44 protein-coding genes and 1 pseudogene (2 of these 45 cut by a window edge) are annotated in these 57671 nt (G+C 45.9%); 21 read left to right on the top strand and 24 right to left on the bottom strand.

Annotated elements, in window-relative coordinates; genetic code table 11:
• The 10 genes from moaA to KDM92_RS08580 all read left to right on the top strand — a co-directional run.
• Positions 1 to 321, top strand: partial view of a GTP 3',8-cyclase MoaA gene (gene moaA / locus KDM92_RS08625; protein ID WP_212683955.1) — the 3' end only. 696 nt of this gene lie to the left of the window's left edge; 321 of the gene's 1017 nt are visible here — the last part of the coding sequence; the start codon falls outside the window, past its left edge; it ends in the stop codon at positions 319 to 321.
• A 30-nt stretch (positions 322 to 351) separates the two neighbouring features.
• Positions 352 to 1083, top strand: coding sequence for a carbonic anhydrase (locus KDM92_RS08620; RefSeq protein WP_230408247.1), 732 nt, complete (start codon positions 352 to 354; stop codon positions 1081 to 1083).
• Between the two features lie 71 nt (positions 1084 to 1154).
• Entirely contained in the window at positions 1155 to 3080 is a 1926-nt protein-coding gene (locus KDM92_RS08615; RefSeq protein ID WP_212683954.1) for a type IV pili methyl-accepting chemotaxis transducer N-terminal domain-containing protein, read from the top strand.
• Between the two features lie 50 nt (positions 3081 to 3130).
• Positions 3131 to 3775, top strand: a complete 645-nt coding sequence (locus KDM92_RS08610) for a response regulator (protein WP_212683953.1) — start codon at positions 3131 to 3133, stop codon at positions 3773 to 3775.
• A gap of 136 nt (positions 3776 to 3911) precedes the next feature.
• Positions 3912 to 4697, top strand: a complete 786-nt coding sequence (locus KDM92_RS08605) for a Crp/Fnr family transcriptional regulator (protein WP_212683952.1) — start codon at positions 3912 to 3914, stop codon at positions 4695 to 4697.
• A 208-nt stretch (positions 4698 to 4905) separates the two neighbouring features.
• Entirely contained in the window at positions 4906 to 6288 is a 1383-nt protein-coding gene (locus tag KDM92_RS08600; RefSeq protein WP_212683951.1) for a NarK family nitrate/nitrite MFS transporter, read from the top strand.
• Positions 6289 to 6548: 260 nt separating this feature from the next.
• Positions 6549 to 7220: an ABC transporter ATP-binding protein gene (locus KDM92_RS08595; RefSeq protein WP_212683950.1), complete on the top strand. Its 672-nt coding sequence runs from the start codon at positions 6549 to 6551 to the stop codon at positions 7218 to 7220.
• Entirely contained in the window at positions 7217 to 9289 is a 2073-nt protein-coding gene (locus KDM92_RS08590; protein ID WP_212683949.1) for an HlyD family secretion protein, read from the top strand. The genes KDM92_RS08595 and KDM92_RS08590 overlap by 4 nt, the downstream gene beginning before the upstream one ends.
• A complete protein-coding gene (locus KDM92_RS08585) occupies positions 9286 to 10494 on the top strand; it encodes an efflux RND transporter periplasmic adaptor subunit (RefSeq protein ID WP_212683948.1) in 1209 nt (402 codons plus the stop codon). Before KDM92_RS08590 ends, KDM92_RS08585 begins: the two co-directional genes overlap by 4 nt.
• Positions 10491 to 11726 carry an ABC transporter permease gene (locus KDM92_RS08580; protein WP_189344886.1) on the top strand — a complete coding sequence of 412 codons (1236 nt, stop codon included), beginning with the start codon at positions 10491 to 10493 and terminating at the stop codon, positions 11724 to 11726. The genes KDM92_RS08585 and KDM92_RS08580 overlap by 4 nt, the downstream gene beginning before the upstream one ends.
• Before the next feature lie 110 nt (positions 11727 to 11836).
• Here the strand turns inward: KDM92_RS08580 and KDM92_RS08575 are convergent, their stop codons facing one another.
• From KDM92_RS08575 to KDM92_RS08550, 6 genes are all read right to left on the bottom strand, one after another.
• Positions 11837 to 12730: a Dyp-type peroxidase gene (locus KDM92_RS08575; RefSeq protein WP_212683947.1), complete on the bottom strand. Its 894-nt coding sequence runs from the start codon at positions 12728 to 12730 to the stop codon at positions 11837 to 11839.
• 87 nt (positions 12731 to 12817) lie between these two features.
• The gene (locus tag KDM92_RS08570; RefSeq protein ID WP_212683946.1) at positions 12818 to 13618 is read right to left on the bottom strand and encodes a substrate-binding periplasmic protein; all 801 of its coding nucleotides are present in this window, start codon (positions 13616 to 13618) and stop codon (positions 12818 to 12820) included.
• Positions 13619 to 13766: 148 nt separating this feature from the next.
• On the bottom strand, positions 13767 to 15194 hold the full coding sequence (locus KDM92_RS08565) for an RCC1 domain-containing protein (protein ID WP_212683945.1): 1428 nt from the start codon (positions 15192 to 15194) through the stop codon (positions 13767 to 13769).
• A 194-nt stretch (positions 15195 to 15388) separates the two neighbouring features.
• Entirely contained in the window at positions 15389 to 16096 is a 708-nt protein-coding gene (locus tag KDM92_RS08560) for a DUF6445 family protein (protein ID WP_230408246.1), read from the bottom strand.
• Positions 16097 to 16336: 240 nt separating this feature from the next.
• Entirely contained in the window at positions 16337 to 17638 is a 1302-nt protein-coding gene (locus KDM92_RS08555; protein ID WP_230408245.1) for a metal-dependent hydrolase family protein, read from the bottom strand.
• A gap of 131 nt (positions 17639 to 17769) precedes the next feature.
• The gene (locus KDM92_RS08550) at positions 17770 to 20832 is read right to left on the bottom strand and encodes an ATP-binding protein (RefSeq protein ID WP_212683944.1); all 3063 of its coding nucleotides are present in this window, start codon (positions 20830 to 20832) and stop codon (positions 17770 to 17772) included.
• 222 nt (positions 20833 to 21054) lie between these two features.
• On the opposite strand from KDM92_RS08550, the gene KDM92_RS08545 reads away from it, so the two are divergent.
• Entirely contained in the window at positions 21055 to 21882 is an 828-nt protein-coding gene (locus tag KDM92_RS08545; RefSeq protein ID WP_212683943.1) for a substrate-binding periplasmic protein, read from the top strand.
• Positions 21883 to 21962: 80 nt separating this feature from the next.
• Here the strand turns inward: KDM92_RS08545 and KDM92_RS08540 are convergent, their stop codons facing one another.
• The 4 genes from KDM92_RS08540 to prpR all read right to left on the bottom strand — a co-directional run bounded on the left by KDM92_RS08540 (position 21963) and on the right by prpR (position 25737).
• Entirely contained in the window at positions 21963 to 22952 is a 990-nt protein-coding gene (locus tag KDM92_RS08540; RefSeq protein WP_212683942.1) for a sensor domain-containing diguanylate cyclase, read from the bottom strand.
• Positions 22949 to 23563 carry a chemotaxis protein CheC gene (locus KDM92_RS08535; protein ID WP_212683941.1) on the bottom strand — a complete coding sequence of 205 codons (615 nt, stop codon included), beginning with the start codon at positions 23561 to 23563 and terminating at the stop codon, positions 22949 to 22951. The genes KDM92_RS08540 and KDM92_RS08535 overlap by 4 nt, the downstream gene beginning before the upstream one ends.
• 2 nt (positions 23564 to 23565) lie before the next feature.
• On the bottom strand, positions 23566 to 23943 hold the full coding sequence (locus KDM92_RS08530) for a response regulator (RefSeq protein ID WP_212683940.1): 378 nt from the start codon (positions 23941 to 23943) through the stop codon (positions 23566 to 23568).
• Positions 23944 to 24069: 126 nt separating this feature from the next.
• Positions 24070 to 25737 carry a propionate catabolism operon regulatory protein PrpR gene (prpR, locus tag KDM92_RS08525; protein WP_212683939.1) on the bottom strand — a complete coding sequence of 556 codons (1668 nt, stop codon included), beginning with the start codon at positions 25735 to 25737 and terminating at the stop codon, positions 24070 to 24072.
• Positions 25738 to 26012: 275 nt separating this feature from the next.
• Here prpR and prpB point away from each other — a divergent pair, with 275 nt between their 5' ends.
• The 5 genes and pseudogenes from prpB to KDM92_RS08500 form a co-directional block, all read left to right on the top strand.
• Positions 26013 to 26903, top strand: coding sequence for a methylisocitrate lyase (gene prpB / locus KDM92_RS08520; RefSeq protein ID WP_212683938.1), 891 nt, complete (start codon positions 26013 to 26015; stop codon positions 26901 to 26903).
• Positions 26904 to 27056: 153 nt separating this feature from the next.
• Positions 27057 to 28211, top strand: a complete 1155-nt coding sequence (gene prpC / locus KDM92_RS08515; RefSeq protein WP_212683937.1) for a bifunctional 2-methylcitrate synthase/citrate synthase — start codon at positions 27057 to 27059, stop codon at positions 28209 to 28211.
• Positions 28212 to 28399: 188 nt separating this feature from the next.
• A complete protein-coding gene (gene acnD / locus KDM92_RS08510) occupies positions 28400 to 30994 on the top strand; it encodes a Fe/S-dependent 2-methylisocitrate dehydratase AcnD (RefSeq protein ID WP_212683936.1) in 2595 nt (864 codons plus the stop codon).
• A gap of 306 nt (positions 30995 to 31300) precedes the next feature.
• The gene (gene prpF / locus KDM92_RS08505) at positions 31301 to 32485 is read left to right on the top strand and encodes a 2-methylaconitate cis-trans isomerase PrpF (RefSeq protein ID WP_212683935.1); all 1185 of its coding nucleotides are present in this window, start codon (positions 31301 to 31303) and stop codon (positions 32483 to 32485) included.
• An 808-nt stretch (positions 32486 to 33293) separates the two neighbouring features.
• Positions 33294 to 35210, top strand: a pseudogene (locus tag KDM92_RS08500) (propionate--CoA ligase); the annotation flags it as partial.
• 100 nt (positions 35211 to 35310) lie between these two features.
• On the opposite strand, the gene KDM92_RS08495 reads toward KDM92_RS08500, so the two are convergent.
• The 4 genes from KDM92_RS08495 to KDM92_RS08480 form a co-directional block, all read right to left on the bottom strand.
• Positions 35311 to 36192 carry an HDOD domain-containing protein gene (locus KDM92_RS08495; RefSeq protein ID WP_212683933.1) on the bottom strand — a complete coding sequence of 294 codons (882 nt, stop codon included), beginning with the start codon at positions 36190 to 36192 and terminating at the stop codon, positions 35311 to 35313.
• A gap of 227 nt (positions 36193 to 36419) precedes the next feature.
• Positions 36420 to 39116, bottom strand: a complete 2697-nt coding sequence (locus KDM92_RS08490) for a cation-translocating P-type ATPase (RefSeq protein WP_212683932.1) — start codon at positions 39114 to 39116, stop codon at positions 36420 to 36422.
• A gap of 217 nt (positions 39117 to 39333) precedes the next feature.
• Positions 39334 to 40098 carry an exodeoxyribonuclease III gene (gene xth / locus KDM92_RS08485; RefSeq protein WP_212683931.1) on the bottom strand — a complete coding sequence of 255 codons (765 nt, stop codon included), beginning with the start codon at positions 40096 to 40098 and terminating at the stop codon, positions 39334 to 39336.
• A 92-nt stretch (positions 40099 to 40190) separates the two neighbouring features.
• Positions 40191 to 41702 (bottom strand): leucyl aminopeptidase, encoded by a 1512-nt coding sequence (locus KDM92_RS08480; RefSeq protein WP_212683930.1) that lies wholly within the window; start codon positions 41700 to 41702, stop codon positions 40191 to 40193.
• 116 nt (positions 41703 to 41818) lie between these two features.
• Between KDM92_RS08480 and lptF the strand changes: the two genes are divergently transcribed.
• The 3 genes from lptF to KDM92_RS08465 are packed head-to-tail and all read left to right on the top strand — an operon-like array spanning position 41819 to position 44545.
• Positions 41819 to 42979: an LPS export ABC transporter permease LptF gene (gene lptF / locus KDM92_RS08475; protein ID WP_212683929.1), complete on the top strand. Its 1161-nt coding sequence runs from the start codon at positions 41819 to 41821 to the stop codon at positions 42977 to 42979.
• Positions 42979 to 44109, top strand: a complete 1131-nt coding sequence (lptG, locus tag KDM92_RS08470) for an LPS export ABC transporter permease LptG (RefSeq protein ID WP_189344865.1) — start codon at positions 42979 to 42981, stop codon at positions 44107 to 44109. Before lptF ends, lptG begins: the two co-directional genes overlap by 1 nt.
• Positions 44110 to 44164: 55 nt before the next feature.
• A complete protein-coding gene (locus KDM92_RS08465; RefSeq protein WP_212683928.1) occupies positions 44165 to 44545 on the top strand; it encodes a sirohydrochlorin chelatase in 381 nt (126 codons plus the stop codon).
• On the opposite strand, the gene KDM92_RS08460 is transcribed toward KDM92_RS08465, so the two are convergent.
• The 9 genes from KDM92_RS08460 to KDM92_RS08420 all read right to left on the bottom strand — a co-directional run bounded on the left by KDM92_RS08460 (position 44535) and on the right by KDM92_RS08420 (position 54023).
• Entirely contained in the window at positions 44535 to 44972 is a 438-nt protein-coding gene (locus KDM92_RS08460; RefSeq protein WP_268972848.1) for a bacteriohemerythrin, read from the bottom strand. The genes KDM92_RS08465 and KDM92_RS08460 overlap by 11 nt on opposite strands.
• Positions 44973 to 45185: 213 nt before the next feature.
• Positions 45186 to 45929, bottom strand: a complete 744-nt coding sequence (gene cobA / locus KDM92_RS08455; RefSeq protein ID WP_212683926.1) for a uroporphyrinogen-III C-methyltransferase — start codon at positions 45927 to 45929, stop codon at positions 45186 to 45188.
• The gene (locus KDM92_RS08450; RefSeq protein ID WP_212683925.1) at positions 45922 to 47247 is read right to left on the bottom strand and encodes a sulfate adenylyltransferase subunit 1; all 1326 of its coding nucleotides are present in this window, start codon (positions 47245 to 47247) and stop codon (positions 45922 to 45924) included. The genes cobA and KDM92_RS08450 overlap by 8 nt, the downstream gene beginning before the upstream one ends.
• Positions 47247 to 48182 (bottom strand): sulfate adenylyltransferase subunit CysD, encoded by a 936-nt coding sequence (cysD, locus tag KDM92_RS08445; RefSeq protein WP_212683924.1) that lies wholly within the window; start codon positions 48180 to 48182, stop codon positions 47247 to 47249. The genes KDM92_RS08450 and cysD overlap by 1 nt, the downstream gene beginning before the upstream one ends.
• 43 nt (positions 48183 to 48225) lie before the next feature.
• Positions 48226 to 48945: a phosphoadenylyl-sulfate reductase gene (locus tag KDM92_RS08440; protein ID WP_212684080.1), complete on the bottom strand. Its 720-nt coding sequence runs from the start codon at positions 48943 to 48945 to the stop codon at positions 48226 to 48228.
• 4 nt (positions 48946 to 48949) lie between these two features.
• On the bottom strand, positions 48950 to 49477 hold the full coding sequence (locus tag KDM92_RS08435) for a DUF934 domain-containing protein (RefSeq protein ID WP_212683923.1): 528 nt from the start codon (positions 49475 to 49477) through the stop codon (positions 48950 to 48952).
• Positions 49478 to 49489: 12 nt separating this feature from the next.
• Positions 49490 to 51196, bottom strand: a complete 1707-nt coding sequence (locus KDM92_RS08430; RefSeq protein ID WP_212683922.1) for a nitrite/sulfite reductase — start codon at positions 51194 to 51196, stop codon at positions 49490 to 49492.
• Between the two features lie 139 nt (positions 51197 to 51335).
• On the bottom strand, positions 51336 to 52109 hold the full coding sequence (locus KDM92_RS08425) for a sulfite exporter TauE/SafE family protein (protein WP_212683921.1): 774 nt from the start codon (positions 52107 to 52109) through the stop codon (positions 51336 to 51338).
• Positions 52110 to 52340: 231 nt separating this feature from the next.
• Positions 52341 to 54023 (bottom strand): sulfatase-like hydrolase/transferase, encoded by a 1683-nt coding sequence (locus KDM92_RS08420; protein ID WP_212683920.1) that lies wholly within the window; start codon positions 54021 to 54023, stop codon positions 52341 to 52343.
• Positions 54024 to 54379: 356 nt separating this feature from the next.
• Here KDM92_RS08420 and KDM92_RS08415 point away from each other — a divergent pair, with 356 nt between their 5' ends.
• A complete protein-coding gene (locus KDM92_RS08415) occupies positions 54380 to 55048 on the top strand; it encodes a ribonuclease HI family protein (protein ID WP_212683919.1) in 669 nt (222 codons plus the stop codon).
• A gap of 109 nt (positions 55049 to 55157) precedes the next feature.
• On the opposite strand, the gene KDM92_RS08410 is transcribed toward KDM92_RS08415, so the two are convergent.
• Positions 55158 to 57242, bottom strand: a complete 2085-nt coding sequence (locus tag KDM92_RS08410) for a S9 family peptidase (RefSeq protein ID WP_212683918.1) — start codon at positions 57240 to 57242, stop codon at positions 55158 to 55160.
• 230 nt (positions 57243 to 57472) lie between these two features.
• Here KDM92_RS08410 and KDM92_RS08405 point away from each other — a divergent pair, with 230 nt between their 5' ends.
• Positions 57473 to 57671: the 5' portion of a GntR family transcriptional regulator gene (locus KDM92_RS08405; RefSeq protein ID WP_212683917.1), read on the top strand. 179 nt of this gene lie beyond the right edge of the window; 199 of the gene's 378 nt are visible here — the first part of the coding sequence; the start codon lies at positions 57473 to 57475; its stop codon lies off the right edge, out of view.

The following is a 57671-nucleotide window of genomic DNA, read 5'->3' as shown; positions in this document are numbered from 1 at the left end:
CCAGCGGCTGAAGAATTGGGTGGCGGTCCGGCTCGCTATTGGACACGTCGAGATGGGCAAGGAACGATCGGTTTTATTTCACCGATTAGCCAACATTTTTGTGCCAGCTGCAATCGGGTGCGTTTGGCGGTCGATGGCACGCTGTATATGTGTTTGGGTCAAGATGAGCAATTTGCCTTGCGTCCTTTATTGCGTGCGGGCATCAGCGATGCAGAACTTGAACAAGCGATACGAGAAGCGATAGAACTCAAGCCAGAGCGCCACGAGTTCGCGACACAAAGACATAAAATTATCCGGTTTATGTCACAAACCGGTGGATAGTCTACTGAGTAAAATAGAGTGAGGTTGAAGATGGAAGTGCGTAATATTCACCAATTTATTGAAGGGTTTCAACGCTTTCAGTCCAAATATTTTGCTGGTGAGAAGCCGCTTTATAATAAGTTGAATAATGGTCAGAATCCGACTACCTTGTTAATTGGCTGTTGTGATTCGCGGGTTGACCCGGCTTTACTACTTGATTGTGATCCAGGTGATATTTTCGTGATTCGGAACGTGGCGAATTTAGTGCCACCATGTAATGAATCTGGCAATCAACAAGGGGTTAGTGCAGCGATACAGTTTGCGGTAGAAGCTTTAAATGTGAAGCGTATTATCGTCATGGGGCACGAAAAATGTGGTGGCATACGGGCATTAATGCAGGGCTATCAACCGAGCCGTAAGATTGATTTTATTGGTCGTTGGATGCGTATTGTTGAACCGGTTAAACAGCAAGTGTTAAGCCAATTAAGTCACTGCAGCAAAGAAGTACAAGTTCACGCCTGCGAACTTGGAGCGATTATCTTGTCACTCAATAATTTGCGTAGCTTCCCTTGGGTCGCAGAACGTGAACAAAGTGGCGAAATTGCGCTACATGGTTGGTATTTCGATATGACTAACGGCGCATTGCTGGCATACTCTGACCGTACCGATAGCTTTCTGCCTATGGTTTGTCCACTTGGTGTGCCGCACGCAAGCAGTGTCGATACAGTTGAATCTCTTGAAACGACAGAAGAAGTCAGCAAAAATGCAGAATTGGTTGATTGAGTAATTGATCAAGGGTCGATCAATAGCAGATCAATCAAAGTGAAAAACACAGCGAGTTAGAAAAGAGTCATATGGATTCCTCCAAGCAATTACCGATAGGCAAACGCCTGACTTTTCGTATTTTGATGACGACGGTAGTTGGTTTGGCTTTGACTTTAGCTGCGATTGGTTACACCTTATTATTGTCTTGGCAGTTAGAAGGTGGTGGTGCAGCAATTAATGAGGCAGGTAGTTTACGTATGCGCTCTTATCGCTTGGCGATGGTGTTAGAACATCCGCAGAAAGGTAATAGCGTTATACAAGAGTTGCAAGAATTTAATCGTACCTTATCTGATCTTGAACATGGTGATGCCAAGCGCCCCTTGTTCTTGCCACAAACGACATCGATACGTGAGCAAATGAAAAAGGTGCAGCAAGATTGGCATCAACATATTCAAGTCAACGCGCAGAAAGTTGTGGCGCAAACCGATCCACAATTAAAGCAAATTGCCCTAGAAGATTACGCTGCGCAATTGCCGGGATTCGTCAAAAACATTAATCAGCTGGTCTCGCTAGTTGAGGTCGAATTAGAAGAAAAAACGACGTGGTTAAGGCTGTGTCAGACCGCCTTGATTTTTATGTCGCTCGCCGCCAGTATCGCCTTACTTTATCTTTTGTATTTGTGGATAGTTGGACCAGTGACGCGCATGCAAGCGGGTATCGCGCGTATGAGTAAAGATGATTTAAGCGTGCGACTTCCGATAGAAACCGAAGATGAATTTGGTGTCTTAGCGCAAGCCTTTAATCAAATGGCCGATCATGTGCAAACTGTGCATAGAACTCTAGAAGATCGTGTTTCAGAAAAGACCGCGAAGCTACAAGCGCAGAATCACGAAATTAGTACGATGTATGAGATCGCGGCATTTCTGTCTGGTCCTCATGCGATTGAAGAATTGTGCCGTGGATTTTTACATAGAATTATGCAGAGAATGAATGCCGACGGTGGCACGGTTCGTATTCTTGATAGTGATAAAGGTAATGTCCATATCACGGTACACGAAGGTATTTCTGAGAAAATGATCGAGGAAGAGCATTGCATTAAAAAAGATGATTGCTTGTGTGGAGCAGCTACTTCGAAAGGAATTATTTTAGTGCGTGATTTTCGTCTGCTAGATCAACAAAAGCGTTATCGTTGCCAAGAGGAAGGATATATCTCTTTGGCAGTGTTTCAAATTCAAGCGCGTGATCAAGTGATCGGTAGTTTCTCTCTGCATTTTTCCCAAGAACGTGTAGTGAAAGGCGAGGAACGTCGCTTGCTAGAAATTTTGGGTAAAAACTTAGGTTCATCGATTGAAAATCAGCGATTAATTGCCAGAGAAAAAGAATTCGCAGTGTCGCAAGAGCGCAATTTGTTAGCGCAAGGCTTGCATGACAGCATTGCACAAGGGCTTAACTTCTTGAACTTGCAGGTGCAGATGTTGGAAGATTCCTTGAAGCGCAATGATGTCGAAGAAATTCACGATATCACGCCACTGTTACGTGCAGGAATCCAAGAAAGTTACGAGGATGTGCGAGAGCTTTTGTTAAATTTCCGTACCCGTTTGCAAGACAGTAATTTAGAATCTGAAATGCGTAACGTGGTGTCTAAATTTCAGCGTCAAACTGGCGTACATGCGACGATAGAAATTAGTGGTGATGGCGCACAATTGGCGCCTGAGCAGCAATTGCAAGTGCTGTTTATCTTGCAGGAAGCCTTATCAAATGTGCGTAAACATGCGCAAGCGAGCGAGGTCAAAGTCAAGGTTGCAAACGATCGTGATTTTGTGATGACTGTCCATGATGATGGTGCTGGCTTTGATATGAGTAAGGTTGCGCAAAAAGGTGATAGTCACGTTGGCTTACGCATTATGCACGAACGTGCCGAGCGTCTTGCTGCACAGTTTTCGATTGAGAGTTCGGTTGACCAAGGCACGACCATTGCATTGCACTTGAAACGTGCTGAACGCTTAGTGGCTTAGTTTTGGTGGCTTAAACTTAGTAAACAATTTAGCGAAGAAATTGTAGAGACATGAGCATAAAAATTTTATTAGTCGATGATCACAGCTTGTTTCGTAGTGGCATACGTTTGCTTTTGCAACGCAATCCCGAATTCGAAATTGTTGGCGAGGCCTCTGATGGTTTGGAAGGTATCAAACGCGCAAAACAATTAAAGCCTGATGTCGTGTTAATGGATTTAAACATGCCAGGCTTATCTGGGTTGGAAGCAATGCAATTGATCGTTGAAGATTTGCCCGATACGGCAGTGTTGATGCTAACAGTCTCAGAAGAAGCAGAAGACTTGACAACCGCTTTAAAGAGTGGCGCTCGTGGCTATTTGTTGAAGAATATTGAAGCGGATTATCTAACGCAAGCGATTAAACGTGCGGCTGCTGGGGAGCCTGTGATTGCGGAATCGATGACAGCCAAGTTGGTCATGCAATTTCGATCAGGGAATAACGTATCAACTGCACCAGAACGTGAAAAACTGACGCCACGTGAACGCGAGACGATGGTGTGCCTAGCCCGTGGTGAAAGCAATAAAGAAATTGCGCGCAATCTTGATGTTGCTGAGAGCACAGTCAAAATTCATGTTCAAAACATTCTGAAGAAGCTTAACCTAACTAGCCGTGTGCAAATTGCGGTCTATGCGGTTGAGCATGGGATGGACAAGTAATTACGCATAAGATTGTCAACTCGATAAATAATGACTAGCCATCTGCAACGCCGAACTACTCCTAACGACGTATAGTCGACCCTAATCTTCCCCGATTACACTGTGTTACACACATTTAAAAGATGGGGGACTCGCTATGAGTAAGATTAATCTTGATGGACTTTTATCGAATCAGGCTTTATTTCGCCATATTTCGCCGTTTGAGTTAGAAAGCTTAAAAAAGGAAGTCGTGAAAATGGAGTTAGACAAAGGTCTAAGTCTGTTTCAAAAAGGCGATACAGCGGATGCCTGTTTTATTTTGGTCTACGGCTTGGTGAAGTTGGCGATTCCATCGTCCAATGGCAGTGACAAGATCGTTGAGTTAATTCGACCAGGTCAATGTTTTGGTGAAGCTATGCTGTTCTTAGATGAGCCATATCCATTTTATGCAGAGTCTTTAGAGCCTTCATTGTTACTGCGTTTGCCGCGCAATGCGCTGTTTAAATTGCTCGACCAATCGCCAACAATTGCACGTCAAATGATGACGGGTTTGTCGTATCGTTTGCTTGGATTTATCCGCAGCGTAGAACGACAATCATCACATAATGCCATGCAAAGGGTAGTCGATTATTTGGTACAGGTTGCTATTACCCAAGATAGCAATGACATCCGCCTTGAGTTAAAGAAAAATGTGGTGGCATCTTTACTCAATCTGACGCCCGAGACTTTTTCTCGAATGTTGCATCACTTAAGTGAATTAAACTTAATCCGTGTTAGTGCATCGCGAATTTATATTCACTGCATGACGGCATTGAAGGCGTACGCAAGCACTAGTGCAGTACAAGAAACACCAACTGCTAAAAGTAATGTGCGCCCCTTAACACGACGTATCACGCCGGAATTACATGTAGAGCAGGGAGTTCGGACTAGTTCTTTTGGCTGATCAACTCCTACTTTTGCGGATCGCTCTATCCCCATACGTAGAATTCTCAAATAGACGCACCATCCTTAATATGACATTCAGGATGGTGCGTTTTTCTTTGTGCAGTCGAACTGTCATTGGTAAGTACAAATCGGCAGGCATAAAGAGTCTCTAACATCAAAAATAATTTGAGATTAAATGTGAGATTAATTCAGTGAAGGAGTACGAGATGGGACATGTATTAAGTCGTTGGGAGCCGGAGGATAGTGGATTTTGGCAAAAAGAAGGTAACGGCATTGCAAATCGAAATTTGTGGATTTCAATACCATGCTTGATGTTGGCGTTTTCGGTATGGATGCTGTGGAGTGTGGTGGCTGCTAACTTGGATAAGGCTGGATTTAAATTCACCAAAGATCAGCTATTTTTCTTGACTGCTTTGCCGGCACTGTCGGGTGCAACGCTGAGAATTTTTTATTCTTTTTTAGTTCCTGTTTTTGGTGGTCGTCGTTTCACCGCGATATCTACTGCGAGTTTGTTGATTCCAGCGATTGGCATGGGCTTCGCTTTACAAGATCCAACAACCAGTTATTCCACCTTATTGATACTCGCTTTATTGTGTGGCCTCGGCGGTGGTAATTTTAGCTCGAGTATGGCGAACATCAGCTTCTTTTTCCCAAAATCACGCAAAGGTTATGCAACTGGTATGAATGCTGGGATTGGTAATCTTGGGGTCTCAGTTGTACAGTTTGTCGCACCACTAGTGATTTCATCTGCAGTATTTGGTGCGGCGATTTCTGGTGATGGCTTCTTGTATCACAATGTTAAAACCAATACTGACAAAATGTTTTGGTTAGCGAATGCGGGCTTTATCTGGGTACCGTTCATTTTGGTAGCGACGCTTGCAGCATGGTTTGGCATGAATGATATTGCCTCTGCCAAAGCGTCTTTCTCTGATCAAGCAATCATTTTTAAACGCAAACATAACTGGTTAATGTGCTGGTTATACATCGGTACCTTTGGTTCTTTCATCGGATTCTCGGCAGCATTTGCGATGTTGATCAAAGCCCAGTTTCCTGAAGTCGATGTCGCAAAGTTTGCTTTCCTCGGCCCTTTAGCTGGTGCATTAGCACGTCCGGTCGGTGGTATCTTGTCCGATAAATTGGGCGGTGCACGTTTGACATTCTGGGTCTTCGCGGCAATGGCAGCAGTGATTGCTTTCGGTATCTTGCCCGCTTTGCACGCACACCAATTTACTGTGTTCTTAGTCTCATTTATTGGTATGTTTATTTTGACTGGCTTAGGAAACGGCTCAACGTTTTGCATGATCCCGATTATTTTTCAAACAGAAAGAGAACGTGCTAGTGCAGGCAAAGGTGAAGCTGCGATTAGACAAGCGCGTTTGGATGCAGCAAAAGAATCTGCTGCTGTTTTAGGTTTCTCAGGTGCGATTGGTGCTTATGGTGGATTCTTTATTCCTCAGGGCTTTGGTACTTCCATCAAAATTACAGGCGCCCCTGATATGGCTTTGTACACTTTCATCGCTTTCTATATCAGTTGCATGGTGATTACTTGGTGGTTCTACTCACGTAAAAATGCTGAGATGCCTTGCTAATTGGTAGCTTAGTTCGACCACAGAAACCCGCAAGTGATTGCGGGTTTTTTTGTTTCTACTTTTGTATATGGCTGTGTATTTAGTGATGTGTTTGGCTGTGTGCTTGACGTGACATTGCATTGTGAATGCGAAAATAAAAAATAAAATCATTCTTTAGCACAATTGATAATTGACAATTGTTATTTGAGTAAGGATACTTTCTGCCACTTAATATGATTTCAATTTTTTACCAACGCAAATTGTGCAGACAGGATGCTTCGATGATTGCGCTAAGAAATATTCGTAAGACTTATAAACAGGGTGGTAACGAAATCCGTGCCTTAGATGGCGTTGATTTGTCGATAGCGCGTGGTGAGTTTGTGGCGATTATGGGACCGTCTGGTTCGGGTAAATCGACCTTACTGAATGTGCTTGGCGCTTTGGATAAACCAGATAGTGGCACTTACCATTTAGAGCAAGATGAGATCGGTAGTATGGATGATGATGCCTCGTCGGATTTACGTAATCGTCGGATTGGCTTTGTGTTTCAATCTTTCCACTTATTGCCACGATTGACGGTGTTGGAAAATGTATTGCTACCGCAGCGTTATGCTGAACAGCCAGATCCTGAAGCAGAAAATCGTGCGCGTGTGTTACTAGAACGAATTGGATTAGGCCAGCGTATGGGGCATTTGCCTGGGGAATTATCTGGCGGGCAATTACAGCGAGCCGCGATTGCGCGCGCATTACTCAATCAGCCTGCTTTATTGTTAGCCGATGAGCCCACTGGTAACCTCGATTCAAAAAGCGCGACGGATGTGTTAGCTCTGCTGGCCGAGCTACACGCCAATGGGCAAACCATGGTGTTGGTGACGCATGATCCGAATATCGCCGCGAAAGCGCAGCGCACTATTCATTTGAAAGATGGCAAAGTGGCTGAGGTGGTCGCATGAGATTCTCAACACGCTGCAAATTAAATTTCGGTAGTAGATTGGCACTAATGTGCCTAGTCTCCGCTTTTAGTTTTCCCATCTTTGCCGACAAGCCAGCAACACCTAAGTACCAAAGACCAGTGTTGTTAACGGGTGAGTTGCAGGCAGCCGATTCAATTCCGATTATTGTGCCAAGCGCGATCGTCTCACCCGTTACTTTGCGTTATTTTGTGCCAGAGGGAAGCAAGGTCAAAGCAGGTGATGTCGTTTTGCGAGTGGATTCTATGGGCGATTCTGACATCGAAAGAATCGAGCTTGAGATCTCGCAAAATCGCGAGAAAGGTTTGCGCGAAGCAGCTGATTTGGAGGTGAAAACCATAGAAGCTGAACGGGCTTTGATTACTGCACAAGCAGCCTTAGCCAAAGCCAAAATTGATGCAGCTCTGCCAAAATCACAGATATCCGCGCTAGATTACGACAAGTATCAAGGTGAATTGGATAGGGCGACGCGCGATCTTGTGGTGAAACAAAAAGCACTAGGCAACGCCACTGATGCAGTGAAACGTAAATTAGAAGACAGTGAATTAGCGATTAAGCGTTTGCAAATTCAAATAGCTTTTGCCAAATTGCAGGTCGCGCAAAGTGAAGTGAAAGCGCAGCGGGATGGTGTGCTGATTCATGGCTATGATAATTGGAGTGGGAAACGTTTAGACGAAGGTGGGCGTGCACAAATTGGCTCGGTTGCTGGACAGATTTTGGGTGGCGGCAAGCTAAAAGTGATTGCTTGGGTACTGGAAGCTGATCGTCCGTTTTTACAGCAAGGGCAAGAAATGCAGGTGCGTTTCGATGCCATTCCAGGTTCTTATACCAAGGCGGTGATTGAGCGGATTGCCAGTGCGCCTGAAGCGCGTGCGATTTGGGGCAAGGGGCGCTATTTCAAAACCGAAATTCGTCTGCCTGATAATTTGCCCTATGAATTGCAACAAGGAATGAGTGCGTCTATCGAAACGATGGTGCCGAATAAAGTGCTCGCAAAAAGCGAGCCTCGGAAGAATCCAAGTGCTAGTGAAAGTGCATCAAAAACTTCAGCAGAAAATCAGAAAGCCAAAGATGTCATCTTAGAAGGGGAAGTATTGTCGCGTCAGTCGTTGAATGTTGGTCCGCCGAATATTCGTCAAGTCTGGAACTACAACTTAGTGATGCTGGCGCCAGAGGGCAGTTATCTGAAGGCCGGAGAACCGGTTGCAATCTTTGAGGCTAACGATGTGAAAACGCGACTTGATACGCATCGTAGTTCCTTGAATGAAAAAAACCGATTGGCAGAAAAGACTGCATTAGATCATGCCGAGGCTGCGAAGGCGGCCGATCTTGCTGTGGTTGAGGCCAAAAGCAATGCAGAGAAAGCTCTGCGTAAAGCTTCTCTGCCCAAAGAATTGGTTAAGCGAATTGAGTATGACAAGTTAGTCATCGAACGTGATTTATTTCAACAGCTCGCTCAGTTATCTGAGCGTCAACGTCAAGCGCAATTACGCGCCAGAACTGCAGAGTTACGCAGCTTGAAATCAGAAATGGCGCAATTGCAGCAGAAGATTTCGATATTGGAAAAAGGATTGAAAGGCTTAACTGTTCTTGCGCCACGTGCAGGCATGGTGGTTCATAACGTTGGCTATGACGATGAAAAAATTTCCGTTGGTAGCCAAGTGTTTATGGGAACTTCAGTGGCTAATTTAGCTGATCCAGAGAAAATCTATGTCGCAGCAAAATTACCTGAAGCGCAGGTTTCTCTGGTCAAGCAAGGACAGCTAGTATCGGTGACGACACCGGGAACCAATACAGAACTCATCGCAAGGGTAGTGGGATTTGGTGCGGTCTTTCATGGCAAGTCTGCGAATCAGCCTAGCATTGTGCGTGATGTGGAAATTGAATTTGATAGCTTGCCCAAAAATGTGAAACCAGGAACCGCGGTACAGGTGAAACTAATGAATCAAACAAATACAGGTCAAAGTGCTCAATCTACCTCAACGAGCAACAAGCCGGCACCACAGCAAGCCGCTACAAATGTGACTGCACCAGCGGGAGCGAAAAAATGAGACGTGCGCTTAATTCGATAATGCTGATTGTAGTATTTAGTTTAGCTGCATGCAGTGATTCAAATAGTGATAGTGAACCAGTAGAAATCATAGAAGCACGTCAGTGGCAAGAGGAAATTGTTGCGGACGGTGAGATTAAAGCGGCGGCGAGTACCCAATTGAATGTTCCTGGAACAGGTTGGGATGAGCGGAATCTAGTCTCAATGGTGGCGAACGGAAGCATGGTCGGTAAAGGCCAAACCATTGCGATCTTTGATTCGGTGCAGTCGAGAACTAAATTGTCGCAAGCTGAGACAGATTTATTGCGTAAAGAGTTATTGGAGTTAGGCATACAGTCAACTGCAGAGCTAGGTCGCGCCGAGTTAAGTTCTGACAGTGCGAAAGTGAGTGGCGACTTGAATTTGAGTCAACGCTATGCGAATGCCAATCTACAAATTTTTGCACAAAATAAAATTCTCGATACGCTAGTCGACATTGGCTTTCTGAATCAAAAGCAAAATTATTTAAAATGGAAGAATAATCAAATTGATTCACGTAGCCGCGCTGATCAGGCTGTCGTTGAGTCGCAAAAAGAAAGTGTGAATTTGACGATAGCACAGCAACGTAAGAGTTTATCTGCATTGGAATTGAAAGCGCCACATGAGGGCGTGTTTCTGTTAAAGCCGCGTTGGGATGGCTCCTTTCCGCAGGTCGGTAGCAAATTGTGGGCGGGGGAGGAATTTGGTTCTTTGCCAGATCTTGAACAACAAGTCGCCAAATTCAGTATTGCCGAAGGTGCAGCCTTTGGATTGAAAGAGGGGCAAACCGTCAAAGTGCGTTTGTCAGGTACCGGAACCGAGCTCAATTTGAAATTGACGAAACTGGGGAAAACTGCCAGTACTAAGTCAAAAGAATCGCCAGTCAAATACTCTGATTTCGAAGCAAATATTGGACAAGATCTAGTACGCAAACATGCATTAACACCTGGACAGGCCATTACCGGACGTGTAGTTCTGTTTGATGCGAACAAGGTGTTGACGGTACCGAATATCGCTTTAGTGCAAGAGGGCACAGATTACTTTGTTTATCTCAAAGAAAAATCTAGCAAGCTCAAGCAAAAAGTCGAATTAGGATTGCGCGGGCAAATACGTAGTGAAGTGAAAGCGGGTCTACGTGTTGGTGCGAAATTGGTGTTAGTACCCGAAAAGAAAGAAGATAAATCATGAATCGCGCGCTAATCCTTGAGGCAATCGTTGAGTTGAAACGGCGTAAGCTGAGAACTGGTTTAACTTTGTTGGGTATGGTGTTTGGCGTCGCCGCGATCGTAGCGATGCTGGCAGTGGGTGAAGGTAGTAAACGTGAAGCTTTACGTTTAGTGGCTGAGCTTGGCTTAAACAATATTTTGTTAGAGTCAAAAAACATTGCTACCGATAAGTTAAAGGATATTCGCACGCGTTCCTTAGGCTTGTCAGCCGCCGATGCGAGTGCCGCTATGTCAGTCGTGCCCGGCGCGCAATCAGTGGCCTTACGAAAAGAAATCAAAGTTGATCAATTGGTGTACGGCACCAGTATTATTGCGGGACGTGCCTTTGCAGTCTCGCATAGTTATGCTGAGCATGGCGGTTTGCAAATTGCGCAGGGGCGTTGGCTACAAACTGAAGATAGCGAGACCTTGGCACCAGTCTGTGTGATTGGTGCCCGCTTGGCCAAGAGTTTATTTGGTGAGCAAAATCCGATTGGTGAGCGGGTCAAGTTAAATCATACTTGGCTAGAAGTGGTTGGCGTATTGGCGGATCGTTCGGCGGGAAAATCAGAATTCGAGGGCATCAAACTCGGGCTTGATGATGAGCGCTTATTCGTACCTTGGGAAAGCGGGCGTGCACGCTTTTTATTTACCTTAATTGAAGATGAAGTGGATGGTATTAGCCTACGATTAGATGGCAAGGTCGCACCGGATACCGCTGCTCGTGTGTTGCAAACAGTGATCGCGCAACGTCATGCGAATGCCGATGACACCAATTTAATTGTGCCTATGGGTTTGTATCGACAAAACCAACAAACACAAAGAATCTTCACGATCGTGATGAGTTCGATTGCCGCCGTATCTTTGCTGGTGGGCGGCATTGGCATCATGAATATTATGTTGGCGAACGTGTTAGAGCGCCGTCGTGAAATCGGCTTGAAACGTGCGCTGGGGGCACGTCGTCGAGATGTCGTTGAGCAGTTTTTGGCAGAAGCACTTGTGATTGCAGTGTCGGGGGCTTTGATGGGTGTCGTGCTTGGTGCGATCGCTGCGTATAGCATTGCGACCCTAGCCGGATGGTCTGTTGCTTGGTCACCGATTAGTTTGCTGATTGCGGTTTCTATGTGTATTGCGGTTGGCTTGGCGTTTGGTGTTTTCCCAGCAAAACAAGCATCGCGTTTAGACCCGATTGCCGCTTTGCGTAGCGATGGCTAGTGCTGTGCTAGCCATCAACTTCTCTCGTTTTAGTTTTGTAAATGTTTGACTGCACTTTTAGCGAGAAGGGTTTATGTAAAAGTTCAATGCTCAAGTCTAATGTTGAGGTTTTATGTAGATAGAAGGGCGCTTAAATTGAGGCGCCCTTTTTGCATAGGCGGACACCAAAAGTAAGAGCTAATAATCGGTGTAGATATTTGAAATAGTGCATCGACAATCCCATCATCCAAACCCAACATACGTTGCAATTGTGCCTCGAAGGCATCAAATGAATGTGCAAATGCGGTGAAATATAATCCTGCATTGTCTTGTTCTGACCACGGCATGGAGCGGCGCAGCACAAATGCTTCAGGAGTGAAGCTTTCTTGTGCTGTTCGTTTTACATGCGCGCTCTCCGGTGCGTCATCGAGCTCTTCATTGTCGCTACGACGTCGTCCTATCATGGCGTCTTGCTGAGCATCGCTCATCGCATCAAAAGCGGAGAAATTATGTTGCCAGCGTTGAACTGCAAGAAAGCTACTTCCATGCAGAGCGGGATTGTCACTTTCGACAAAAGCGCATGCTATGGCTGCTTGATCTTGTGGATTTTCAGTACCGTCTTCGTAGCCAGTGAGGTCATGACCCGATTTGTATTTGAAGCCATTCACAGTCTGTTGAACTGCGAAGCAGGGCGCGAGTAAAGTTTGTATTTCTCTAGCACGATGAAATAAGTCTCCTCGATCATCTCCTTTTAGCCATATCCAAAGATCGATATCAAATGCGTGCATATCGATGTGCGATGTTGGCAAGTGCGGAAAGCTGCGCATATTTGGAATGTCGAGTTTTAAGAAATCGAGTAAAGAAGCGCCGAAGCCAATTACCGCTGGTGTGCTTGCGAGTGTTTCTTGCAATCGGATTAGGGTTTGCTTGATTTCTTCGGTCAATGCTTGCGGTTGACGGCAGCAATGCAAATATATTGCATGAGTCGAGATAGGCGCGAGAATTTCTGTTTGAAAATCAGACATGGTCATCGATTGAGCTATTGAGATATTAGAAAAAATTTGAAGAATCCAAAGCAACTTGCGATAGATAAACGCGTAAAACGGCTGCCACTACTTGGCAAAAATGCGCTCAAGTTCGCCCGATTTTTTTGCTTGAATCAGTACTTTATCGATACGATCAAGTGCGCTGCGATCTGATTTGAGGCTTAACGCAAAGTAGGCATCAATCACGGAAACTGGGCGAGGGAGGATGCAGAAAACGTCTGTTTTCTTTCTTTTGTACTCGTCTAATTCCGCTGCGTACAATTGATTTAATTCTTTTTGGACTTCTTTAAGATTGGTGCGCGGTTCATACAGTAAGAAGGCGTCCATACGTTTTTGGTACAGCTTTAAAAAACGTCCCGCCAGACTACTAGTGTTGTATTCTGCCTTAAAGAGGATATTGACTTGACTGTCAAAGTCACTGCCGGCACTTGATCCTTGTACGATCCCTATTTTTTTCCCTTTTAAGTCTTCAATCGAATTGAATTGGAAATTGTCTTCGCAGCGACTAAGCAACCAAACTTTGTCGGAATAGACGGGTTCTGAAAAGTGAAATAGTTTTAATCTTTCTGGCGTTTTATAAATACCAAAAATTAAGCCTTCGCCATTTTCACCATTATGTAAAACTCTGCGCCAAGGATAACGGCGGATGTCGATTTTGATCTGGGCGGCGTCTTCGAGATAAGTAAACAGTTGTAAGACATTGCGCGTTAGCGGAAGCGTTTGCTCACGATCGCCTTTTTGTTCTGCCATCAAAACCGCCACCGTGGGGCGACTATGTTGTTTTGATGGAGTTGGTGCAGCCGTGCCGAGAATCGGCAAGGAGCAGAGTATTGCGCCAATGAATAGTTTTTGCAGCAAAATAAGCAAGATGATTTTCCGAGAGCAGCGTGTAGCGTCTAGCTGACGCTATTTTTAGGCGAAACTTTAAGCGAAACTAAGTCAAATATTTTATTGAGTTATAACGCGAATTTTAGTCCTTGTTGGCGCTGAAAGACAGTAGTTTGCTCGATTATGCTTAAGGAATCTGGCTTGGTACGTTGCTATTTGTACGTTTGCTATCGCCTAATTGACCTTCGAGGTTTCTACCCCAGACCCATAAGCTGCCATCGGAACGAGTTGCCAAGCTATGCGCTTGTCCAGCGCTGATCGCTCTCCAAGTTTTGACATCACCAAGCTGTAAAGGGGTAGTTTGCGTTTGATTGTTGCCGAGACCAAGTTGGCCTTCATCATTTGCTCCCCATGACCAAAGGCTACCGTCGCTCTTAATTGCTAAATTATGATTTGCTCCTGCAGCGACCGATGCCCATGTCGTTTGCGTGCCAACTTGCGCTGGGGTGAGTGTAAAAAAGAGACTTGGAATACCAATTTGACCTTTTGTATTATTTCCCCAAGCGAATAAAGCACCATCGGCGCGAATCGCAAGGCTATGGCTTTCGCCGGCACTAATCGCCACCCAAGTCGCCGTACCAATTTGTGTTGGGGCAGTGGCCTTGACGACGGTGCCAATCCCAAGCTGTCCGGCGCTGTTATCGCCCCAGCTCCAGATACTACCGTCATCGCGACGAGCGATGGTATGGTTGGTACCAGCAGAAACCGTGGTCCAGTTCTTTGCCGTTCCAATTTGTACTGGCAGTGCTCGATCTATCACCGTACCGTCACCAAGTTGTCCGAAAAAATTTCTGCCCCAAGCCCACAACGTGCCATCTTTTTTTACTGCGACGGTATGGGATTTGCCTGCGGCGATGGCCATCCAGGTCGCGCTGCCAATTTTTGCCGGCTCAGCTTTATCAAAAAAACTACCATCTCCTAATTGGCCATTTTGATTAAATCCCCAGCCCCAAATTGAACCATCGCTACGAATTGCAATGGAGTGAAATTCGCCAGAAGATACTTGTGTCCAGGTATTCACCGCGCCAAGATTGGCGAATGTCGCTAGATCACTGGTAGTGCCATTACCGAGTTGCCCAGTGCGATTCAAACCACTACTTATCAAAGTACCGTTTGATTTCAACACGATAGAGTGATATCCGCCTGCAGAAACCCCAACATACGGTGCTTGCACCGTGAGCTTAGTGGTGCCGACGATCTTGCCAACAGTGGCAGTAACAGTTTCAACTCCAACCAATTTGCCAGTGGCGAGGCCGCTAGTTTGCACGATCGTTGAAATTGTTCCGCCAGTGCTCCAGCTAATATCTTTGCTAATGACCGCGCTACTGCCGTCAGAATAAGTACCGGTCGCAGTAAATTGTTGATTTAAGCCGACCGAGATCGTCGAATTCGCTGGTGAGACGCTAATCGACACCAAGCTCGGTGTAGTAGTTGTGGTGGTCGTGGTCGCAGCATCTTTGCTACCGCCGCCACAGCCACCGAGGCTGATACCTATGCATAGACAGGCCAGTTTGATGATAGTCGTGAATGGTCGAGAGTGAGCAAGCTGTCGCATAGTCATTTTGAATTCGAGTTAAGTCCAGTGCAGAGGTCGTGTGAATCAACTGCGGTACACCGTGGCTAAATGAGTGAATGTTGAAAGTGTAGCGATATTTTGGCAAGCTGATCGCCAGATTAGGCGGGTTTTCTGTCGCTTATTGAGGCAATTGAGCAAAATAAGCGATCACTATTGTCGATCGTTGATCTCGATTAATCGTCTGTCATCCAAAAAAACACTGTGGTTAGACGCTTTTCTCGTAACTCATTTCCAAAATAAGCACTGGCGCAGTGTACCAAATTGGCTTTGTATAAAATCATGCGATTGAATACATTTTGCACGCGTAAATCTTCATACCAAGCTTGTATTGGCAAAGCCTTTACTTGCAATGCATCGACCAAGTTATTGTGCGGGCTCAGCACAATATTGCCGCCAATCGCGCCATTCGGGTAGCGCAATCGACAAAAGCTTGTACCGGAATCTGGCGGTGGATTGGGGCTAAGATAAATGACGCAGGCATAACGACATAAATTGCGGCTATCAGTATGTGGATGCGGTGTGCTTTCTTTTTCGCCGACGAGTTGAGCGACATTGCAATCGAGTCGTAATCCATTTGGAGGTTGTTCTGTCCATAAGCGATCTTTGCCCGTCAGAGCCTTCACTTTTGCCTCGATCTGCGCCAGTTCTGCAGGCAATAAAGCGCCATGAAAACGCATGCCCGGCCAACTTTCTGGTTGATAGGGCGCACCGTATTCCCATTGCGTTTGATTGAAGCAGCGTTCTGCGATTTCTTCTGCATTATCTAAAACATCATCCACAATCCAATAATTCTTGCCTTGTTCTAAGGCTTCGTAAGCAAGTTTGGGTGCAGTAGCTGGAACAGGTGGAAGTGGCGTGTAAGGAATTGGCAAAGGGCGCATGACAAGGCGAGGCGAATAGAGGTGGTTATGCAAAAATAAGGAACGCTCAGATGTTTTTCGATTTCAAGTACAAACAAAGAGCTATTCGCAGAATTGCTGTTGTGCAAGCTGCGAATAGGATTTGTGCTTTTGAAGCTCTCTTGAATCCGATTTAAATGATATCAGAGCGAGTCTTTATCTTTGCATTTGTACATCAATGTTGCATCATTTATGCTTCATTTAAGCGACAATAGATGCGATTTATTTTGCATCTGGTCTTTTATATACAACACCATCCTTCATTACAAAGTCGACTTTTTCTAATACGCTGATGTCCTTTAAAGGATCGCCTTTGACCGCAATGATGTCAGCGGCAAAGTTGGGTTCGATTGAGCCTAGTCGTTTGCTTTGATTGAGTAATTCCGCCGCACTCAAAGTTGCGCTACGAATAGCGGCAAGTTCTGGCATGCCTGCTTCTACCATGTAACGAAACTCTTTTGCGTTGTCACCATTCGGGAATACGCCAGCATCGGTACCGAAGGCGATTTTTACACCGGCTTTGTATGCGCGTGCAAAAGTCGATTGAATCAAAGGGCCAATCGCAGCGGCTTTAGGTTGCACCAATGGTGAGAAGTAGTTTGGTACTTTCGCTTTGTCGGCAACAAATTTACCTGCTGAAATGGTCGGAACATACCATGCGCCATTTTTTTTGAATAAGGCGATGGCCTCGTCATCCATGTACGTGCCGTGTTCTATCGAATCAATACCGGCACGCAGCGCACGCTTGATGCCCTCATTGCCGTGAGCATGCGCTGCAACGCGGAATCCATAATCCTTGGCTGTTTGAATAATTGCTTTTAATTCTTCATCGGTAAATTGGGTATTTTCACCACTGCTGGCTTGACTCAAGACACCAGCAGTCGCCGTAATCTTAATTAAATCAGCGCCTTCTTGATAACGACTACGCACCGCTTCGCGCGCACTATCAACACCATTGATCACACCTTGCTCTGGGCCTGGTTTGCCAACTGCATTACGCATCGCCATTGACAAGCCATTGCTAGGGTCGGCATGACCGCCAGTGGTCGCAATTGATTTGCCTGCGGTGAATAAGCGTGGCCCAATAATACTGCCAGCTTCAATGGCGCGCTTCATCGACACATTTAAGCCATCGCCAGCACCGAGGTCGCGCACGGTAGTAAAGCCGGATAACAAGGTGCGTTCAGCCAACTTAATCGACGCATATGCATAATCTGCAGGATCCGAAGTGAGGCGTGCGCGTAGTTGTTCTACTTGTGGTTTGGGATCATGTGATAAGTGTACGTGCATATCAATTAAGCCTGGCAAGCAAGAATAGCCGCTAAGATCGATGCTTGCCGCATCCGTCTTCATCGGTGTAATCGAAACGATTTGATTGTTCTCGATTGTCACACTAACTTTATCGCGCCATACACCATTTTTTACGTCTAGAAGTTTGCCGCAATTGACGACGGTGCTTGCAGCGAATGCTGGTGTCGCCAACGCGCAGACGATGGCTAGGCTCATGGATTTCAGTTTATTCATATTACAGTCTCTATCGTTATTATGATGCTGGGTTAATAAATGCTACTGCTAGTTTGATTTGCTACTCATATTGAACAGGGTACTTATTAAGTTTTGAGTCCTTATTTTAGTTTTTTATTTCAGTTTTTCATTTAAGCTTCTTGTATCGGCAGATCAACATAGAAACTAGCCCCTTCGCCGTATGCTGAGCTGAAACTGAGCTTGCCATGCATAGCTTCAATTAATTCTTTGCTGATCGCTAGGCCAAGCCCAGTTCCTCCTCGTTGTCTTGTGTCCGATGAATCTGCTTGCGCAAATTTTTTAAATATCTGTGATTGAAAGGCAAGGGGAATGCCAGGGCCTTGGTCACGTACGGCGATGCGTACCTGTTTTTCTTGTCGTGATACGGTAATTTGAATATGTCCATGATTCGGTGAATATTTAATCGCATTCGAGATTAAATTCGATAAGACTTGTTGTAATCGCTGTGTATCAATATAGATTCGAATCTCTTGATGCGGATTATCAATCGCAATTGAAATCATGCGCTCGATGCCAGCACCAAGATTGCTTTCAACGGCATTTTGTAACAGTGGAGCCAGCGCTTGTGTTTCCATCGCAAAGCTTAATTTCCCTGCCAAGATTTTTTCCATGTCGAGTAAATCATTGATCAGAAAACTTAGTCTTTGGCTGTTCTTGTAAGCGATTTGCAGCATGCTAGAAATTTTGTCGGGAATCGCGCCCATCACGCCATTCACCATCAATCCTAAAGAGCCAGAAATCGAAGTCAATGGCGTTCTTAATTCGTGACTGACAGTGGAAATAAATTCATCTTTCATCCGCTCCACGCGTTTGCGCTCGCTGATGTCTTGAATAGTGCCATAGACACGCTCGCAAACGTCATCATGAAATTTACTCATGCCGACAATTCTGACCCAGCGCTCTTTCTTCTGATACGTGAGAATAGATAATTCAGTATCGAAGGAAATACCTTGGTTGATTGCTCGTTGGATCAGTTGTTGGATCGTATGTTGATCTTTTTCATTGGGATAGAACTGCGCTGTTTGATGGATTGCACAGACAAAGTCGTCAGGAACTTCATAAATCTCTTTGGTGACTTTGCTCCATTGCAGCGTCGAGCTTTGCAAATCAATTTCCCATGTTCCTATTCGCGCAATGGTATTGGATTGCTCTAACAGATCGTATGCGTTGGCAAGTTTTGCATCTGCCTCTTTTTGTTTTGAAATGTCAGCGTGACTGCCGGACATCATCAAAGGCTTGCCATCCGCGGTGCGACTAACTAGACAGCCACGATCTAAAATCCAAACCCAGTGCCCATCTTTGTGACGCATACGATTGATGGCTTCGTAATAATCGAGCTCGCCTTCAAAATGCTTCTGTAATAATTCACTCGATTTTTTTAAATCATCAGGATGGGCAAATCTAGTCCAAGTAGAAATATCCGTAGGCGAAAGCTCCTCAATGCTGTAACCAATAATTTCTGCCCAACGCTGATTAAACGAAGATTCACCGGTTTGTACATTCCATTCCCAGGTGCCAATATTGGTGCCCTTGATAATATCTGCTAAGCGTCTTTCGCTTTCCGTATGCTGTACTTGTACCCGATTCGCTTGAACCAGTTGGCCTATCGTCAGTAAGATCGGGTCGAGAAATTGGATAAACGACTCCTGAAAACCAAAAGGCCGATTCGCCAATCCAATCATGGCGATCTGTTGTTCGTTATAGTGAATTGGTATAGCGAGAAAGTTGTGGATTTCTAAGTCATGTGGAACAAAGTTGGCAAATGCTTTGCCGTCGCTGACGGCATTATCGATCACGACAGAATTGGAACCGATCGCCGCTGTGAAAATATCATTTTGTGGCCGGACTTCAATTCTTTGTTCGATTTTTTGTTCGATTCTTTGTGCGAACTTATCTTCATTCAATCGTTCAGTTTTTTGCCCAAGCTCGTCGACCTTAGGTGCAGGAATATCGACAGTGGCTTCAGATTGTATGGTTTCGATTGCGAATGTTTTTACAAAGGGATCACCAGATTTGTCTTCTAAAATCTCGCCGATAAAACCGAACTGACATTCACCCAAAGCGAGTATGTCATGCAGCAATCCTTGAAATCCTTTGCTTTGATCTTGTCCATGAATAAAGCGTTCTTGCGCACGTGAAATCGCTTTTGCCAGATTTTGTTGTAGTTTGAGTGATTGATCCAGTTCCCATTCGTGAATCTTGCTATGTACCCATTCACTAAATAATCGAATGAATTCTATCTCTACCTTACTAAAGTAATTTGGGACACGTGCTTCTTGCGACATAAAAACTAAGTTGCCATAAGATTCACCACGAAATTTGATAGGCACGCCAATATAAGATCCAATTTTTAGCGGAGATTGATTCTCGATATCCGCATACGGCGATTTTTTTAGATCAGGAATTAAACTAAGCTGATCGTTCTCAATATAGAACGGACGTAAGCTTTGCCAGCTCGGATCAAATAATTGTGAACGTGATTTAGGTGACTGAGGCTTGCCGCACGGTGTGCCTGTGCAAATCAAGGTTTCTAGTTGTTGATCTCGCATGCGATTGATCAACGCCTGTGGCATTCCTAAAAACTCTTGCGCGATGCTTAATCCCTTGCTCAGTAATTGCGCATAGTCAGGATCAAGTAGCGATGAGATTTGGGTTAATGCGAGTAAGGCTTGGTGCTGATAGTTTTGTTGTAGTTGAGCGATTTCACGCTCAACGCCATCCGCCAAATCCCGCAAGATACGTTGCTCTTTGATGCTGAGCATACGGGCTTTACTATCGATAATGCATAGGGTACCTACGCTATTTTCACCGTCTGGGCGTAGTGGTGCGCCTGCATAAAAGCGAATATTCGGTGCTCCCGTGACGAGTGGATTATCGGCAAAACGTGGATCATTTAAGGCGTTTGGAATATGAAAAATTTCACGTTCTAAAATGGCATGACCACAAAAAGAAATTTCGCGGTCCGTTTCGCAAGCATCAAGTCCTTGTTTTGATTTAAACCATTGGCGATCAGCGTCGATCAAAGAGACTAGTGCAATATCAACATTAAAAATCTGTTGAGCTAGTCGAGTAAGGCGATCAAAGCGTTCCTCAGGGAGCGTGTCGAGGATGTGATACTCGCGCAGTGCTTGTAGTCTGGACTCTTCATTCTGAGGAATTTGGGGTGATTCCATTCAGAGTGCTCCTGTGTTGAAATGAATGGTGATACAAACGCTTGCGATCAGTTTGCTCGACGCGATGTGATGTGACAGTATCCATGAAGAAATGTTCCTCATCAAGGCAAGTGTTGTTGATGCGAGCATATGAATTTATTTACTTACTTTTTTGAAAGCTTTATTTGTACTGATTTATACTGGCATCGGTTGAAGATAAACAGTTTCTTGCTCAAAAGCATCATGACTGCGATACTGGGCGCTATTCAAATATTTTGCCTACTTATGCGTGTTTTTTGTTTTAGATTATTTGCTTATTTGCTAGTTTGGCTGCTACCAAATATCGCACTCGCTGCAGATCAAAATCGTGTTCGCTTATTTCTACAAGAAAGCCTAGACCAGCAAGGCAAACAATTACCGACGGATCCAAAGTTAATCGAGATTTTGAAATACTTTGAGAAGCAAACTGGCTTGAAGTTTGAACCGGTCATCTTGCCGTGGAAGCGTGCGCAAGTAGAAACTTTAAATGGCAACGGTGTGATTTATGGTTTTTCTCGTTCGAGAGAACGAATTACTGTTTACCATTTTTCCGAGCCTGTGGTAGTCGAGCGAATTTGGGGGATTACCTATGGCAAGCCAAAGCCGAAGTACCGTACAGTTGAAGATTTACGCGGTAAAGTGGTCAGTACCGGGCGCGGCTTTAGTCATGGCTTGGAATTTGACTTGGCACGCGATGTCATTTTTACGGTGCAAGAAGATTCTGCTTCGACACACGCGCGATTTAAAAAATTGATGGCAAAACGCAGTGATGTGATGGTGTGGCCTGTGCGTGGAATGGAAACGCAAAAAGAAGTGGAGCAATACATCAATCGTATTATCGTACAAGAATCGAATGACCCTGAATTAGAAGGGAGATATTTTGATGTAAGTGATCAACCACTGTTTTTCGACACGACGCACTTTGCCAGCGCAAAAGGGCGTTACCTTGAGGTAATAGCGAAAATTGATGCCGCTATCCTACGCGGCAAGAAAAATGGCAGTTTGGCGCAAGTCTTACGTGGATATCATTAAAGAGTAAAGTAGGTGGGGAACTTTAGCTTCATCCTCACATACCTTAGTAGACTGTCGACGTAGAGGATATTTGCTAATAATTAATCTGCTTGAATTTGTAAGCGATGCGATAGCAGTGTATCCAAAGGCATAAAACAAGCCTGATTCCGACCTTGCTGCTTTGCCTTGTACAGCGCGGTGTCGGCCGCATCAATGAGCGTTGACACTTCACGATGTTGATTCGGATCGTAGGTGCTAAAGCCAATGCTAATCGTAATAGTTTTGTTTGCTTTGGATTTCAGGTGAGGGATCGCCAGTTGATTGACTGCGCTAATCAATTTCTGCGCGAATTGCATGCCATGATCGTTACTCATATTGGGCAAGATCAAAACAAATTCCTCACCGCCATATCGTGCAAGCATGTCTGAAGAACGTGAAAGTTGCGCTTTTAACGTCGTCGCAACTTGCATCAACACTTTGTCCCCAGCCGGATGACCGTAGTAGTCGTTATATTGCTTGAAGTAATCGATATCGACCATGAAAATCGATAAAGGATGTTTCTGTCGAATCGCTTGTCCTAAAGAGATTTTGTAGTGTTCGTCGAAGAAGCGTCGATTGTAAAGTCCAGTTAAGCTATCCGTGGTCGCATCTTTTTTCAATACTTCAGAATGCGAGCGCAACATTTTCTCGCGGCGTATCGATGTGCTGGAATCGCTCACTTGAATTAAGCAGCAGTGTCCAACTTCTTCAGCAACCAAAGGGGAAATGGTGATGGATTGATGAATCGCCATTTGCTTTTTGAAGCTTTCATCAAACGAGAACAAAGGTAACGGCGAACGATGTAAGGCATTTGAAAGCACTGCAGGTAATCCATAATTAATCGTATTGCGTAGTGCAGAGAGAAACGCTGAACTTGGTGCATCCGAAAATACGTTGGTGATCGTCTGTCCGATCGCATTCTCACTGGTAATGCCAGAGTGTTTTTCTAACCAAGTGTTCCACAATAAAATTTTTTCGTTTGCATCGACAACGATAAGGCCGAGGTTCAAACTATCAAAAATTTTACTCTGGTATTGATCTACAAAATTCATTCAATTTTTCCTAAAAACAGCTCTAGTTGCTGCACTAAACTGCGAAGTGACATCGAACTTAATAAGAAAATTAAATGTCCTTCTGAGTGACGCTTCTCGATAGAGAGGTCAATATGTAATACGAGGATATACGGTTGATCATCTGAATTCTGCAGACTTTTAAAAATGTCTTCCGTTGAGGCGATACGATAATCAGGTAGCGAGCTATTTAGCGAGATGTGCAACATATCTGCCATCGCAGATAAGCAGGCATTGAGAATAATATTGCCCAACTCGCACATCGCTTCTTGTTCAAACTCAGCAAGTTCTTCGATACTCATTTGTGAGCCCATCATGTCGCGCACGATTTCTAAAGCATGACTCTCGGTAAAGAGCAATAATGCTTGGGCGTCGAAAGGCCCTGAGAAATGTTGGCTAACAACGCCAAACTTGGCATTGTTGAAATCAATTACCGTCGAGTCCACTTCGGAGCTCTTTTTGATTTCGACCGAGGGTACCGATAGTTTGACCTCGTCACCAACAATTTCACTTAAGCTGGCGGCAGCACGGCCAGCGCCAACATTAAAGACTTCTGCCAGTGCATCGAGATGGAGTTCGCTTAGACTATCCACAGTTATCCTAAAAAATAATGTAATGCTTCTGCGATTGATTTTTCGGTAATTGGCTTTGCCACAAAGGTGGCTCCCATGGCGTTCGCTCTATCTTGAAAACTTTCTTGTATATTGGCTGAAAAAATCACCACGCGAATATGCGGAAAGTCTTTTAAAATAATTTCGGCGGCTTCGGTACCTAACATGCCTGGCATGTTGATATCCATGGTACAGAAGTCGGGCTGATGTTCTCTCACTTGCGTGATGCCTTCCGCACCTGTACTGGCTTCTAGAATTTCCCAATCTGGATAAACTGCCAACACGCGAGCACGAATGATCATGCGAGAGACTTTGCTGTCATCAACAATCAGTAATTTTTTTATTGTCGCATTGCTTGTCATGAAGATATCCTGTTTTGGCGTGGGGTCGGAAAGTTGAATTTTAACCGAAGCGTCTCTATTTGAAAAAATAGACTGATTTATACCGCATATTTTTTGTTTGATTTGTTACTTATTGTTTCTTTTCGGTCAAAGATTTTTTTTATTGAGGCGACGCCACAAGGTGGTTCGACTAATTCCTAAATGGCGCGCGATATCCTCTCGATTATTATTGAATTTTTTTATCAGGTAATCTAGATCGGAATCTAAATCACGATCTAAAGTGCGACCTGAATCGCCATTTGATTTATTAGTTTTAATTGATGACTCAGCGCTAGAAGTTGTGTCTAATTTATCCAGATTTGTAGTAGAGGCCGAATTTAGTTCTGGTAATAATTTTATTAGAAAGCTTGGTGTGATGGCTTGTAGTGGTGCCGCTGACAGATGTAGAGCTAGTCGCTCGATCACATTGCGCAGTTCGCGCACATTTCCCGGCCATGCATATTGTTTCAAAATAAAGTGACAATGCGCCAACTCATTTTGTGCATTTGGATGTGCGCGTGTGCCTATCGCTGCACAAGCTTGCTTCAAACTCCATTGTGCGAGTGAGACTAGATCATCAGGGCGCTCACGTAAAGAAGGTAAGTGCAAACGTAGCACAGCTAGGCGGTAAAATAAATCGGCGCGAAATCGTCCGTCACGTACTTTTTGTTCAAGGTCGCAATGGGTTGCGCTAATAATACGCACATCTACTGGTATCGGGCGTATGCCACCGACACGAACAACTTCTCTTTCTTCTAACACGCGTAGTAAGCGCGTTTGCAGATTCAAAGGCATTTCACCAATTTCATCTAAAAATAAACTGCCTCGATGTGCTGCTTCAAACAGGCCGGCGTGTCCGCCTCGACGCGAGCCAGTGAAGGCGCCTTCTTCATAGCCAAATAATTCGGATTCCAACAAGGACTCGGCGATGGCGCCGCAATTCACCGCCACAAATGCTTGCCGTGCACGCGCACTTTCTTTGTGGATTGCCTGCGCAGCCAATTCTTTGCCGGTGCCGGTTTCACCTTGTAATAACACGGTGGCTGGAGAGCGCGCATATAACATGATGGATTGCCTAACCTCTTGCATCTGTATAGACTCACCACGTAAATCATTGATGCTGTGGCGTGCGCGTAATTCTCCTATCGGTTGTTGCCGTCCTTTAGACGCCTCTAAGCGGGTTAAGCGCGAAATCTCGATTGCATCGTCAAAGGTTTGGCGAATAGAGGCTGCGGAGTACATGAAGATTCCCGTCATTCCAGCTTCTTCGGCTAAATCTGTGATTAAGCCCGCACCGACGATGGCTTGTATTCCCATCGCTTTTAATTCACTGATTTGACTTTTGGCATCTTCTTCCGTCACGTAAGTTCTCTGTTCCACTTGAAAGCCAAAGGTCGCTTTAAACTCAGCTAATTCCGGCATGGTTTCTTGATAGGTGACAATCGCAATTTGCCGCGAAACCTTGCGTGCGCGTGCTAAGGCTTGCATCACATCGAAACCACTGGCTTTGGCAATAACAACCGGGATCGGCAAGCGACTTTTAAGATAGGCACCATTTGAGCCAGCGGCAACCACCGCATCGCAACGCTCTGTCTGTAGACGTTCACGTAAAACTTGTGCTGCCTCTTCAAAGCCAAGGTGAATGGGTTCGATGTCGGCACTGGCATCGTACTCCACCATGATGTCGCGAAATAAATCGAACAGGCGTGAAATCGAGACTGTCCAGATAATCGGCTTATCTTGTGGATCACGCGGAATGGGAGGGCGACGGCTCATGGTGAGTTTTAGGTGGTGTTTCTAATAGTGTTTCAAGCAATGTTTCAGGGTGAGTTTCAATTCGTGTTTCAAGAAGCGTTTCAATTATGTTTCAAATGCGTTGCGGCTGCAACGTATTTTCTCACTATTACCAAGTGATTTAGTCGGGATTGTATCCATGTTTCATCACTTAAGTCGTTGATTTTTAATGTGTCTCGATGATTCAGCTCGGAACAGTCTTGACGCTGGCACGCGCTTTGCAATAGCAGCTGCATCCAACTAAAAAGGAACAGAACATGTCTCAATATTCCGCTGGTGCAGCCTTCCGTAAGGCGATGCAAGAAGAGTCTCCACTACAAGTTGTGGGTGCGATCAACGCGAATCACGCTTTGTTAGCGAAACGCGCTGGATTTAAGGCGATTTATTTGTCGGGTGGCGGTGTTGCCGCTGGCTCGCTCGGTTTGCCAGATTTGGGTATCTCCAATTTGGACGACGTGTTAACCGATGTGCGCCGTATTACCGATGTCTGCGATCTGCCTTTGTTGGTCGACGTCGATACCGGTTTTGGTTCATCGGCATTTAATGTGGCGCGCACGGTCAAATCGATGATCAAGTTTGGCGCAGCAGCGATGCACATTGAAGATCAAGTCGGTGCCAAGCGTTGCGGCCATCGCCCAGGTAAAGAAATCGTCAGCAAACAAGAAATGGTCGATCGCGTGAAAGCGGCAGTTGATGCGCGTACCGATGAAAATTTCGTGATCATGGCACGTACCGATGCGCTTGCTGTCGAAGGTTTGGAAGCCGCAATTGATCGCGCTTTGGCGTGCGTTGAAGCCGGTGCGGACATGATCTTCCCAGAAGCGATTACGCAACTCGATATGTACAAACAATTCGCCAACGCGGTGAAAGTACCTATCCTCGCCAACATCACCGAATTTGGTTCTACACCTTTGTACACGGTAGAAGAGTTGGCCTCAGCCGATGTCGGTTTAGTGCTCTACCCATTGAGTGCTTTCCGCGCCATGAATAAAGCCGCAGAAAATGTCTACACCGCGATTCGTCGCGATGGCACACAGAAGAATGTGGTCGACACCATGCAAACGCGTATGGAACTCTACGAGCGCATCAACTACCACGATTTTGAACAGAAGTTAGATGCTTTGTTTGCGCAGCAAAAGAATAAGTAAATTGGATTGAAAATCAAAACCCTTCAACGCCGAGGCGCCGAGACGCTGAGAAAAACGAAATGAGAGGAAGCTCTTCTCTGCGCTCTTCTGCGCCTCTGCGTCTCAGCGTTGAGGGATTTTGGAAATAAACTGAAAATATTTTGGAGAATCAAAATGACCACACAAGAAAACCCAACATTCAAACCAAAAAAATCCGTGGCTTTGTCGGGCGTTGCTGCTGGTAATACAGCGCTGTGCAGCGTCGGTAAAACCGGTAACGACTTGCACTACCGTGGCTACGATATTTTGGACGTGGCAGATAATTGCGAATTTGAAGAAATCGCGCATTTGTTAGTGCATGGTAAATTGCCAAACGTGGCGGAACTCGCCGCCTATAAAGCAAAATTGAAAGCCTTGCGCGGCTTGCCCGCGAATTTGAAAGCGGCTTTAGAAGCTTTGCCAGCGTCTTCCCATCCTATGGACGTGATGCGTACTGGCGTCTCGGTCTTGGGCTGTACTTTGCCAGAGAAAGATGACCACAATGTGCCAGGCGCACGTGATATCGCTGATCGCTTGATGGCGTCTTTCGGTTCTATGCTCTTGTACTGGTACCACTTCAGCCACAACGGCAAACGTATCGATGTGGAAACGGATGATGATTCTATCGGCGGCCATTTCCTCCATCTCTTGCATGGCGAAAAACCAAAAGCATCCTGGGTACGTGCAATGCACACTTCCTTGATTCTGTACGCAGAACATGAATTCAATGCGTCGACATTTACCAGCCGCGTGATCGCTGGTACAGGTTCTGATATTCATTCCGCCATCACGGGTGCGATCGGTGCTTTGCGTGGTCCAAAACATGGCGGTGCCAACGAAGTTGCATTTGAAATTCAAAAACGTTATGACAATCCAGACGAAGCAGAAGCCGATATCAAACGTCGTGTGGAAAACAAAGAAGTGGTGATTGGTTTTGGTCACCCTGTGTACACCGTGTCCGACCCACGCAATAAAGTCATCAAAGAAGTGGCACGTACTTTGTCTGTGGGAGCGGGCTCGACCAAGATGTACGACATCGCCGAGCGTTTGGAAACAGTGATGTGGGACATCAAGAAAATGTTCCCGAACTTGGATTGGTTCTCTGCCGTGTCTTACCACGTGATGGGCGTACCAACAGCGATGTTCACTCCTTTGTTCGTGATCGCACGTACATCTGGCTGGTCGGCACACATCATCGAACAACGTATCGATAACAAGATTATTCGTCCGAGTGCGAATTATGTGGGACCAGAAGATTTGGCGTTTGTGCCTTTGAAAGATAGAAAATAAGTTTGGGATCATTTTTAAAACCCGTATTCGGACGCATCGCTAGGCGGCAAGCGCAGCAATATGCCAAATTTGCGAGTATTGCCGCCTAGCGCTGCATCCCGACTACGGATTTTCTAAACGATCCGTTCCAGCAGAGCAGTCATGATCTAGGCTCTGCCGAGCTAGTAATAACAAAAAAGGAACAATGAATGAACACACAATTCCGCAAAAATCTCCCCGGTACAACCCTCGACTATTTCGATGCACGTGAAGCGGTGGAAGCAATCGAGGCTGGTGCTTACGCCAAGCTGCCTTACACCTCGCGTGTCTTGGCTGAGAACTTGGTGCGTCGTTGCGATCCTGCGACTTTGACGAACTCCTTGAAGCAGTTAATTGAGCGTAAGCGTGAACTCGATTTTCCGTGGTTCCCTGCGCGCGTGGTGTGTCACGATATTTTAGGTCAAACGGCGCTAGTTGATTTGGCGGGTTTGCGTGATGCAATTGCCGATCAAGGTGGCGATCCAGCGCAAGTGAATCCGGTCGTGCCAGTGCAGCTCATCGTTGATCACTCCTTAGCGGTCGAATGCGGCGGTTTTGATCCGCAAGCGTTTGAGAAGAATCGTGCGATTGAAGATCGTCGCAACGAAGATCGCTTCCATTTCATCAATTGGACAAAATTGGCGTTCAAAAACGTCGACGTGATCCCGCCAGGTAACGGCATCATGCATCAGATTAACTTGGAGCGTATGTCGCCAGTGGTGCATAGCCAAAATGGTGTAGCATTTCCAGATACTTTGGTCGGTACAGATAGTCATACGCCACACGTCGATGCACTTGGTGTGATCGCAATTGGTGTCGGCGGTCTTGAAGCGGAAAACGTCATGCTCGGTCGTGCTTCGTGGATGCGTTTGCCGGAAATCATTGGCGTTGAATTGACGGGCAAACCGCAGCCTAGTATCACAGCAACCGATATCGTCTTAGCGCTCACAGAATTCTTGCGCAAGTCCAAAGTGGTTGGTGCGTATCTCGAATTCTACGGCAGCGGTGCAGCAGCCTTGACACTCGGTGATCGCGCGACGATTTCCAATATGGCACCGGAATATGGTGCGACCGCAGCGATGTTCAGTATCGATCAACAAACCATCGATTACTTGAAATTAACCGGCCGTGAAGATGCGCAGGTTGCTTTGGTCGAAACCTATGCCAAGGTCGCGGGTTTGTGGTCTGATTCCTTAGTTCACGCTGAATACGAACGCGTATTGCAGTTTGACCTGTCTAGCGTGGTGCGTAATATGGCAGGCCCATCAAATCCGCATGCCCGAGTTGCGACGACGGATTTAGCAGCAAAAGGCATCGCCGCAGCATGGGACAATGTGCCAGGTCAAATGCCTGATGGCGCCGTGATTATCGCCGCAATTACCAGCTGCACCAATACTTCAAATCCACGTAACGTGATTGCTGCGGGCTTGTTGGCACGTAATGCTAATCGTCTCGGTTTAACGCGCAAACCTTGGGTCAAATCTTCCTTAGCGCCTGGCTCCAAAGCAGTCACTTTGTACTTGGAAGAAGCCGGCTTGATGCAAGATTTGGAAGCGCTGGGTTTTGGCGTAGTGGCGTATGCATGTACCTCGTGCAATGGTATGTCCGGTGCCTTAGATCCAGTAATCCAACAAGAGATTATTGACCGTGATTTGTATGCGACGGCAGTCTTGTCTGGCAACCGCAATTTCGATGGCCGTATTCATCCATATGCGAAGCAAGCTTTCTTGGCTTCGCCTCCATTGGTGGTTGCTTATGCGATCGCTGGCACGATTCGTTTCGATATCGAAAAAGACGTGTTGACCGTGGTTGATGGCAAAGAAATCCGCTTGAAAGATATCTGGCCTAGCGATGAAGAAATCGACGCGATTGTGAAGTCGAGCGTCAAGCCAGATATGTTCCGCAAAGTGTACGAGCCGATGTTTGCGATCTCGACAGAGCAAGCAGCGAGTGTGCCGCCGCTCTACGATTGGCGTGCGCCATCGACCTACATCCGCCGTCCACCATATTGGGAAGGTGCATTGGCAGGCGAGCGCAAGATGAAAGGCATGCGTCCTTTGGCAGTCTTGGGCGATAACATCACGACCGATCACTTGTCACCATCGAACGCGATTATGCTCGACAGCGCGGCTGGTGAGTACTTGGCGAAAATGGGTTTGCCGGAAGAGGATTTTAATTCCTATGCAACGCATCGCGGTGATCATTTAACCGCGCAACGCGCCACCTTCGCGAATCCAACCTTGAAGAACGAAATGGTGCGGGATGCGGAAGGCAAAATCAAAGCCGGATCCTTAGCGCGCATTGAGCCAGAAGGCAAAGTCACGCGCATGTGGGAAGCGATCGAAACCTATATGGAGCGTAAGCAGCCTTTGATCATTATCGCTGGCGCGGATTATGGCCAAGGTTCTTCACGCGATTGGGCGGCCAAAGGTGTTCGTTTGGCCGGCGTTGAAGTCATCGTTGCCGAAGGCTTTGAACGCATTCACCGCACCAATTTGATTGGTATGGGCGTCTTGCCGCTCGAATTCAAATCTGGCGTGAATCGTTTGACTTTAGGGATCGATGGTACAGAAACCTATGACGTGATCGGAGCGCGTACACCACGTGCGGATTTAACGCTGGTCATTCATCGTAAGAACGGTGAGCGCGTCGAAGTCGCCGTGACTTGCCGTTTGGATACTGCGGAAGAAGTGTCGATTTACGAAGCAGGCGGTGTCTTGCAGCGTTTTGCGCAAGACTTTTTGGAGTCTTCGAAATCTGTGTGAGTAGTGACAAAAGCCCTTCTCCCGTGGACGGGAGAGGGAACTTAGAAATGTAGGGCGGGGGCAACCCGCGCCGCCAGAACTTTGAGTAACAAAGGTGATGGAAAGAGCAGCGCGGGTTGCACCCGCCCTACGAAGCTTGAGTAAATAAGGACTATCATTCCTGCGAACGCAGGAATCCAGTGACGTTGATGAGTGAGCTTGATCAGTCGACGAAAGACGCTGGGCTCCTGCCTTCGCAGGAGCGACGACTAACACACTCAGCCGTGTAGCTGAAACGTACAAGAAATTGAGATAGTAAGGAAAACCATGTCCCACCCAGCCCAAATCAAAATCCCCGCCGTCTACATGCGTGGTGGCACTAGTAAAGGTGTATTTTTCCGCGTGCGAGATTTGCCAGCCGCAGCCCAACAAGCTGGCGCTGCACGTGATGCTTTGCTGCTGCGCGTGATCGGTAGTCCCGATCCTTATGGCAAACAAATCGACGGTATGGGCGGCGCCACTTCGAGCACCTCGAAGACTGTGCTGTTAGCGAAGTGTGCTAAAGCAGATCACGATGTGGATTATTTATTCGGTCAGGTCGCGATCGATAAAGCCTTCGTCGATTGGAGCGGCAATTGCGGCAATCTTTCCGCGGCAGTCGGCTCATGCGCGATCAGCATGGGCTTGGTCGACAATGTGCCAAACAATGGTATCGCGGTTGTACGCATTTGGCAGGCGAATATCGGCAAAACCATCATCGCGCATGTGCCGATGACGAACGGTGAAGTACAAGAAACAGGTGACTTCGAACTCGATGGCGTCACATTTCCTGCCGCCGAAGTTCAACTCGAATTTATGGACCCAGCCGCCGAAGAAGAGGGCGCTGGCGGTTCTATGTTCCCAACCGGGAACCTTGTTGATGATTTAGAAGTGCCAGGCATAGGCACACTCAAAGCGACCATGATCAATGCGGGCATCCCAACGATTTTTGTGAATGCGGAAGAGATTGGCTACACTGGCACCGAACTGCAAGACGCCATCAATGGTGATGCCGCCGCCTTAGCAAAGTTTGAAACAATTCGTGCCCACGGCGCAGTGCGCATGGGTTTGATCAAGCACATCGATGAAGCGGCAAAACGTCAGCACACACCGAAAGTCGCCTTCGTATCCAAACCATTGGATTATGTGTCCTCGAGCGGAAAACAAGTGAGTGCCAGTGAGATCGATTTGTGTGTACGCGCACTGTCGATGGGTAAGTTGCATCACGCGATGATGGGAACAGCAGCGGTGGCGATTGGCACCGCAGCGGCAATTCCTGGCACCTTAGTGAATTTAGCCGCCGGTGGCGGCGCACGTTCGGCAGTGCGCTTCGGTCATCCTTCTGGGACTTTGCGGGTTGGTGCTGAGGCGCAATTGGTCGATGGTGAATGGGTCGTGAAGAAGGCAAGCATGAGTCGTAGTGCTCGTGTGTTGATGGAAGGGTTTGTGAGAGTGCCTGGGGATTGTTATTGATTGACTTGTTCGGTTGAGTTGAGGTCTGTAGGTCGGGGGTGGCCCGACAGCCAGTTACCTTTTTTGTCTCGCCAAAAAAGGTAACCCAAAAAAGGCGACCACGCTGCCACTGCCCTTCGGGTTCCCAATTGAGCAAGACAAAAAATGGGAAAGCTTCAAAACTCGCTTCGCTCAAACAACGAAGCTTTCTTTATCCATTTTCTGTCTTGCACAATTGGCAGTGTCAGAAGTGGATGAAGGTCAAAAGCAACCCCCAAACAATCAGCCTCAAAAGTTTTTTGCACTACCAAAGACCGTTGTGATTGTAGGTTTTGATGTTCCCGCATGTAGCGCTGCCAATTGTGCTGGGCAGAAATGGGAAAAAAGAGAGTCAGATGTTTGAGCGTAGCGAGTTTCTGACTCTCCCCATTTTTGCCCTGCGCAATTGGGTACCCGAAGGGCAGCGATACCTGCGTCGCCTTCTTTTGCTTACTTTTCTTGGCGAAGCAAGAAAAGTGAGTGGCCGCCGGGCCACCCCCGGCCAGAGAAGGTGAAGTAAGCAAACAAAGAAAATAGTTTGATGTAAACCAAGCGCAAACCATTAAGGAAAACGTAGCGATAAGTTTTATGAGATCTTGGGAGCAAGGCCCGAACGGCGTCATTCCCGCGAAAGCGGGAATCCATTTCAGGATAGAGTCTTAGCGTCACTCAAACATGGATTCCCGCTTTCGCGGGAATGACGGAATTTCGTAGATCGTTTGCGTTAATCAGAAAACAAAAGAATAACAAATAGAGAAGTAGTGCAGAGAAAGCTCAACAGAATTCAAACCAAAACGCTATAAAAACTGGAGACACCATGAACTACCAAGATTTTTATCAAGCCTCAATTCAAGACCCAGCCAGCTTCTGGGACAAAGAAGCCCAACTCATCAGTTGGCACAAACCCTACACTCAAGTACTCGATTACAGCAAACCCCCATTCACCAAATGGTTCCTTGGTGGTGAAACCAATCTTTGTTATAACGCGATTGATCGTTGGTTGGAGACACAGTCGGATAAAGCGGCGTTGATCGCTATTTCGACTGAAACCAATTCCGAGAAAACCTATAGTTTTGCTGAACTGCATGTCGAAGTGCAGCGCATGTCAGCCATGTTATTGGATCTCGGAGTCAAGAAGGGCGATAGAGTTTTAATCTATATGCCCATGATTGCCGAAGCAGCATTTGCCATGTTGGCCTGTGCTCGCATCGGTGCAGTGCACTCCGTGGTGTTCGGTGGCTTCGCCTCCAAGAGTTTGGCAACGCGTATTGACGATGCTAAACCCGTGGTGGTGGTGTCTGCCGACGCCGGGATGCGCGGTGGTAAGGCGGTGCCGTACAAGCCTTTACTGGATGAAGCGATCGCACTGGCGGAGCATAAGCCAGCGAAAGTGTTGTTAGTCAATCGTGGTCTCGATGCGATGAATTTGGTCGCAGGGCGTGATGTCGACTATGCGGCATTGCGTGAACAACATATGAACGCAGAAGTACCGGTCACTTGGTTAGAGTCCAATGAAATGTCCTACGTGTTGTACACCTCGGGCACTACCGGTAAACCCAAAGGCGTGCAGCGGGACGTCGGCGGTTATGCGGTGGCATTAGCCTCATCGATGAAGCATATTTTCTGCGGCAATGCAGGTGAAACTTATTTCGCGACTTCAGATATTGGCTGGGTCGTTGGTCATTCCTACATCGTGTATGGCCCCTTGATTGCAGGTATGGCGACCATTATGTACGAAGGCACACCAATTCGCCCTGATGCGGGTGTATGGTGGAGCATCGTTGAGAAATATAAAGTCACGCGCATGTTCTCAGCACCGACGGCAGTGCGGGTCTTGAAGAAACATCCGGTTGAGCTGATGAAGAAATACGATATTTCTTCGCTTAAAGCTTTGTACTTGGCGGGTGAACCACTCGATGAAACCACGTCGAATTGGATCGCGACAGAATTGGGTGTGCCAATTATCGACAACTACTGGCAAACCGAAACGGGCTGGCCGATTTTGTCGGTGGCACGTGGCGTCGAACATAAAGATACACGCCTTGGTAGTCCTGGTATCGCCATGTATGGTTATAACGTGACCATCATCAATGAAAGCACTGGCGCGGTCTGTGGCCCGAATGAGAAAGGTGTGGTGGCGATTAAAGGACCTTTGCCTCCAGGCGTGATGCAAACCGTGTACGGCGATGATCAACGGTTCGTGCAAACCTATTGGTCGAACTTCGCGCATGATCAACTGTATTCCACTTTCGATTGGGGTATTCGCGATGAAGATGGTTACTACTTTATTTTGGGACGCACCGATGACGTGATTAACGTAGCAGGGCATCGTTTAGGTACACGTGAAATCGAAGAAAGTATTTCTAGCCATCCACAAATTTCTGAAGTGGCAGTAGTCGGCGTCGAAGATAAATTGAAAGGGCAAGCCGCAGTTGCGTTTGCAATTATCAAAAATCCAGAACGTGCGGCAACATCTGAGTTAGCAAAAGCTTTGGAAGCCGAAGTGATGGCCGTGGTCGATCAACAGCTGGGTGCGGTCGCTCGTCCTGCACGTGTTTATTTTGTGCCGATGTTGCCGAAGACACGTTCGGGTAAGTTACTACGCCGCTCGATTCAAGCGGTGTGTGAAGGGCGTGATGCGGGTGATTTGACGACGATAGAAGATCCACAATCTTTGCAGCAGATCAAAAATGCCTTGCAAGCATAGTTGATTTAGATTGATTTATTATCCCAATTAAAAAAGGGTTTCGACATCACAGTCGAAACCCTTTTTTACTAACCAAAGATTTTTGAGGACTTTTGTCGGCTTATATAATTAATGCCGCAGACAAAGTAATTACTTCATCCTCTGACTCTTCAAGAATACTAAGCAAACTACCTTCACCTACGACAAAGTCGATTTCTGATTCGCAGCGGTTGGTTTCGGAGTCTGTTCTGGTATCTAGTGGAGAGACAGTTTTTGCAAGATCGTTAGCGAGTAGTAAGGTGTCGCCTAAGGTTTCTGGTGGCATTGCATGTAGTCCATACCACATTGCTTCTACCGCTTCATTTACCTCGGCTGGCAGGTTCAGGTTTTTTAACACGGCGCGACCGATGATGGCATCTTGCGATTCTTCTTTTGCTGCTGCTTCGCTAAATTCATCAAAATTTGCATCATCGTTGGAACCGGATAAATCATCTGGTTCAAGCAAGCAGGGAAATTCTTCGGCGCGTGAGAGTAGGTAGAAACCCCCAACTTCGTGCACGATACCAGCGAACATGGCTGTATCTGGATTTAGTTTTGTTACGCGTCTGGCAATCACTTGAGATAGCGCAGCGACCTGTGCAGAGTGTTCCCACAATTGATTGATTTTTGCGCGAATCACCGGATTTTTGCTGGCTCCAGCAATTTGTCTCATGACCACGGAAGCGACTAAGCCGCGCAAGGTGTTAAAGCCTAAACGCGCAATTGCCGAACGCACATTGCTAACTTCAGAGCCGCGTGAGTAGGCGGCACTGTTCGCGACTGCGACGACTTTTGCCGCGAGTAGTGGTTCGTTCAAAATAATCTTGGTTGCTGTATCAAGGCTGCAATCTGCAACGTCAATTGCTTCCTGCACTTTGAGGGAGGTGGCAACGCTCGCGGAAAAAATTAATTCTCCTTGACGCGCTTGTTCCACAAGTAAAGCTAGGGCTTCGGGTTTATTCATGACACAGTGTCGCTCCACATAGAGAAAAACGCACTTCATCTTGCATTGATTTGCTCAGCGTATCTTACTGAGCGATCCGCACTTATTTGCAGCTAAGTGATTCATCCAAATTCTGTGCTTGATTATGCATTTCGTCAAATCACAATGTAGCAGATAAGCTTGCCTCTTGGAAATTTTATTTAAACTGTTGTATTTAAAGACAAGATTTCTTAAGAATATTTCATATCTTAAATGGCAATTTTGGAGGGCTTCGTGCTGACATTTCTTGTGTTTAGAAAGACACTTTGCATGATCGCGATTGCGCACACTACGCAGGCAGCAAACATTGCACTGAATAATAAGTGCAACGCATCTGGATTGCCAAAATAAAATAGCTGTCGAAGATTGGCGATGCTTAGGATCAAAATCATGGCAATCAGTGTTCCACCATTGACCCACCAATATATCGGATTCGATGCTTTCAGTGTCTGTTGTAAATTGCCACTCAGCGAACGATTAAGGAAGATAAATCCGAGATTGCCAACAACGATCGCGGTGAACGTGATGGCGCGTGCTTCATCGTTGGCAATACCTTGTAGCATCGTGAACCAATAGACTGCTAACACCATCAAGAAAATGCTGCTGCCTTGCCAAAAACCACGCCATAAAACTTTGGCTTGGAAAATGCTTGAATGCATGGAACGCGGTGGGCGTTGCATGATGTTTTGTTCTTCTTGCTCGGCTTCGAATACCAATGAGCAACTTGGGTCGATAATTAATTCCAGGATTAGGATATGAACTGGCATCAGTAATACGGGCCAGCCAAACATCACAGGTAAAAATGATAGCGCGACGATAGGTACATGCGCAGCAATGATAAAGCTCAGTGTTTTTTGTAAATTGTCAAAGATGCGTCGGCCTAAACGCACGGCCGCAACGATCGATGAAAACTTATCATCTAGCAAAACAAGATCAGCCGATTCACGCGCTACATCGGTTCCACGTTTGCCCATCGCAATCCCGATATGCGCGGCTTTCAGAGCAGGAGCATCATTCACGCCATCGCCTGTCATCGCCACCACTGCATTGCTTTGTTTGAGCAGTCTAACGATGCGTAATTTTTGCTCTGGCATGACGCGACAAAACACATGCACATGCTGTAGTTGCTGCTGCAATTGCGCATCTGACATGGTTTGCATTTGTGTGCCAGATAAGGCGCCCGCACTCGTATCGATACCGCATTGATTGGCAATGTTTAATGCCGTAGCTGGATAATCTCCGGTGATCATCATGACACGTATGCCAGCATCGCGACATTCTTGAATCGCGGCTGGAACGCCATCGCGAATAGGGTCAGCAAAGGCAAGCAAGCCTAGTAATTTAAAGTTGAAATCATGATGTTGGCTAGGTAAATCCGCGCCATTGGATACTGAGGTTAACTCCGCTTTTGCCACCGCAAGAACGCGTAAACCTTGCTCCGCCATCGTATTGACTTGTCGCATCAGCGCGGCAGATTCATCTGAGCTCAAATGGCAAAGTTCCGCGATTGCTTCGGGTGCGCCTTTGCTGGCTATGACGATGCGATCTGTATTTTGATCTGAGTTTTGATCAGTATTTTGATCGGTGTTTTTCCAAGCGCGCGATATGGCAAGTAATTGTTTGGTCAGCGGATATTCTTGTAGCAGCTGCCAATTCTTGTGTAAATGTTCGCTATCGCCGAGTAATTCCTGTCCAGCTTGCTGCAGGGCTTGGTCCATTGGTTCGCTGCCTTGGCTTTGACTTGCCAGCACAGCGAATTCGAGTACCTCATGTAAATCTTCTGGCAAAGTTTTCTGATGAGCGCAATTGAATTGATGCTCACCTTTTACAAGTTGTACCAAGGCCATTTTGTTTTGCGTTAAGGTCCCGGTTTTATCGACACATAAGACATTGGCTGATCCCAGTGTTTCGATGGCAGGAATGCGACGTGTTAATACATTCTTTTGACCAATCCGCCATGCACCGATACCCAAGAAAATCGTCAGTACGACTGGTAATTCTTCGGGAATCATCGCCATTGCAAACGTTAATCCAACCAAGATGCCACGGGTCCAATCTGTGCGACTCCAGCCATACCAGACCGCTAATAAAATTGCTAAGCTCAAGCTAGCCAGTGCGACGTATTTGACTATCTGTTTGGTTTCTTTTTGGACGCGGGTTGGTTCTTCTTGAATTTCCGCTAAGGCGTTGCCAATTTTGCCTATGGCTGTGCGTGTCCCAGTACTTCGAACAATAGCAATACCCTGACCTTGTACAACGAGACTGCCAGAAAATACAAAGGGTGTGTTGTCACCGCCAGCGGCGCCCACAGTGACCTGTTGAAAAGACTTGTCTTGATGGTGTTGTACTTCTGATGAAGGGAGTTGAGTAACACGATCATGCGTCTCATGCTTTTGATCTGTTGCTAGCTCGTTGAAAGCCACTTTGGCGACAGCTAAGGATTCACCTGTGAGTAAGGATTCATCGACAGTTAAGTTGAGAGACGAAATTAAAATACCATCGGCTGCGACACGATCGCCTTCTGATAACACAAGATAATCACCGGTCACGACTTGCTTGCTTGGAATACTAATACGTTGTCCTGCGCGAATCACGATTGCACGTGGATCAGATAGATCGCGTAAGGCTTCAAGCGCACGTTCGGTCTTACGCTCTTGGTAAAAGCTAATTATGACCATGCCCATCACAAAGCCAGAAAGAACGACTGCATCATGCCAGTCGCCTAAAATGAGATAAATCGATCCACATGAGATTAACAAGAGAATCATTGGCTCAGAGATGACATGCCAAGCGATTTGCCAAACATTTTGCGCTTTTGCCGTTGCCAGTTCATTTGGACCATCAATCAAAAATTGTGCTTGCGCTTCCTGTTCGCTTAGACCTTGAAAATTAACTGGATTCGACATGGGGTTCGTATTGGCTAGGAATGAAGGAATAGATCTGTTTGATTTACTTATTACATAGTTTCATGAAAAACGATCACATCGCTGTTTTTAGTGCTTCCTAAAAGAATATACACGCCAAATCTTCATCATTTTGTGACAGATCAATAAAAAAGCCGACTAGTTTTTCTAATCGGCTTTTGAGGCTTTGGTTGCTAGCTTAAATTTTTGCCAGCCTAAGTTAATCCAAAGTTGCAATGACGGGAGCATGATCGGATGGTTGTTCCCATTTGCGTGGAACTCGATCAACCACGCACGAAGTACAGCGATCTGCGAGCGGTTTCGAAAGTAATACATGATCAATCCGCACGCCTTTGTTTAGGCGGAATCCAAGTTGGCGATAGTCCCACCAACTGAAAGTTTTCTCCGGCTGTTCAAACTGGCGGAAGCTATCACTTAAGCCGAGATCGAGTAGCGCTTGAAACGCAGCACGTTCAGCTGGTGAGACCAGATTCATGCCTTCCCACGCAGCAGGATCATGCACATCGCGGTCATCGGGTGCAATATTGTAGTCACCTAGCAGCGCAAGTTGTGGATGCTGTTCTATTTCCGCTTTGACCCAATCACGTAAGGCTGCCAGCCAACTAAGTTTGTAAGGATATTTTTCAGAGTCTAATGCTTGCCCATTTGGCACGTAAGCACAAATAATCCGCATGCCTGCGATAGTCGCAGCGATGATGCGTTGCTGTTCGTCTTCGAATAGTGGATTGTTTTTTTGTACAGCTTCAATTGGGTGGCGGGAGATGATCGCAACCCCGTTATATGTTTTTTGACCGGTGAAGACAACCTGATATCCGGCAGCTTCAATTTCCGCTTGTGGGAACTTATCATCAGTTAATTTGGTTTCTTGTATGCACAAGACATCAACAGGATTCATTTCCAGCCATTGCAAGACTTGCGGCAGGCGGACTTTTAAAGAATTAACATTCCAGGTGACTAGTTTCATAAGTAATCTCAGGTGATGGCGATAGATGCGCGAACAAGAAAAAACGCGCTCGATGCGGGCATTGAGCGCGTCTTGTAATTAGATACCGAAGTTTAGCCTGCGCGATTCATCAAGAAGGTCGTCAGCATAGGCACTGGGCGACCGGTCGAGCCTTTTGCTGCGCCAGATTTCCAAGAAACGCCAGCGATATCTAAATGTACCCAAGTGTATTTCTTGGTGAAGCGCTCGAGGAAACAAGCTGCGGTGATCGAACCTGCTGCTGGACCACCAATATTCGCGATATCAGCAAAATTAGATTTTAATTGTTCGTTATACAGCTCGCCAATTGGCAAGCGCCATGCAACGTCATTCGCTTGCTTACCAGCGCTCAGAAGTTCTTCAGCCAACTTGTCATGCGTATCATCATGACGTGTGAATAATCCAGTCGTGTGATGACCAAGTGAAGTAATGATTGCGCCAGTTAAAGTTGCAACGTCAATGACCGCTGCTGGTTTGAAGCGCTCAACATAAGTTAACGCATCACACAAAATTAAACGACCTTCTGCATCAGTATTTAAGATTTCTATCGTTTGGCCAGACATCGAAGTGACGATATCACCAGGACGAGTCGCGCTGCCAGATGGCATGTTTTCGCAAGTTGGAATGACGGCGATGACATTCAATTTTAATTTCATTTCGCCGATCGCACGCATAGTTCCGAGTACAGAACCTGCGCCGCCCATGTCGTATTTCATTTCATCCATGCCTGCGCCTGGTTTCAAAGAGATACCACCGGAGTCAAACGTAATGCCTTTACCAACCAATACTACCGGTGCGTCTTTGGCTTTGCCGCCCATATGCTTTAAGACGATAAACTTAGGTGGTTCATCGGTACCAGCAGACACAGACAAGAAGCTATTCATCTTCAACGCTTGAATTTGCTTACGCTCCAATACTTCCACACCCATGTTGAAATCAGCTGCGATTTTTTTCGCGGTGTTCGCCAAGTGAGTAGGTGTGCAGAAGTTGGCAGGCATATTGCCTAATTCTTTGGTCAATTCCATACCATTCACCAAAGCGATACTTTGCGCTAGGGCGACTTTTGCTGCGGCCGCTTCGTTTGCTGCTACATAGATCGCGACTTTTTTGACATTGGCCGCAACCGTGTCTTTTTTGCTCTTGTGTGCGTCGGTACGGAAAATCGCTTCTCTGAATGCAATTACGGTTTGACGAATCGCCCAAGTTAAATCGCGCCCATCGACTGCTGGCAACATCAAGCTAACGTCGGTCCCACCAAGATTATTCAAGCCACGCGCCGCATTTTGTACAGCTGCGATGTAAGCTTTTTCAGATACTTTGTTGGGATCTTCACCGAGACCAACCAATAAGACGCGCTCAGCGCTGACATCAGCCAGATTGCGCAGCATTAGCGTAGAACCAGATTTGCCAGAAATATCGCCTGATTTCAATGCGGCGTCGATGACGCCTTTTTTGTTGAGTTGCGTTGCAGCTGTTGATAATTTTTTATTTTCGAACACGCCAACGACGATACAAGCGGTCTTGATGGTGCTGGCATTGTCTGCTGCTGTGCTTTTGGCTGCTAGTGTTTTTATGCTAAAGTCCACGTCTTGCTCCTTATTGTCGATCAGCGGTAATCTTTTGAATTTCGCTTAAATACGTAAAACGACTATTATAACTCCCTTGCTTAGTCTCCATAACTACTAATAAGATCTACTCGATTATGATTTTTCAACGTGCGCTCAGACGAGAATTATTTAGTGCTGCCAGCGCTGTGTTTACGACACTATTTACCATCACCGTTACCTTTATGCTGATTCGTATTCTGCGTGACGCTGCGGGCGGCAAAATTGCCTCTAGTGATGTATTGATTTTAATTGGCTTTTACTCGCTCGATTACTTCCCCATTTTATTGATACTCACCGGTTTTATTTCGGTTTTGCTGGTGGTTACACGTGCCTACCAAGATTCAGAAATGGTAGTTTGGTTCGCATCAGGTTTGAGTTTGACGCGTTGGATTCGACCGATTTTGAGTGTCGCCATTCCCTTAACTTTGGTCGTTGCTACGCTCAGCATATTAGTGTCACCATGGGCGAATGAACAAATGCAGGAAGTGCGCAATCGTTACGAAAAGCGAGAAGATATTGCTAAAGTTGCGCCCGGTAAATTTCAAGAATCGCGCGGCGGAGGTCGTGTTTCATTTGTGGAAGAAGTATCAGGTGATTTAAGCAAGGTACAAAATATATTCACAAGCATGATTAACGATGGCCGTTCTAGCGTGATTGTGGCGAAAGAGGGCAGAGTCGAAATCGATGAGCATGGTGATCGATTCTTAGTCATGAGCCAAGGGCGGCGTTACGATGGTTTGCCGACTGAAGGCGATTTTCAAATGATGCAATTTGAAAAATATGCGGTTCTATTGTCAACCCAAAGCAGTGTTGAGGCGAATAATAAGTCAGCAAAAGCCTTGCCCTCAAAAACCCTGATTGAAGAGCCTAGCCCCGTGCGAGATGGTGAATTGTTGTGGCGGGTTTCATTACCATTTATGGGATTGTTATTGATGTTATTGGCGATTCCCCTAGGTTATGTCAATCCACGGGTTGGCCGATCGGCGAATATGATCGTTGCGTTAATTTTAGTTGCAGTGAATTTAAATATTTTGAATATGCTGCAACTATCTGTGGTGCAGGGACGTATGAGTTTTTGGCAAGCATCGTGGCCTATGCATTTTGTGGTGGCGATTTTAATTACCTTATTTTTTATGTGGCGTTTAAAAGTGAATAGCAGCTGCCATCCAATGAGCGTTTGGGGACGTATTAAGTGCCAAATTTATCGTAAAACCAAACAGCAATGTGTCGATCACGATCAGTTGGTGGGTAACTAATGAAAGTACTGCAACGCTATTTTGGTAGTGAAATCATTCGCTCAGTATTTTTTGTGCTTTTTGCCTTATTGGTTCTCACGTCTTTCTTTGATTTGATGAAAGAATTGGGTTCGGTTAATAAGAATGGCTATTTGTTAAAGCATGCGATTTTCACTGTTTTGTTGAATATTCCTGGCAATGCCTATGATTTTTTGCCGATCGCGGTATTGATTGGCACGATCTACGTATTGGCACAATTTGCGAGTAATTCTGAATTTACGATTATGCGCGCGGCAAGTATGTCGTCTTGGACCGCGGCAAAAATGCTAGGGAAAATCGCTATCGTATTTATTTTGTTTACTTACTTTCTAGGTGAAGTCGTCGCGCCGATGTCGACCAAGCTTTCTAAGCAAATTAGTATGCAAGCAGCATCCGCACCGCTCACCCAAGGTTTTCGTAGTGGCTTGTGGACCAAAGACTTAATCCGCAGTAATGATAGCAATGCTGCTGTGATAGGTACGCGCTTTTTGAACGTGCGTGAAGTGTCACCTGAGCGCGTACTACTTGGTGTGAAGATCTACGAGTTCGATACCAATTTTCAATTGCTGCGCGAGATCAATGCGAAACAAGCCGTCTATGTGCGATCGCATACTTGGGAGTTAAGTGATGTGGTGGAGACGAGCTTCCCGCAAAATTTAGCGACGCAGACTATGATTGAGTCAGACACGCATAAACTAGCGACTAAGGAATTAAATTCGGAAATCACACCAGATATTTTGTCGGTGTTGTTTACAGAAGTAGATCGTATGTCGGCATTTGAGTTGGCTTCCTACACCAGGCATTTGACTGAGAACAAGCAATCGACTGAGCGTTATAAAATCGCATTTTGGAAAAAACTCACCTACCCAATATCGATTCTTGTGATGATGGCTTTAGCATTGCCTTTCGCTTATCTGCATGCGCGTGACGGTGGAATTAGTTTGCGCATTTTTAGTGGAATTATGTTGGGAATGGTGTTCTATTTGGTGAATAGTTTGTTTGCGTATTTAGGGCAAATTAATACCTGGCCGGCTTTGATGACGGCGCTGTTTCCAAGTTTGATTTTTTCTCTGCTTGCCTACGCAGGTTTGCGTTATGTTGAACGACATTAATAATCGAATTTGTTAATTTCAGTGCCTTACGCAAAGCTCAATTTTTAAGGTTTTTATGAAGAAACAAGCATTAATTTTGTTTGCACATGGTGCACGCGCAGCGAGCTGGGCCGAGCCATTTTTACGACTGCAAAAATTAACTCAAGAGAGTGAACCAGAACTCAGAGTTGAATTGGCGTTCTTGGAATTGATGCAGCCGCAATTACCAGAAGTAGTGAAAAAATTAGTTGATCTGTCCTATGAGTCGGTTACGATTGCACCGATTTTTTTAGGGCAGGGGGGGCACTTGTTACGTGACTTACCTTTGATGGTGGAAGAGATACGCCAGCAATATCCTGCTTTGCAAATTCAACAGGTTGCCGCTGCTGGTGAAGATGCCGGCGTTTTGCAAGCAATACGTGATTATTGCTTGCGTGCGGTTGCGGTTAATCCGTAGTCGGCAATTGCTCTGTCTTCGACATCACTAAAGTACCGTGTAGGGTTTCAGCCAAGTGTTTGTCACTGAGTAAAATGTGTGAAGTAAGCCAGAAACGTAGGAGCTCTGCAGTTTCTATTGCAACTAGTTCACGCGCCCGATTTAACTCCTTCTGTAAGTCAGTGACGCGCTCCAATAGTTTTTTATGTTGTTCTTTATGCGCCTTGAATCGAGGATAGGCGATGGACTTCATGAGATCTTCTTCTCTCTGAAAATGCTCCTGCGTATAGGTGGCAAGCCTATGTAAAATATTCGAGAGTGTTATGTAGTCTTGACCGAGGTCAGCTGCGTCATGTAATTCATTGACCATACCAATGAGGGTTTTGTGATCCTCATCGATCATGCTGTCGTGAACACTCAAGCTATCATTCCATTCAAAATATTCCATGTGACGCCTAATGACTTTTGAGAGTCGAAAGTTTCAGAACGGCAATTTTACGAGCCATTGCGAGAATGAAACTTATTCTAGCGCAAGTTTTTTAGGGAAATCATGTATTCACATGGTTTTAACAAAATGTTTGAAACTTAAGGCGAATATTTCATCGAGAATTGAATAAAGGCTATTGATTTTAGATAATCAATCGTATTCAGCTATGCAAACTTAGCTGCGCTGACGCATCGCTTCGCCCATCATCACCAGCACTGGGCCATCACAGGCAGGCAAGCCATGTGCTAAATCACATAGTTTCAGATGCAGGTGCTGCTCCTCTGGACGGCTGCAACTTTGCACGATCACAATCGGTAGATCAGGTGAAAAACCTTTCGCTAACATGCGTTGCGCAGTGAGTATCGCCTCTTTGCCACCCATGTATTGAACTAAGGTGTCGCAATCTGGAATGCGTGTTTCCGCGGCCTCACCGGGTGCGGTACTGGAGGTAAAAAGCGCGACACTGCGCGCTACGCCGCGTTTGGTTAATGGAAGTTGTACACTGGCTGCGGCTGCCATTGCGGTAGTGATGCCGGGTACAATTTCGAAACGTATTCTAGCATGTTCCAGTGCCGTCATTTCTTCATCAGCACGACCAAACAACATCGGGTCGCCACCTTTTAGACGCACTACGATGGCGTGTTGTTGGGCTGCTTCGACTAATTGCTGATTGATGTGCTCTTGCGCAGCAGAGCGTTGTCCACTGCGTTTTCCTACCGATACCTTGATCGCTTGGGGGCACAGTTCTAGCATTTCGGGCGTGACCAATGCGTCGTGTAAAACAATATTCGCTTGTGCTAACAGTTTGGCACCACGCACTGTAATCAAATCAACTGCCCCCGGACCAGCACCGACTAAATAGACGATACCTGTTTCCTGTTGGATCGAGGACGAAGTTGATGTTGATGAATTAGCCAAGACGTATCATTCCCGCTGCAACTGTTTGATGGGTGACTTCGTCGATCAAAATAAATGCACCAGTAGCACGAGTGATGTCATAAGCATCAGCTGCTAAGGCTTGCTGTACATTGATATTGACGCGAGCGATGTCATTCAATTTAAGTGTATCAGTTGGGCGGCGTTCTTGGGTATTGATATCCAATAAAGTGTCGATCGACGCAACACGTGCAGCGACCTGACGTGTCGTATGTTTCAACCAATATTTGCGACGCGAATCCAAGGATTCTTCAGACAACCAACATACATCAGCACTCACAGATTTGAGTACGGTTGCTGGACGATCTGCCGCCGCCAACATATCGCCACGTGAGATATCGACATATTCGTTGAGCAAAATGGTGACGGACTGACCAACTACTGCAGTTTGTAATGAGCCATCTAAAGTTTGGATATCTTTGACAGTCGCGCTTTGTCCGGAAGGCTGAACCACGATGCTGTCGCCAACACTGATCTTGCCTGCTTCTATGCGTCCCATGTAGCCACGGAAATCATTCGCTTCGTGACCATTGTGACGTGCGACTAATTGCACTGGGAAACGGAAAGGTTCGTCGTGACAGTCGTCATACACGTTTAAAGATTCCAATAACTCGATTAAAGTCGGGCCTTGGTACCAAGCCAAATTTTCGCTATTGGTAACCACGTTGTCGCCAGCGAGTGCGGATAGTGGAATTGGATGTACGTCGCGTAAGCCTAATTGCGCTGCGAAGCTTTGGTAAGCAGCGACAATACGGTCGTACACAGTTTGATCGTAATTCACCAAATCCATTTTGTTAACGGCCACGATTACGTGTTCGATTTGCAGTAAATGGGCGATGGTGGAATGACGCTTGGTTTGTGTCAGTAATTCGACGCTGCCATCTTCACTGAATTTTACTTTGGAGACGTCGATCAAAATAATCACCGCATCCGCAGTCGATGCACCCGTTACCATATTGCGTGTGTATTGCTCATGACCCGGTGTGTCGGCGATGATGAATTTACGTTTTGGCGTGGCGAAATAACGGTAAGCGACGTCGATGGTAATGCCTTGTTCACGCTCGGCTTCTAAGCCATCCGTTAGTAATGACAAATCAATGGTGTCGCCGACAGTACGCTTATGTTTGGCTTTGGAAATCGCATTGAGCTGATCCGCGAAGATGCCTTTACTATCGAATAGCAAACGACCAATCAGCGTACTTTTTCCATCGTCCACGGAGCCAGCCGTGATGAAGCGTAATAGGCCGCGTTCACGTGTGAGGTCGTTGGCCGTGGCGGATTGTTGTACCTGGATGCTCATTAGAAATATCCTTCTTTTTTACGTTTTTCCATGGAGGATTCAGAGGTTTGATCATCCATGCGTGTGGCGCCGCGTTCGGTGATTTGGGTAACTGCGGTTTCTTCGATAATCGCTTCAACAGTCGCGGCATCGGAAGAGACCGGGCAAGTACAAGAAATATCACCAACGGTACGGAAGCGCACAATTTGTTTTTCTACGGTTTCGCCAGCACGTGGTGGCGTTAATTCAGTGACTGGAACCAACAAGCCATTGCGTGGAATCACTTCGCGTTCATGTGCGAAATAAATCGGTGGCAGCTCAAGTTTTTCACGGGCGATGTATTGCCAAACGTCGAGCTCGGTCCAATTCGAGATAGGAAACACGCGCATGTTTTCACCAGGGTGAACGCGAGTGTTATACAAGTCCCATAATTCAGGGCGTTGCGCTTTTGGATTCCATTGACCGAATTCATCGCGGAAAGAAAAAATACGTTCCTTGGCACGGGCTTTTTCTTCATCGCGACGCGCACCGCCTATGCAGGCATCGAATTGATGTTCCGCGATGGTTTCTAACAAAGTCACAGCTTGCGCCGCATTGCGTGAATCGGTTTTTGGATTACGCAGGCGCACGGTGCCGCGATTGATTGAGTCTTCGACAGAACCGACGATTAGGCGTTCGCCCAATTCCGCCACGCGTTTGTCACGGAAAGTGATTACTTCTGGAAAGTTGTGGCCGGTATCGACGTGTACTAAAGGGAAAGGGAATTTGCCGGGACGAAATGCTTTTTCAGCGATACGCAATAACACCACAGAATCTTTACCACCGGAAAACAGCAGGGCAGGGTTAGTACATTCAGCAGCCACTTCACGCATGATGTGGATGGCTTCGGATTCCAGCCAATCGAGATGGCGATTACTCGCGGCATCAATGAAGTGATTTTCTACTACGGTGTTCATGCTAAGCCTTTTAATTCAGTATTCGGTTTTCAAATAATTTCGTTCAAATTGCTTTAATGCGGACTAATTTCCCGTCCACCACGTGCAAGCCACATTCTTTGGACTCGGGGTTTTCCCACCACCAGCGTCCTGCGCGAACATCTTCGCCAGGTTGGATGGCGCGAGTGCAAGGTTCGCAGCCTATCGATGGGTAGCCTTTGTCATGTAAGGCATTGTAAGGCACATTATTGCTACGAATATAGTGCCAAACATCATCTTCTGACCAATCTGCCAAAGGATTAAATTTTTGCATAGCATGCGCGACATCGTCCTCTTGCACAGCTAGCTCAGTACGTGTCGCAGATTGGGCGCGTCTTTGGCCTGTGATCCACGCTTTTTTATCTTTGAGCGCGCGATTAAGTGGCTCTACTTTACGAATTCTGCAGCATTCTTTACGCATGTTGACGCTGTCGTAAAAAGCGTTGACGCCATGCTGTCTGACGTAATCTTCAACTGCATCGAGATTCGGTTTAAACAATTGAATGTCGACAGCATAAGTAGCGCGAATTTTGTCTAGCATTGCCAAGGTTTCTTTGTGCAGACGACCAGTTTCCAAAGAAAAAATACCAATATTAAGTTGGCGGCGCAAAATTAAATCCGTTAGCACCATGTCTTCTGCCGCGAGGCTAGAGGCAAAAACTGCGGGTGTAAATTCACTCGCAATTTTTTCTAAGATCGCGACGGTGTTGGCTAATCGGATCTCGTATTCGCTTGTTTCGTTCATGGCTTTAACTACCTGTTCTTGCCGCACGACGGAATAAGGGATTTTTTTCATCGACTGAACTCTGGTATTTTTCACTAAAGTCGGTCAAACCTTTGATGGCGTCATGAATGTTTTTGTCAGCGCGTACCGCGAAGGCGTTGAAACCTACGCGCTGCATGTAAAATAGTTGGTCACGTAGCACGTCACCGGTTGCACGTAGCTCACCCGTATAGTTGAAGCGTGTGCGTAAGTTGTAAGCAATAGAGTAACCACGGCCATCGGCAAATTTAGGAAAATCGACTGCTAACAAGTTGAATAAATGCAAGTCTTGCTGTAATTCTTTGGCTTGCTCATTACTGCTAAACCAGACAGCGATATCTTGACGCTCTTTCGCGCGTTGGAGTAATTTGTCGCGTTGAAATTGCCACACTTTGAGTGGCACGATCACTTTTCCTTCGGGTACTTCGATTGCGTCGGCGGTATCGTCTTCAGACAATTGTAAGATTTCCCAATTGTCTTCTACTACCGCGCGATCTTTAATAATTTTCGTCATGAATTTCTCCCCCTAGTACACTACTGCAGAGCCGGCATCTTCTCCGTGATGCTCGATCGTTTTTATTGGTGTTGCATAAACATATTCTTTGAATGGCGCAATGCCCAAGCGCTGTGCGGTATCGATGAAGCGTTCTCCTTCAGCACGTTCGCGCAGATACACTTGTACGATACGGTCGATCACTTCCGGCATTTGTCCCGCTGAAAAAGAAGGGCCGATAATCTTGCCTATCGCTGCTTGATTACCTTGCGCGCCACCGATAGACACTTGGTACCACTCACTACCATCCTTATCGACACCCAAAATACCGATATTGCCGACATGGTGATGGCCGCAGGCATTGATACAGCCTGACATATTCAATTCCAATTCGCCAATGTCGTGCAGATAATCCAGATCGTTGAAGCGGTCAGTAATGTCGAGTGCGATCGGAATTGATTTGGCGTTCGCCAATGAACAGAAATCACCGCCTGGGCAGCAAATCATATCGGTCAATAAGCCGATATTCGGCGTTGCTAAACCGTGTGCTTTGGCTTCTTTCCACAATTCAAATAAGCGACTTTGTTCGACATCGGCTAATACCAAGTTTTGTTCATGGGTGACGCGGATTTCGCCAAAACTATAGCGATCTGCTAAGTCGGCAACAAAATCCATCTGATCCGCACTGGCGTCACCTGGTGGTACGCCAGGTTTCTTCAGTGATAGCAAAACGGCATTGTAACCTGCTTGTTTATGTGGTTTTACATTCCGCTTCACCCAATTCGAAAATGCCTTATTTTCTTGTTGTAATTGCACAAAAGTATTGTCAACTGCGGGCAAGTTGGCATAAGCAGGTGCCGTGAAGTAAGCAGCAACACGCTTTAATTCCGCTTCCGTTAATGTTCCTGGGCCGTTTTTAATGTCTTGCCATTCTTCTTCTACTTGACGGGCAAATTCTTCAGCGCCGATTGCTTTTACCAAAATCTTGATACGCGCTTTGTAAATATTATCGCGACGACCAAATTGGTTATAGATACGCAAAATCGCTTCTAAATAAGTCATCACGTGTTGCCACGGCAAGAATTCACGAATCACACTGCCCAAAATCGGCGTACGTCCCATGCCGCCACCGACCATCACTTTAAAGCCAACTTCGCCAGCATCATTGTGAACAACGGTTAAACCGATATCGTGCACAGCGATTGCTGCACGATCTTCCTTCGCACCGTTGATGGCGATTTTGAATTTGCGTGGTAAATAAGCGAATTCAGGGTGAAACGTGGTCCATTGACGCAAAATTTCAGCATACGGACGTGGATCAATAATTTCATCTGCAGCGACGCCAGCAAATTCGTCTGAAGTGATATTGCGCATGCAATTGCCCGAAGTTTGAATTGCGTGCATTTCCACACTGGCTAATTCAGCCAAGATGTCGGGTGTATCTTCTAAATTGATCCAGTTGTATTGGATGTTTTGGCGTGTCGTGAAGTGACCATAACCACGATCGTATTTACGCGCGATAAAAGCGAATTTTCGCAATTGTGTTGAAGACAGCAGACCATATGGCACGGCAACCCGCAACATATATGCATGACGCTGCATGTACAAACCGTTTTGCAAACGCAAAATACGAAATTCATCTTCCGTCAGTTCATTGGCGATGCGACGGCTTACTTGATCGCGAAATTGCGCAACGCGCTCTTGAACGATTAAATGATCATGTTGGTCATAACGATACATCTTCAAACTTCCTATTCAAAACGTCTTACCAAAAAGTGGTATCGACATTATCAACGTGCTGATGGGATAAATAACTTGTTTAGTAAACTGATTTTCTGATGAACTTTGTGATTGGTTCTGTTATTAATACTGTCGCCAATTACAAGACTAATTTACAGGCTACTAAAGTGAGTGTTGTCGCTAAAATTCCGCGCAAAAATTTTTCGGGTACCGCTTTGGCTGCCAGTGATCCAAGTGTGATTCCGGGTACGGAACCAAGCAATAATGAACCTAGCAATTCCCAGTTGATAGAACCTAACCACCAGTGACCAATTGCCGCAATCGCGGTGAGTGGTACTGCATAAGCGATATCGGTGCCTGCAACGTGTGCTGCTGGCATTTTGGGATAAAGCAAAACCAAAATTGTGGCACCAATCGCGCCCGCGCCGATCGAGGAAATGGTGACTAAAATTCCTAAAATCGCACCTGCAATAATCGTCGCACCCGCGAGTTTTTTACCTTCAAGCTGGCGTTCTGGATGGGCATTGATCCATGCGATTAATTTACTGCGATACAAAATGGCAATCACGGTTAATAATACCGATACTGCAATCGAGTAACGAATGATTTGCCCTAACTCTTGGCTTAAACCACCAAAATATTTCAGGGCTAAAGTTGCAACAAGCGCTGCAGGCAAGGCACCGATGCAGAGTAGGCGAACCACATGCCATTCGACTGAACCGCGCAGACGATGTGTTAGAGTACCGGTCGCTTTGGTAATTGAAGCAAATGCTAAATCCGTTCCTACCGCTACTGCAGGTGATACACCGAACAAGAGTGTGAGCAGTGGCGTCATCAATGAGCCACCGCCGACACCGGTCAATCCGACCAAGGTGCCAACTGCGAATCCAGAGATGATATAGGTGAGTGTCATATAGCCTCATACAAAGTAGCCTGCATGATAAGTGCAGCTTACTTTATAACCAACTACTTAGTATTTATTTGCTTATATGCAGTTTGACTATATAGAAATGTGATTTCTGCGATTAGTGGGCTTGAATTAAAGACGCTGCTCTGTGGTAATTATGATTCGTATGAAGGAATCAAGCGCTTGATCCGTACCAAGACATCTACAGACCAAGCAAGTTTGGCTTAGTTGCTTAGATCAGTTACGAAACGTCGAGATTGGAATACCTAATTCAGGATTTTTAAACTGATAACTTGGGCTCAGTATGTTTTTGTTTTCTTGTTGTCCAGTCCATCGGATGTCCATCAGCGTTAGCATGGTCCATCCTAGCCAATCCAATCGAAATGGTCTTTGCGCTAGTGCTTGATTCGCTTGAATTGTTGATGATTGATTATTCCAAATAAATGCAGGAATCCGAAAGCCCGCCGCTGTGCTTGCACTATGTCCTGCATGATTACGTGTGTGTGCAACTTCCTGCCCATGGTCAGAGACAAAAATCCAAGCGCCACGTTGATCTTTATCGAGCGCCTGTTGGGTAATTTCCAGCGTTTTTACAACTTGCGCATCATGATTTCGTATTGCTGCATCATATTCATTGCGCTTTTCGATCAACCAACTAGAACGTCCTTGTCGCTCTAAGTCACGATAGACTTTGTCCTTGGCATCAATATATAGATTGGCATTCTCTGGATAACGCATCTTGTATTGCGGATGGGCACCGAGCATGTGTACAACAATCAATTTGCGCTGTACAGGGCGTGCTAGTGCTGCGATCAATGGTTGATGGGTGCTGCTATCGGAGGAGCTGCTGTCCCGTCCAGGTATGTTATTCAGCATTTCTAAATGATCAGCAAATCGTGCATGCTCTTGTTCGATTGCTTGCCCATCATGGTTGCTGATCCAAGTGATATGGTAGCCAGCCGCTTTTGCCAGTGCTAATAAATGAACTGGTTTTTCGTTCGGTGTATCTAGATAAAACAAGCTTTTTAGAGAAGCAATTGTTGCTGCCTCAACTGACCACGCATAGCGAAAATTGATTACTTGCTCTGGCATACGTTTGCTGAGGTTTTCAAGTTGTGGCGTAGTTGTACGCGAATAGCCATGAGTTGACATATTGTCGCGATTAAGGCTGTCGGACAAGATCAGTACCAAGGTCGATGGAGTATTTCCTTCAGCTACTGCTTGTAGTGATTTGGCGAAGTTCAGTTGCTTTTCACGTTGTGCTTTCAGATCATGCCAATTTGATCTAAGTTCTATCGTAACGAGCGAAATTCTGGGCCAAAAGTACAAAGGATGTAGCTTGCGCCAAGGCTTACTCGCATAGCCAGCGATGCACAAAATAATCGCCAAGCCGAGAAGGATTTTTAACCACAATGACTGGATGCGAAATTGTTTTACGTTTGCGCTACTTGCGCTGGCAGAAAATACGAGAAAAACCAAAAAGCCGATAGAAAAAATACTTAGTATCACTAATTGGATGATAGGTAGCGCATAGCTGGCAATAAACTCGCGAGACTCTAATAAGCTGGTATTGGCAACGGCACTTAGTACCATCGAGCTATCTGGCGCAGCTTGATAAGCATCGCTGATGAAACGTCTCAGTACACTATCGAGTACGAATGCGATCAGCGCAACGCATACAAAAATAACGCGGAGTCGTTGATGTCGCGGGCGAGCTAGTGGGATGAATAAAATCAGTAAGAATGGCAAAGCCAAGACCAGCATTTGTGCTGTTTTAATTTGATCGTGACCAAAAACTTCAATACCAATCATGAAGCATGCCAGTACCAACCAAGACCAAATCGGACGTTGCGGATGCGACCATAGCGAGTTTGTCCAACGACGGATAGTTTGAAATTGTTGAAGTGGGTCGAGAAACATATTTGCGACGATCAAGCTAGCATGGTGTAATAGGTAGCCTCATGCGGATCCTTCGTGTTTTTGATATTCAGGACGAAGTCCTTGATCGAGGAGAGGTAATTCATGGAAAACATTTAGCATTTTTTTATAGTTAGACTTGGCAAGCGCATTTTTACCAAGAAGATGCCGTGCATCAATTGTGTTCGAAGATTATCATAGGAACTGTGTTGACGTTATTTAGATAGATTAAATTGCCTCTTGCTTACAACAAGTGTGATTAAATTTCTGTGCACAAGAGGGAATGTGGTAATGCGACCCCAACTGGCCGTCGCTTCTGCAAGCGATTAATTAAATTGGATATGGATGAAAACCGGATTATGCCTATCGATTTCGAAACCCTACAAAGATTGGCGTTTCGTCGTGAGCTAGTCGAGAGTCGGCGATTGGCACGAAACCAAGGAACCGATTTTCATCTCGCTTTAGAACAGGTTTTGACGAGGGTAGCGGCAGGATCGGGATTGTCTGTGTTGCTACAGCAACGCCAGCAAGATATCGCTAAACAAGCGGAAATCAAATTACAGAAGAAACGTGTCGCCGAAACCAAGTATGCCATTAAACAAGCACGTAACATGGTCTCTGATCATAGTTGGTGCGGGTGGTTCGACGGCTCAGCACAACCAAATCCTGGAGATTGTTACATCGGGGTTGTGCTGAAAGCGCCAAGCGGACAAGTTTGGGAAATTAGCTGTTCAATCGGTTACGGCGATAGCAGTTATGCTGAATATCGTGCATTACTCGCGCTATTGGAATTGGCAGTGCAACATGCTGCCGATTCACTTATTGTTTATGGTGATAGCCAAGTCGTCATTACGGACCTGCAATCCGCAAAAACAAAGCAAATTCCCACATTACTTGAGCTACGTTCGCAAGTGGAGAATTTGATGAAGCAAATTCCAGCCGTGCAGTTAAAGTGGATTTCGCGTGCGAAAAATTTGCGTGCTGACGAATTAGCGCGTTTGGCTTCAATTGATCGAACACAGCACTAAGTTCTATTTGCAAGATAGAGATTAGTGCGGTTTCGTGCTTATCGGTGCATAAGAAAAAGCCCTTCAATCGCAAGCTGATTGAAGGGCTTTTTAATTGCAAGGCTATTTTTTACTTTAGATATTTTTCCATCCAGTTCAAAACGGTTTGATGCCACAAAATTGAATTGGCTGGTTTTAAAATATGATGATTTTCATCAGGGAAGGTCAGTAATTGACTATCAATTCCACGACGTTGTAAGGCAGTAAATGCCGCAAAAGATTGTGCGCTTGGAACACGGAAATCCAATTCACCTTGTGTTACTAACATCGGCGTTTTCCATTTGAGAACATGCGCTGATGGATTGAATTTTTCGTGTTTGGCAGGTACGTCATAGTAAGTGCCGCCGTTTTCCCATTCGGTGAACCACAATTCTTCTGTGGTGTAATACATAGAACGGCTATCGAAGATACCAGCATGATTGACGATACATTTAAAACCATCATTCCAATTGCCAGCGATCCAATTCATCATAAAACCACCATATGATGCACCTAATGCACAGGCTTTACTGCTATCTAACCAAGGGAATTTCTTGGCTGCTGCCGCCATACCCAGCTTGAGATCAACTAGTGGTTTACCGCCCCAATCTTGACTAATAGAGTCGGTAAATTTTTGACCATAGCCAAGCGAGCCGTGGAAGTCGATAAACACCACTGCATAGCCCGCACCTGCATAAGTTTGTGGATTCCAGCGATAGCTCCAGTTATTGGCAAAACTACTTTGTGGGCCGCCATGGACGATGAACGCGACCGGATATTTTTGCCCTGCTTTTGCGTTCCATGGTTTCATTACATAACCATAGACTTTTTCGCCTTTAGCACCCGCGTAACTAAATTGCTCGTATTTACCGAAACGTACATCCGCTAAGGCTTGTTTATTGACTTCGGTGATTTGCGTCCATGAACTTGGCGTCAGTGCGGATTTGTAAAGTTGCACGCCCGATGCTAAGTCTGCTTTAGCAACCACCGCTGTATTGCCTTGTACATCGTAACCAGCGACCGAGCCTTGATCTGTTAATGCCGTCACTTTGCCGCTATTGGCATCGATCGAAAATAAGCGTAACTGGCCGAGATCAAATGCGCTGGTGTATAAATTCTTGCTGTCAGCAGACCATGTTAAATTGCTTGCGGAACGATCCCAGTTTGCTGCGAGTGCGCGTTTTTGACCTGTCTTCACATCCATTAACATGATTTGAAAACGATCTGCTTCAAAGCCTGGACGCTTCATTGCCAGATAGGCCAGTGTATTACCATCGGGAGAGAAGGTTGGCTTGGCATCCCATGCTGGATTATCAGCGGTTAGGTTTTGGGGAGCTGTGCCGCCTGCTGCAGATACTTTGAATAAATCAAAGTTGGTTGACCAAGCTTCGGTTTTTCCGGCGATACGTGCAGAGAAAACGAGGTATTTTCCGTCTGGTGTAAATGCGTAGTCTTCATGATCGCCATCTGGTTTTGAATGGACATCAGCTTCTAAAGTGCCAGATAGATTGACAGGTGTTTTGCTGGCGATATGTTGATTGTCTAACGATGCAGAGAACAACACATTGCGGCGTCCATCAGCCCATGTATCCCAATGACGAATAAATAGTTTGTCGTGAATCTTGCCGCTTGCTTTATTCTTTGCTTTGGCTTCTAGACGATCCTTGGTGCATGTCAAATCTGGACAATCACGGAACACTTCAATTGCCATCGCAATTTGATTCTCTGTCGGTGAGACTTTGAAGCTCTCAATATCCAGCGGTAAATCGGTGACTTTCTGAGCTTCGCCACCAGCAATGGCTAAGCGCCAAACTTGACCGCTACCAGAACGGCTAGAAACGAAATAAATCGCATCACCTTTCGCCGACCATTGTGGGCCAGAGTTATTGCCTTCGTTATTATTCGTAACATTGGTCAGTTTTTTAGGAGTTGGTTTCGCTTCAGTCAAATTAATTAACCATAAATCCCAACGACCACGGTTTTTTTCTAAATCTGTCGTACGCTGTGCGTAGACCACGTGTTTCCCATCTGGTGAAACAACAGGACTCACAATACGTTCCATTTTGACCAGATCTTCAACCGTAAAGCCACGTCCATCGGCTATCGCGTATGAGCTCATGCCGATACTGGTTAGGGCTACGACTGCAGCACTTAAAACAAATTTTTTAATTTTCATTATTTCTCCTGTGGGTGTTCTTACTGGTTCATCTCATGCGCCATTACGAGACTGTGCATTTTAGCCGCAAGCTGACCGCTTGAAATTGATCTCATGTAAATAATATCGATAATGAATCAAAAAATATTTTCAATATAGAATGTTGGTGTTATAGTTAACTACAACAGTAATTTTGTGGCGATGTAGTTGCGATTGTTTATTCAAATAAACAATCGCGTTTAGGAGTGCCTATGGCCGTGATTTGGAATGACAAAGCGCCGATCTATCGGCAATTAAAGGAACAGGTGGTGGCGATGATCTTAGATGAACGCTTGCAGGCGGGAGATGCGCTGCCATCGGTACGTCAAATCGCTGCCGATTTTCAATTAAACCCCATTACCGTATCGCGCGCTTATCAAGAGTTAGTGGACGAAAAAATTGTGGAGACCA

The sequence above is a fragment of the Affinundibacterium baiyunense genome (genome assembly GCF_018139645.1).
Lineage (GTDB): Bacteria > Pseudomonadota > Gammaproteobacteria > Burkholderiales > Burkholderiaceae_D > Undibacterium > Undibacterium baiyunense.
This window is presented reverse-complemented; position numbering and strand designations above follow the sequence as displayed.

Excerpts from the sequence above, each read along its gene's own strand:
- KDM92_RS08620 (WP_230408247.1), top strand. The coding sequence starts at position 352 with ATGGAAGTGCGTAATATTCACCAATTTATTGAAGGGTTTCAACGCTTT.
- KDM92_RS08615 (WP_212683954.1), top strand. The coding sequence starts at position 1,155 with ATGGATTCCTCCAAGCAATTACCGATAGGCAAACGCCTGACTTTTCGT.
- KDM92_RS08610 (WP_212683953.1), top strand. The coding sequence starts at position 3,131 with ATGAGCATAAAAATTTTATTAGTCGATGATCACAGCTTGTTTCGTAGT.
- KDM92_RS08605 (WP_212683952.1), top strand. The coding sequence starts at position 3,912 with ATGAGTAAGATTAATCTTGATGGACTTTTATCGAATCAGGCTTTATTT.
- KDM92_RS08600 (WP_212683951.1), top strand. The coding sequence starts at position 4,906 with ATGGGACATGTATTAAGTCGTTGGGAGCCGGAGGATAGTGGATTTTGG.
- KDM92_RS08595 (WP_212683950.1), top strand. The coding sequence starts at position 6,549 with ATGATTGCGCTAAGAAATATTCGTAAGACTTATAAACAGGGTGGTAAC.
- KDM92_RS08590 (WP_212683949.1), top strand. The coding sequence starts at position 7,217 with ATGAGATTCTCAACACGCTGCAAATTAAATTTCGGTAGTAGATTGGCA.
- KDM92_RS08585 (WP_212683948.1), top strand. The coding sequence starts at position 9,286 with ATGAGACGTGCGCTTAATTCGATAATGCTGATTGTAGTATTTAGTTTA.
- KDM92_RS08580 (WP_189344886.1), top strand. The coding sequence starts at position 10,491 with ATGAATCGCGCGCTAATCCTTGAGGCAATCGTTGAGTTGAAACGGCGT.
- KDM92_RS08575 (WP_212683947.1), bottom strand. The coding sequence starts at position 12,730 with ATGTCTGATTTTCAAACAGAAATTCTCGCGCCTATCTCGACTCATGCA.
- KDM92_RS08565 (WP_212683945.1), bottom strand. The coding sequence starts at position 15,194 with ATGCGACAGCTTGCTCACTCTCGACCATTCACGACTATCATCAAACTG.
- KDM92_RS08560 (WP_230408246.1), bottom strand. The coding sequence starts at position 16,096 with ATGCGCCCTTTGCCAATTCCTTACACGCCACTTCCACCTGTTCCAGCT.
- KDM92_RS08555 (WP_230408245.1), bottom strand. The coding sequence starts at position 17,638 with ATGAATAAACTGAAATCCATGAGCCTAGCCATCGTCTGCGCGTTGGCG.
- KDM92_RS08550 (WP_212683944.1), bottom strand. The coding sequence starts at position 20,832 with ATGGAATCACCCCAAATTCCTCAGAATGAAGAGTCCAGACTACAAGCA.
- KDM92_RS08545 (WP_212683943.1), top strand. The coding sequence starts at position 21,055 with ATGACTGCGATACTGGGCGCTATTCAAATATTTTGCCTACTTATGCGT.
- KDM92_RS08540 (WP_212683942.1), bottom strand. The coding sequence starts at position 22,952 with ATGAATTTTGTAGATCAATACCAGAGTAAAATTTTTGATAGTTTGAAC.
- KDM92_RS08530 (WP_212683940.1), bottom strand. The coding sequence starts at position 23,943 with ATGACAAGCAATGCGACAATAAAAAAATTACTGATTGTTGATGACAGC.
- prpR (WP_212683939.1), bottom strand. The coding sequence starts at position 25,737 with ATGAGCCGTCGCCCTCCCATTCCGCGTGATCCACAAGATAAGCCGATT.
- prpB (WP_212683938.1), top strand. The coding sequence starts at position 26,013 with ATGTCTCAATATTCCGCTGGTGCAGCCTTCCGTAAGGCGATGCAAGAA.
- prpC (WP_212683937.1), top strand. The coding sequence starts at position 27,057 with ATGACCACACAAGAAAACCCAACATTCAAACCAAAAAAATCCGTGGCT.
- acnD (WP_212683936.1), top strand. The coding sequence starts at position 28,400 with ATGAACACACAATTCCGCAAAAATCTCCCCGGTACAACCCTCGACTAT.
- prpF (WP_212683935.1), top strand. The coding sequence starts at position 31,301 with ATGTCCCACCCAGCCCAAATCAAAATCCCCGCCGTCTACATGCGTGGT.
- KDM92_RS08495 (WP_212683933.1), bottom strand. The coding sequence starts at position 36,192 with ATGAATAAACCCGAAGCCCTAGCTTTACTTGTGGAACAAGCGCGTCAA.
- KDM92_RS08490 (WP_212683932.1), bottom strand. The coding sequence starts at position 39,116 with ATGTCGAATCCAGTTAATTTTCAAGGTCTAAGCGAACAGGAAGCGCAA.
- xth (WP_212683931.1), bottom strand. The coding sequence starts at position 40,098 with ATGAAACTAGTCACCTGGAATGTTAATTCTTTAAAAGTCCGCCTGCCG.
- lptF (WP_212683929.1), top strand. The coding sequence starts at position 41,819 with ATGATTTTTCAACGTGCGCTCAGACGAGAATTATTTAGTGCTGCCAGC.
- lptG (WP_189344865.1), top strand. The coding sequence starts at position 42,979 with ATGAAAGTACTGCAACGCTATTTTGGTAGTGAAATCATTCGCTCAGTA.
- KDM92_RS08465 (WP_212683928.1), top strand. The coding sequence starts at position 44,165 with ATGAAGAAACAAGCATTAATTTTGTTTGCACATGGTGCACGCGCAGCG.
- KDM92_RS08460 (WP_268972848.1), bottom strand. The coding sequence starts at position 44,972 with ATGGAATATTTTGAATGGAATGATAGCTTGAGTGTTCACGACAGCATG.
- KDM92_RS08450 (WP_212683925.1), bottom strand. The coding sequence starts at position 47,247 with ATGAGCATCCAGGTACAACAATCCGCCACGGCCAACGACCTCACACGT.
- cysD (WP_212683924.1), bottom strand. The coding sequence starts at position 48,182 with ATGAACACCGTAGTAGAAAATCACTTCATTGATGCCGCGAGTAATCGC.
- KDM92_RS08440 (WP_212684080.1), bottom strand. The coding sequence starts at position 48,945 with ATGAACGAAACAAGCGAATACGAGATCCGATTAGCCAACACCGTCGCG.
- KDM92_RS08435 (WP_212683923.1), bottom strand. The coding sequence starts at position 49,477 with ATGACGAAAATTATTAAAGATCGCGCGGTAGTAGAAGACAATTGGGAA.
- KDM92_RS08430 (WP_212683922.1), bottom strand. The coding sequence starts at position 51,196 with ATGTATCGTTATGACCAACATGATCATTTAATCGTTCAAGAGCGCGTT.
- KDM92_RS08425 (WP_212683921.1), bottom strand. The coding sequence starts at position 52,109 with ATGACACTCACCTATATCATCTCTGGATTCGCAGTTGGCACCTTGGTC.
- KDM92_RS08420 (WP_212683920.1), bottom strand. The coding sequence starts at position 54,023 with ATGTTTCTCGACCCACTTCAACAATTTCAAACTATCCGTCGTTGGACA.
- KDM92_RS08415 (WP_212683919.1), top strand. The coding sequence starts at position 54,380 with ATGCCTATCGATTTCGAAACCCTACAAAGATTGGCGTTTCGTCGTGAG.
- KDM92_RS08410 (WP_212683918.1), bottom strand. The coding sequence starts at position 57,242 with ATGAAAATTAAAAAATTTGTTTTAAGTGCTGCAGTCGTAGCCCTAACC.